This is a genomic window from Cellulophaga sp. F20128, assembly GCF_023015805.1.
In the GTDB taxonomy this organism is placed as follows: domain Bacteria; phylum Bacteroidota; class Bacteroidia; order Flavobacteriales; family Flavobacteriaceae; genus Cellulophaga.
This window is the reverse complement of sequence record NZ_JALKBA010000001.1, coordinates 346028-403698: the sequence shown is the minus strand read 5'-3', so window position 1 is coordinate 403698 and position 57671 is coordinate 346028. Positions and strand designations below refer to the sequence as shown.

Here is a 57671-nt window from a genome sequence, read left to right as displayed (position 1 = left end):
GTTTTTCTTGAAAATAGATAAACCGATGGCCATGAATGATGATGCTATCATTCTGTTTTAAAGCGGTAAAAAAATCTGTTGTTTTATCTTCTAAAAACCCGCGTCCAATAACGGTATCTGTAGGTTTAAAATTCTCATAAAATTCAGTTATAAATTTACTAGGACTCTGGAGAGTGTCTACCACTGCCTTTAGTTCGTATAACAAACCATCTTTCGCAATATTTTTTACAAGGATGCCTCTTGTGCTTGCAGTATCTGTTAACACCAGCTGTAGTTGTTCGTATCCTTCCGGAGAAACACTATTTTTAACATTTTGCAACTTGAAAGTATTTCGAGCATATAATTTCTTACGTAAGGACCACACAGAATCTATACTGGGAAGCATCAAATAATCATGAGCCTTGTTTAGGGTTACGCTGATGGTTTCTCCATTTTTATTTTTATAAATATTGGTTTTTGTGTAGGAATTGTATTCCTTGGGCTTTTGGCGGCCTTGTTGAAAACTGTAATTATTTATTGAAAATTTGGGTGGGTTTACGCTGGTCTTTGTAGTAAAATACAGAGCGGTATCTTTTACTGTTTTAAATTTTTCAGAATATACATTTTTGTGCATTTTAAAGGAATTGAAAAATGAATTTGCAGCAGATGTATCTTGGGTTACAGCACCTAGTAAGTAATATTCACCTCCTTTAAATGCAGTTTTTAAATGTATGGAATTTTGTGATTCATCGTTAATTATTGCCTTAGAAATTAGTGTATTATCTATGTATTGTTGATTTTTAGGTTTAAGTTTTAAGTGCTGATAAAATCGGTGTTGTATCTGCCTTAATTCAAAGGTGTCTTCTTCAATAAAGTGCAAATCGTTTTGAGTAACTTTACGCAGAAAAAAGTAATTCCCAGTTTTTGTGTCAACCGCTTGTAATAGCCTATCCCCAGCTCTATATTTATTTGGAAAGATATAATTGGATGGTACTTCTACCGAAAAATCTTGAAACCCAGAATGGACTGTAATTTTTTTCTGATGGTCTTCTCTAATTTGAATACTATTAAATATAGTATCTGAATACTGGGTAACGTAAGTTCCCTTGCCGCCCATTTTAAAAATGATGATCTCTAGTGGTGTAATATATATTTGATAGCGTTGTTGATCGCCATTTTTTAGCACATTTTTGATGTCTAAATAGGGTGCACCTTCTTTTACGGCTCTAATTTTTTCAAATATTTTCCCCGGAATGTTTTCAAACAATAGGTCATCTATTTTGTCTAAATCATAGGTCTTATCTTGTTTTAAATAGGAAAAGGTTGGTATGCGACTCACCATAACATAACTACCATTTGCTAGGTCTGGTGCTATGTAACCTGTGTTATTGTAGTCTGCAACAGCATATAATTTGTTCGGTAATAAAACTGAAAAGGCATTGTCATCTGGACTTTGTGTTGAATATGCATATGATTTATATGTATTTTCTATTTTTTCTTTCAGCCTTTCCGATTTAGTGGTAATTTTAGAAATAAGCGGTTTAACCGTATATCCTTTGGTACGCAATAGTTCTAAAACACCGTTCTTACCTGGTAAATGGGCAGCTCCTATCCCAGCGAATACCTTGTTCTCTTGGATTATTGAATCCAATTGAGCCACCATATTGTGATTTCTTAGGTATAACATATTTTTTAAATAATGACCGGTATAAATTCCGGAATCTAGCGAATCTATTAGGTTTATGTTGCGTTCCCTATAAGCGTCTTGAATTAAAAAATCCATTCCTTTATGCTGTAATTTTTCCTGCAACCAATCATCGGGCTTTTCTTTCATTGCATTTAAACTGGCTCTTCCTACTAGGGTGGTAGATTCTTCTAAATCCTCTAGTGCAACAATCTGTTTGTTAAATTTTTGTCCAGCTTGATAAATGAACATATCCAAATAAGTTTCTTCCTCAAAATCCTGAGAAGCAGCGCTAGTTCTATATAAAAGTCCGTTTAATACCCTGTCTTCAAATGCTAAATAAGAAGCTATTTCTTGTTCATTGGGGTTGTTTATAACAAAAGAGCCAGCATAAAAACCCTTAGGGATGTAATTTCCCCTACTACCATAGGCTGCTTTAGCGTCATCTTCTAACCAAGTAGCGGGGTCAGATTCTAATGCAATAATATCGCTTTTCAAGAGCGATTCATAAAAAACATCATCCAACCGAAATGCAATCTTTTTGCTAACATGCATAGTACCGTAGAGGTATGAGGATTGAGTTAAACCCTTCCCTGAAATCTCCCACAACAAACTATTTTTTTCTTGAGCAGTCAAAGAAAAGGAAAGAATCAGAAAAAGTGAACAATATAAAAGACGCATATACTTCTATTTGGTTAAAGGCGATACTTGAATTTCTATGTAAGTTGCATTAAAAAAAGTTGCCAATAAAAAAATTTAACCGAATTAACGTTAAATTAGGATGTGGCCGAGCTTTACAATTAAAATGCTGGCTTTTAAGAATGATTATAAATATATCTGAAACCTGTTTTAGTTGCCTAACAAGCCTTATTTTTGTACCATAAAATTATACAAAGTGAAGGGAGTTTTATTAGTTAACCTAGGATCGCCGGATAGTCCAACACCAAAAGATGTAAAGCCTTATTTGGATGAATTTTTAATGGATGAAAGGGTAATTGATGTTCCTAAATGGCTGCGTAACATTATAGTGCGAGGTATCATTTTACAAACCCGTCCAAAAAAATCGGCAGAAGCCTATCAAAAAATATGGTGGGAAGAAGGTTCTCCATTGGTTGTAATATCGGAACGTTTTGCGAATAAAGTAAAACAAAAAACAACAATGCCAGTGGCTTTAGGAATGCGTTATGGTAGCATGACCATAAAAAATGCCTTACAAGAATTAAAGAACCAAGGTGTGGATGAGGTGCTTTTAGTGCCGCTTTATCCGCAATACGCAATGTCTTCCTTTGAAACCGTTGTGGTAAAAACGATGGAGGAACAGGAAAAGCATTTTCCAGAACTAAAAATTACCACACTACAAGCATTTTATAAAAATGATGATTATATAAAGGTGCTTTCAGAAAGCATAGCAGAAGGTTTAAAAGACTTTGATTATGATCATATTTTATTTTCATATCACGGTATTCCAGAAAGACACATCCGGAAATCTGATCCCACCAAGTTTCACTGTAAAATAGATGGTAATTGTTGTAGTACAAATTCAGTAGCACACAATAGTTGTTACCGTCATCAGTGTTATGAAACTACCAAAAGGGTGAAAGCCATGTTAGGACTTTCCGATGATAAGGTTAGTCTCTCTTTTCAGTCTCGTTTACCAAATGACCCTTGGTTAAAACCCTATACAGATTTTGAGTTTGAACGCTTGGCTAAAGAAGGAAAAAAACGCTTGGCTGTGATTACCCCTGCTTTTGTAGCCGATTGTCTAGAAACATTAGAAGAAATTGCTATGGAAGGTAAACATCAGTTTACTTCTGCCGGTGGAGATGATTACAAGCATATTCCTTGCTTAAATGATAGTGATAAATGGGTGGCTGTAATGGCAAAATGGGTAAATACTTGGGAAAAAGAAGGCGTTTTGCCTTTATAATATCAAAAAATGACAGAGTATAATTTATACATAAAAGCCCTTCACCTAATTTTTGTAATTACGTGGTTTGCTGGCTTGTTTTATATTCCTAGGCTGTTTATCTATCATATAGAAGCTAACGATAAGCCTTCCCCAGACAAAGAAATCCTTTCAACACAGTTAAAATTAATGACGAAGCGGCTGTGGTATATTATTACATGGCCTTCTGCTATTTTAGCAACTTTGTTTGCTGTATGGTTGCTCGTTATCAATCCCTCTTTTTTGAAAATGCCTTGGATGCACCTAAAACTTGGCTTTGTAGTGCTCTTGATGCTGTATCATTTAAAAAATCATCAAATTTTTAAACAATTTCAAAGGGATGAAATAAAATACACTTCTAAATTTATGCGAATATGGAACGAGGCATCCACCCTTATTTTGTTTTCCATCGTATTTTTAGTCATCCTAAAAAACTCCCTCAATTGGATTTATGGGGTGCTTGGTATTTTTGTTCTAGCCCTACTTTTAATGTTCGGCATAAAACTGTACAAGAGCATTAGAAGCAAAAACCCTAATGCCTAACTGTATTTTTATGAACCCAATAGTGTTAGATAAGGAGTACATAAAAGAAGATTTTACTACCAATAGATTGGCTTTGGCAGATTATGAAAATTGTACGTTTACCGACTGCAAATTTTCAGATGCTTTTTTAAATGGAATCAACTTCTTGGAATGCAATTTTATAGAGTGCGATTTTGCAAATGCTAAAGTAAATGACACCTCATTTAAGGAAGCCAACTTTACAAAATGTAGAATGCTGGGTGTTCCGTTTATGACGTGTAATCCTTTTCTACTTTCCTTTGAGTTTACCAACTGTAACTTGCAGTTAGCCTCTTTTTATAAACTCAGTATTAAAAAAACAAATTTTATAGGTTGTAATTTAGAGCAGGTAGATTTTGCTGAGTGTAACCTAACGGAAAGTAATTTTGAAAATTCTAACCTGAATAATGCCATTTTTGATGGAACTAATATTGAGAAATCAGACTTTAGAACCGCCTATAATTATACCATAGACCCAGAAAATAATAGTCTTAGAAAGGCGAAATTCTCTACCGAAGGTGTTTCGGGTTTATTGGGTAAGTACAAGATCCAAATTACGTAATATTTTTTTGTAACTTGTTTTCCATTAACTTGTTTATAATGAGATTACTTATCTGCCTCTTTATTTGTGTAAGCTTTGCTTGCAGGGCGCAAAACACAAAAGCATTTACACAAAGTACTGAAGCGCCCAAGGCAACTTTGGCAAACGTCTCTTGGATTGCAGGTCATTGGAAAGGGGAAGCCTTTGGGGGTATAACAGAAGAAATATGGAGTCCGCCACTTGGGGGTTCTATGATGTTTGTTTTTAAAATTGTGGCTGGAGGAAAGGTTGTTTTTTATGAAATTGGACATATCCAAGAAGTACAAGAAACATTACTACTTCAATTAAAGCACTTTCATGGAGATCTTAAAGGTTGGGAAACTAAGGATGAAACAGTAGATTTTAAATTGGTTGCTATGGAAGGCAATCGTATTTATTTTGATAGGTTCACTATTGAAAAAATTAGTACTACTGAAATAAATATGTATGTGGTAATTGGGAATGATGATGGAACTTCTGAAGAAGTAAAATTCAATTATAAAAGACAGAACTAAATTTGGAAACAGCAGTTTGCTTAGAGTGTGGTAAAAAATTAATCGGTAGGGCCGATAAAAAGTTCTGTGCAGATTATTGCCGTAATGCCTACAATAATAAAATAAACAAAGACAGTAAAAATCTAATTCGAAATATTAACAATAGATTGCGTAAAAACTACCGGATATTGGATAGTTTTTCATTAAATGACGGCAAAACAAAAACCACACGGACACGGTTAATTGATAAGGGGTTCGATTTTGAATTTATAACCAATACCTATACTACCAAAAAAGGAACTACTTATTTCTTTGTGTATGATTTGGGGTATTTGCCCTTGGATAACGATTATTACATGATTGTTAAAAGAGAATAGGTATAAAAAAAAATGGTTTCCAAATACGTGAAAACCATTGTTGCAAAGAAGATCCTTTATGTGTTATTTGTAATTATGGCCACTTAATTTAAGCGCAGCAATCACAACATCTTTACGACTAATTTGGCCTACCAAAATATCATTTTTAAGAACTGGAAGTCTACGTCTGTTGTGTTTTACAAAAATATTAGCAGCATCAAAAATACTCATATCAGGAGAAATGGACTCTACATCTTTTGTCATGTATTTTTCTACACTCTTGTCTAATATAGGCTGATTAAAATATCGACTTTCTGAAATTTGCTTCATACAATCTGCTTCAGAAATAATACCGACTAAAAATCCATTGTCATCCAATACCGGCCCCCCAGAAATATTATGTGTGGTAAACAACTCCATTACTTCTAAAATTGACTGATTTGGTTTAAAGGTAATCAGTTTTTTAGTCATATAATCGGCTACTAAAATAGGGGCTTCAAACTCCTTTTTTAAGGCCTTCCGTACACCTTGAAAGCTTTTAATTCCCATATTGTTTCGTATTTTGGTTAATCTTAAATATAGTTATTATTAGCGAATAACCTAATTATTTCTTAAAAAAACATCAAATTTGTATAATTTTAGGGATATAAATCGGAAATATTTATTATGACAAAAACGGCTAGATATTTAACCTTATTTCTTCTATTGGGCATAATCTATTGGAGTTTTATAGCTATAATGCCTGGATACAGTAGGGATATAGATGTGGCGTCCAACTCTTTTTCAACAGATAGAGCCCTAAAACACATAGCTGCAATTTCTAAAGAGCCACATGCTGTAGGTTTTAAGGCGCATACAGATGTACAAAACTATATTGTGCATGAACTAGAGCATATGGGGCTAAAACCAACGTTACAAGAAGGTTATTCGGCTGGAGAATGGGCAAACCTATCGTATGCCACTAACATTTTAGCCAAAATAAAGGGAAAAAATAATCGTCAATCATTGGTTTTAATGTCTCATTATGATAGTAGTCCGCACTCTTCGCTTGGAGCAAGTGATGCTGGTAGTGGTGTTGCCACAATATTAGAGAGTATTCGAGCATTTATTTCTGAAGACAAAACCCCAGAGAATGATATTGTAATCTTGTTTACGGATGCAGAAGAATTAGGGTTAAATGGCGCAGATCTTTTTGTAAATAAGCATCCTTGGGCAAAAGATGTTGGCTTGGTTTTAAATTTTGAAGCGAGAGGTAGTGGCGGTCCTAGTTATATGTTAATTGAAACCAATCAAGGAAACAGACGGTTAATAGAAGAGTTTACAGCAGCAAATCCAGAATATCCGGTAGCAAATTCATTGGTGTATAGTATTTATAAAATGCTGCCAAACGATACGGATTTAACGATTTTTAGAGAGGACGGAAATATACAAGGTCTTAATTTTGCCTTTATTGATGATCATTTTGATTACCATACAGAACGTGATAATTATGAACGATTAGATAGAGAAACATTAGCCCACCAAGGCAGTTATTTAATGCCGCTTTTAGACCATTTCTCAAATACCGATTTATCTAATTTACGAAGTAAAGAAGATTATATATACTTTACCGTTCCGTTGTTTAAAACAGTCTTTTATCCCTATGCCTGGATCTGGCCAATGGTTGTCTTGGCTGTTTTACTCTTTTTACTATTGCTTTTTATTGGTTTTAAAAAGAAAGTTCTAAGCACTAGGGAAATCTTTAAGGGATTTCTACCCTGCTTATTCTCCTTATTGGTGTCAGGAATGGTTGGTTATTATGCCTGGCCTTTTTTAAACGGGCTTTATCCGCAATACAGAGACATCTTGCACGGCTTTCCATATAATGGTTATACTTATATATTGGCGTTTACAATGCTCTCTATGGCTATTTGTTTTTACATGTATCATAGGTTCAGGTCCATTAAAACTCCAAACCTCTTGGTAGCACCTCTGGTTGTTTGGCTTTTAATATCTGTAGTAGCTGCCGTTTATTTAAAAGGGGCTAGCTTTACGATTATTCCTGTTTTTGCATTGCTAATTTCTTTTATGATTGTATGTAACCAAGAAAAACCAAGCCTTTATTTGTTGGTCTTTCTTGTATTTCCGGCCTTAACTATGTTTGCTCCTTTTGTAAAAATGTTTCCCGTTGGCTTGGGTTTAAAAATGTTGGTTTCAGCTACCGTACTTACCACATTGTTGTTTGTGGTTTTACTTCCTATTTTCGGTTTTTATAAACACAAGGGGCGCTTGGCACTAATGGCTACAATTTTAGGTCTTGGGAGTCTAATCTATGCCCATTTTAATTCCTATTTTACAGAAGATAATGCAAAACCTAGCAGTTTAGTCTATCTTTTAGATGCCAATGAAAATTCAGCGCAATGGGCCACCTATGACAATTACCTAACCGATTGGACAAAGCAGTACCTTGGCAAAGATAAAACCATCCCAAATAAGCATAGAGATAAAACAATTGATAGTAAGTATAAAACTCCTTTCTCCTATGTTTCCAAGGCGCCCGTGAAAGACATACCGGCGCCAAAAATTGAAAAAATCTTAGATACTATTATTGAAAATAGACGTTATTTAACGATCTGTATTACACCGCAACGAGCTGTAAACAGGGTAGATGTCTTTAAAAATGAGATTAGCTTGGAAGCAGCAACGGTAAATGGAGTAAGGCTGAGTGATTATGCTTTACTTGATACTTCACGAAAATTAGTTACACATTACATAAATGACAATGATTATACGGAAATAAGCCTTGTCACTGCTGTAGGTCTACCCATAGAATTAAGTATATTTGAAGCTTCAAATGATTTACTAATAAATGAAAATTTCAATATTCCCAAGCGCCCTAAAAATGAGATTCCAATGCCTTTTGTATTGAATGACGCTATTTTATTGACTAAAACCATAAAATTTTGAATAATACCATAGCTGTTTTTGGATGCGGATGGCTTGGATTGCCACTTGCAAAATCTTTAGTAAAGGAAGGGTTTTCCGTTAACGGAAGCACAACTTCCAAAGAAAAAATGGGACTTTTAGAAGAAAATGAAATTTCGCCTTTCTTGATCGATTTAACTGCCATTAACTTTGTAAATGTTGTACAGAATCTGTTACAAAATGCAACTATTTTAATAGTAAATATACCGCCACGGATGAAAATTGGTGATCCTTCCAGTTACTTTAAAAAAATGGAAGTATTACATCATTGCACCAAACAATCTTCAGTGAGCAAGGTTATTTTTGTGAGTAGTACATCAGTCTATGGTAATTTTAACGGAGTGGTTACGGAACAAACGGTGCCCGAGCCTGTATCTGAAGGAGCCAAACAACTTTTAGATACCGAACAATTGTTTTTAAGCGATACAAGCTTACAGACTTCCATTATACGTTTTGGCGGCCTTATAGGTTCCGATAGACATCCTGTGAATCATTTGGCAAAAAAAGAGGAAGTAACTAATGGAAACCATCCGGTTAATCTAATTCACAGGTCAGATTGTATTGGGATTATTCATCTCATTATTGCGAAAGAGTATTGGGGAGAAATCTTTAATGCGGTTTACCCGCATCACCCCAGTAAGGCATTGTATTATACTGCGATTGCTAAAGAAAAAGGCCTAAAACCACCAAAATTTATAACGAACACAACTTCTAAAGGTAAAACAATTAGAGCTACTAATTTAGTGGAACATAAGGGCTACCAATTTGTAGCCCCCGTTTAAGGATAGGAAAAAGAAGGTATTCTATTCCATTATTTACTTTTACAGTTAATTCAATCAAAAACGTGGATAACCTAAAATTGGACCGTTTTTAAATTGGTATCTACTAATATTCCATCTTTTCCCTTTAAATTAAATTTTAAAGCACGTTTTGCTTTAAAAGTAATCCTAAATAAATCTGTATTTCCCTCAATGGTTGTTTTATTACCAATATTGATAAAGGTGGGGTAAAGCGATTTTGTGCCGTTTGTATGCCGTCTGTCATAGGTTAAATTCTCCATTGTTTTTGTTGCCAAGGGTATGGTTTCCATATATTCATAATCACCGTCATAGGGCAATCCAAGGCTAATAGCATTAACAGATTTCAAATTTATGCCTTTTACTGTGATGGATATCGTTTCTCCTTTTGCATAATTTTTTTTATCTGTACTGAGTACAATTTTACCAGCTACATGAGGTGCTTTTTGCTCAGATACGCCTCCTTCTAATTGAGTTCCTACTACTGAAATGTCATAGGCGTCAATAAGATTGTTTTTATTGATATCTCCTATGCCAACATATCCATCGTAATCAGAATCTCCTAAACGAAGTCCTGTGTAATTCATATAGGAGGTGAAATCATTCGCATCTATTATTTTATCATTGTTAATATCGCCAGGGATATAACTCTCGGTTCCTTTAACTTTAAAAATGTATAACTCACGTCCAGAGCCAAAATCTCCTTTTCCATCAGTTACCTCAAATTTAATGTATCTAGCGGTTGGTGTCTCTTGAAATACAAACTCCTTTACCTTTCCGTCATTATCCCAATCAAATGAGCCTGCTTTAGTCCATTTGTTATGATCATCACTAGAATAAACAGTTCCTTTTAACAAGACTCCATTGCCTCCGCCAGAACGTGGTAAATAGTGTATTTTATCTATGACATTATAAGATTTTAAATCAGCTATTAGCGTAAAAGGAACTGCTTTTGTTCCCCATTTTGTATGCCATGTATTATTTTCATCAAAATCAAATAATTTATTGACCCTACTTCCTGGTTGGTCAGCCGCTGTAAGCGATGCCTCAATTCCTTTAATTGCAAACTCTAAAGGATTCGATTTCGTTTTGGCGTGAAAACTGACCCAATTGGAGTGACCGTCTTTATTTACTGCTCGCAATTTAAAATCATAGTCAGTTTGTTCGGTAAGGCCATCAAAAACAAATGCATTTTCTTTTATCATTGTGTAAAGCATATTATTGAATTCAATTTCATAATAATCTGCATTATCTATTGCGTTCCAACTCGGTTTTAACGAATAGGCTTCTGTGTTGTCTTCTGTGACTTCAGCCTTTAAAAGGGCGGTTAGCGGACCTGTGGTGGTAAGCGTTTTGTTTTTAGGCTCAAAATTAAAACCGTCTATCTGTACCGTAATGGTAGAAGTCTGAGTGTTTGTACGCGCTAATTTTATAATTATTTGAGGATTTCTAGAAATCTGAGTAGTCGCAAATTGTGTTCCTGCCGTTGAAAACTTATTAAATTCTGGTGCTTTGTCATAAAAGAAAACATTTTCTTTAGTCTGTAATTCTTCAAGAGCGTTTACGGCTGTTAATTTTATCGTTTTTCCATTTAATTTTGCTTTTATTTTCTTTGGAATAGAAGTTGCGTTTATGCGAATTTCAGTAGACTTATCTGTTACTAAACCATCAAAACTACCCTGTGTTGGAAAGATACTTATTAGCAACTGGTTATTGCTTTCCAAGGAAGATTCTATGCGAGTCGTTGTTCCTTTTCCTATTTTATAGGCTTCTGTTTTTCCATCATCGTCATAGGCTAAAAATGATGATTTACCATAAGGGTATATTTCATAGATGCGTAAATGATTGGGAATCTCTGTTGTATTATTGTTTGGTCTAGTTAAGGGAATTATGCCCCCAGCTTTTACAAACAATGGCAATTTCCAAAGTGGTGCATCAAAACTATTAATTACGCGGTTTCCTTTATATTTTTCCCCGGTAAAATAGTCATACCAGATTCCTTCTGGCAAATAAATTCCGTTGCGAATATCATTTCCTAATGCATCAGATTTGGTGTCTTGATATATTGGAGCTACTAAAAATGAGGGGCCGTATAAGAATTGGTATTGAGTTGCAATACCGTAGGTAAACGAATTGGGGTAGTCCAAAAATAGTGCCCTAATCATTGGTTTACCATCTATTGCTTCTTTTGCAATACTATAGGCATACGGCATTAATTCAGATTTAAGCTTTAGGTAGTTTCTATTGATAGAAGTTGCTGGTTCACCCAATGCATGAGCATATTTTATATTAGAGCCCCATCCATCCATATTAAGTTGCATAGGTGTGAATGTCTTCCATTGGAAATCACGTACGTTAACTGGGATGTTTTTTCCTCCAAAGATACCATCCATATCTGAGGTAATATTGGGTTGTCCAGATAATCCAGATCCAATATAGGTTGGAATGTGAAATCTTATGTATTCCCATATTCCACCGGTTTGATCGCCAGACCAAATACTAGCGTACCGTTGTGTGCCGGCCCAACCATCTAATGAAATAATAAACGGACGAGCATCATTACCGTAATAAGAAATGGTATTGCTAACGTCTGCTACACCATTCAAGCCAAATGAATATCCAGGCCCCACCCAGGCTACGTCTGTTTTTAAAACACGCACGCCAGCATCTCTTACTTCTTTAATAATATCACGTTGTAATAAAGCACTAATAGAATCTTTTGGGTATAAGTCCGATTGTGTCCATAGACCAATCTCTACACCGTTTTTCCGTGCATATTCACCAAATGATTTTAAGTTTTCTATATTGCCATCTAAGGATTCGGTTTGTCCATATCCTGCGCCATAACCGTCATTAGGTAGGATCCAACCAAAAGGCATATCAGTACTTTTGTACCTGTCTATAACTGCACGTGCAGAGAATTGATAATTATTTTTCAACTCCCCATTTAACGATTCTTTGATGCCACTTTTGTCCTTTTGGCTTTCTTTATAATACTTACCATCTTCAAAAAGGATTCCAGTTTTATCTTCTTTCCAATAATCGCGGTTGTAAGCGTTTAGGTGTCCTTGGTAAAAACCAAACTTTGGCAGTAATATTGGATTTCCAGTTAGTTGATAGAAATCATTTAATAAGGAAACGGGAGTATCATTAAGCATCACGAAAACATCTAAATAATCAGTTTCATGGTATAGTTTTACTATGTCCTTTTCTTGTGATCCAAAATCGTATTTTCCTTTCTTAAATGTATGCCACAAAATGCCATAGCCTTTTGTAGACCAAAAAAATGGGGTTGGGGATGCAACACCACCATCTGTCCAGCTATTCTGGTTTTCTATAGAAATTACTTTTCCTTTATGTGAAAAACGTCCATTTTGTACACCTCCGCCATAAAAATATTCATCAGCATTGGTTTTAATTGAAAGGCTAACTTTGTTATCTTCAAAAGCCACCAATTTTGCGAATTCTAAAACAGTTTCTTTTGTTTTTTTATTAATAGCTTTTAGTAACCCGGAGAATTTATTAATAATTATGATAATTTCGTCAGACTCTATTTTAAATTCACTGTTTTCTTCAGTCAAGTTTAAAGATGAAATGTATTTTCTAGGCTGGTCTACCAATATTTGTGCTTCAGGAATAGCTTTGGGATTTCTTAGAATTCCACCATTGTTGTCTTGGAACATTCGGAAGGTATGGTTGCTATAAAAATCTAAAGTCAATCGTTGCTTATTTGCATATAATAACTCAATGGTATGGTTGTTAATTTTTATTGCGCTACTAATCTCCTGGTTATTTTGAAATTCAGTTTCAAAATTTTTCGGATTTTCTTTAGCTTGTAAAGTGCTATTTGCTAGTAAAAAAAAGGATAGGGTAAGAAGAATTGCCGTTGCGGATTTATGCATTATTTGATGGTGTATTAGGTAAAAATTTTATAAAAGAAAGCGAAGATAAAAAAGCGGCGTACACTTCACAAGCGAAAATTAGACATAAATGTAGATTTAATTCATTAAAGACAGAAAATAAGTAATATGTTGTAGTCTATATTATGTTAAAATTAACATACTATAGACTAAGCTAAAATGAATTTTCACAACAGGATGCGTATGTTTCACAACATATTTGGCGTAATATTGTTAAAACAAAACAAAATAACCTTGATATTCAGTAACTTAGAGTAATCGCTAAAACAAATATCATGGAAAATTCAAAATTGAAAAAGAGGATTGTTGGGGAGATGAATAAAGTAATTTCCGCTAGTTGTGTAGAACATAAAACAACTGAAAAATTTAAAGATTTGCATACGGCAATTCTTAAAAGGTATTACAATGCCATCGATGTAAAAATTGATTACCACCGGAAAAGAGTGGTAATGGATATAATTATGGATGATACCAACTATGATTCTAAGAAAATGAATACCTATTTACAAACGTTTAATGCAAACATCTTTTTTAGAAATTTACAAGACTTTTTAAAATCATGTATTGAAAAAGATGATAGGAGTACAGCCTATTACGCTCGTTTGCTAAAGTCGCTCAAGGGTAAAAATAATGAACAAAACAAACTAACAATAGTTTAGAAAACTAAAAAGACCGCTTCTTGTAAAGAAGCGGTCTTTTTTTTAGGCTTACGTTCTAATTCTTTTTAGAAAGCGTAATTTAAACCTAGCATCCAATAGGTCTGTAATTTATTATCTACGTCAGCAAATGATGTTGCTGTTGCTGGAGTTTGATTTAAAGAGTAATTTAAGGCTTCTTGCTTATTACTTCTTAAGCCAAAGTCAAAACCAACACCAATCATTTTCCAAAGTGTATATCCAAAAGAATTTGTCCAAGTTAGGTTAGATAAGTCTCCGCTCTTGTAACTTTGAAACATAGAAAGATTAGTTTTAAAGTTGATTGCACCGATTTTTCTTGTGTAGTCTGCAACTATTTTAGCACCCAAAGATGATTCAAAAACAGCATCATTATCACTAAACACAAAATTGTAGTTTAAAGGATGTATTACTACCACTAAATCTTCAATTGGAGTCCAAGTAGCACCAAGACCTAAATCCAAATAACCTGGGTTGTTAAAGTTGTTTAATAATGTAGTTCTGTATTCTCCCAGGGTAGAAATCGCGAATTTTTCAGTGATTTTACGTCCGTATAGTGATGTAATTGTAAATACATCAGTAGTGCTTTCAAAGTTATCGTTATCTGTTGCATCATCTTTATCGTCTAATTTTACCCATGCTAGGTTTGCATTAGCAGAATTTCTCCAAAAGAATTTATCTTGCTTAAGGTTTGCAAAAGCATTAACCGTAAAACCTATGTTCCCTGAACTGTTGTTTGGTGTTCCTTGGGCATACCAATTGCTGAAATTAGAAATGCTGCCCCCAATAGTTCCAAAAGCTCCTTTTTTCCAACCTGGTATCGCATCAATTTTTCCTTGGATAGCGTTTATTCTGTTCTGTATAGCAGCAATAGAATCTTTTTTAGTAGCTTTTTCTGCCTTTAGGGCATCAACTGTTTGTGCAAATGAAACAGTGGTAAGACATACCAATGATAATGTTAAGATAATCTTTTTCATTTTTTTATAGTATTTAATGGTTTTATCCAACAAAAGTAAGAATTATCGTTCAGAAAAAAAATCGATTTTCACCTTCTCTTATATAGGGGCACAGAAGAGCAAGCTTCGCCATACATTATACTTTTAACCACTGGTTGCAGTTTTGCGGTCAGCCATAAATAGGCATTTGGAGGCACTGGTTTATTGCTGCAACCTTTAATAATTACCATTTTGTCTTTATAGGCAGAGACATCCAAAGCTGCTATGATTGTTTGATAAAGGATTGTAGTTAAGTGTTCTAAATTTCCTTGAACAATTTGTTTTGCAAAGGGTTGTAGTTGTGATGCTATTAACATATAAGCCCATCCTGGAACAATGGCGTCTGTTGAACAAAATATGGCAACATTGGTGTTCGTATATTGTTCCCAATCGTGGGCATCGATATAGGCCCTAAATTCTTTTTCTTTGAGAATATAGCCTTCAAAAAGCCAGTTGGAAATGTCTAACACCACACTTTTTTCTCTTGGATAGAAATCCTCCAGATTAAAGGTTACCAAAGAGCTATTGGCTACTCTGTTTATTATTTCTTCTGATTCCTTAACCATAGGTCATATCTTATTTACTAGAACGAAATATTAAAGTAAGCCAAGTTCTAACTTCGCTTCTTCACTCATTAATTCTTGCGTCCATGGTGGGTCAAAAGTAATTTCCACCTCTGCGCCTTTAACTTCGTCTAAAGATTTTACTTTTTCTTCTATTTCTACAGGTAATGATTCTGCTACAGGACAATTTGGAGAGGTCAGTGTCATTAATATTTTTACCTCCATATCTTCATTGACGAATACATCGTAAATTAATCCTAATTCATATATGTCTACTGGAATTTCAGGATCGTAGATGCTTTTTAGCACCGTTACTATTTTTTCACCTAATTCGTGCGTGTCTATTGTTTCACTCATAACTTTTTGTGTTAACCTCTGTTTACAATCTTATTTTAATTGTGTTTGGTATGCTATTGCATACAATTTCAATTGCTTCACCATACTTACCAAACCATTTGCTCGTGTTGGAGACAAATGTTCTTTTAATCCAATTTCATCTATAAAATTGGTATCTGCGGCTATGATATCTTTCGGGTGTTGGTCACTAAAAACCCTAATTAATATGGCAATGATTCCTTTGGTTATTATAGCATCACTATCTGCAGTAAAGGATAATTTATCTCCAGTTAATTCTGCATGCACCCAAACTTTACTTTGGCAACCTTTTATAATATTGTCGTCCGTTTTATATTGTGCATCTATTAAAGGTAATGATTTGCCTAAATCTATCATATACTCATAACGCTGCATCCAATCATCAAACATTGAAAATTCGTCTACTATTTCTGCCTGTATGTCTTTAATTGTCATCATAAACTCTTTGTACAAAAGTACAACTGCAATTCTATTTAATCTAAAGATTATGAAAAAGATAACTTTATTGAGAAATAGTATCCAAAAACTTTTACTAACCTAATGCACAGTTGCTACTTTATATATTTTTCCATCGGCCTTAGTAAAAACGTATAATTCTCCATCGCCGTCAATTCCCAACCTAAAATCTACCCGGTTAGTTTTGGATATTTCCTTGAGGCTAGTTGTTTTACCCATATAGCAAACGTCAAATTCCTCAATTTTAGATTGCTTTCCTAACTCTAATTCTGATACAGTTGCTGCATATATTTTTCCATGCACTATACCTCCAAAAATATACTTTCCCTTTAAGGCTGGGATATTTTTTCCTTGATAGACATATCCCCCACAAACGGCATTGGAATCGTCGTGATCAAATTGAAGGACAGGGTCTGCATACTTTTGTAAAAATGTTGTATCTACGTTATAAATGTCTTCCATACTTTCTAAGGGGATTAAGGTAAACGTACCTTCACGCATTGGCCAACCGTAATTTTTCCCTGGTTCAATTAAATTAATTTCTTCTATTTGCCGATGCCCTATGTCAGACGCTAACAGTTTACCACTTTGGTTGTCCCAACTTATTCTATTTGGATTTCTAAAGCCGTAGGCCCATATTTCACTTAAAGTGTTGGGTGTGTTAGCAAAAGGGTTGTCTGCTGGAATTCCGTAGTTGCCATTTTCACTATTGTTGCCCAAGGGGTCAATTCGCAATATAGTTCCCCAAATTTTTTTGTTGGATTGTGTTAAGTGTAAAAATTTATTTTCGGCAGATCCACCATCTCCAATACAAATATAGAGGTTACCATAATCAGAATTAGTCGCCGCAACTGATGTATTAAAACTAATTTCTTGTATGCCGTGTACTTGGGTTGGAATATCAACAGAAAGTATTTTTCGGTGACTACCTTTAAAACTAGGGTTTGATGGTTTTTTGTTTTTCCATTCTGTTAGAATCCATCGCATTTTTTTTGGGATACTATCATGGTAACTAAAATCGGCCTTTGCAGCCTGTTTAGGATCTTCTGTATGTGTGGTGTAAAATAAGCCGTTGTTTGCATAGTCAGGATGAAAAGCAAAACTACCTAAGCCGCTAGCTAATCCTGGCTTGGTAATAAAATGGGGAAAGTAATCTTGTAAGTTTAGTGTTTTCTCTAAGGTGTTACTTTTTATTTCGTATAATATTCCATTGAGATCACTTAAAAAAATGCGCTTGTTCTCACTTGATATAGGCGTTAATTTATTAATTCTAGCCAAAGGTTTACTTGAAGCTGTAGCTGGTGCTTGTAGATAAAAGTCCAAGGCTATACAATTGCCGTTTTTTTCAATTCTTTCTGCAATAGGGTCCTCGAGAGGAATTTTGTTGCCCTTGATTTTTGTGGTTATAACTCTTTGATCTTTAGTGTGTAAAAACGCAAGTAGGCCTTCTATTTCTGTTTTTGAAAGTTGTGGAAAAGAAGGCATAATCAATTTGTATTTTGCAAGCAATTCTGTGGATCTCTTATCCTTAGCTTCAATTAGTTTTTGGGGATTTTGAATAAAAGCATAGAGCCAATTGTATTGGACTTCGTTTGTAATCCCGGATAAATTGGGACCAATGCTATTGTTCTCAAAATTATGGCAAGAGGCACAGTATTGGTTAAAAGTAGCTGCTCCTTTGTGTATGGTTGTAGTATCCTTTTTGTAGGGTACTTCAGTTTCTTTACAACCAAAGAACAGTACAAGAATTACTAAGTAAAGTATACATTTGCCCATATGTTTGCGGAAATTAATTTAAATTAAAATTAGTGCAAAGTACAGTATTTTAGAGAAAAGTTGTTTATGATAACATGGAAATAGCCCGTTTTACGCCAGCTACTAAAATATCAATTTCTTCTTTAGTGTTGTAAAAGCTTAAGCTTGCACGTACTGTTCCGGGAATGCCATAAAAATCCATAATGGGTTGTGCACAATGGTGGCCTGTACGTACGGCAATGCCTAATTTATCAAGTATTGAACCAATATCGTAGGGGTGAATGCCTTTAATATTAAAAGAAATCACGGAAGTTTTTTTTGGTGCAGTGCCGTATATTTTTAAGTCATCTATAGTGAGCAACTGTTCTGTGGCATATTCTAAAAGCTCATTTTCATAAGCGGCTATGGCTTCAAATCCAAGCTGGTTCATATAATCTAGGGCAGCTCCAAAAGCGATGCCACCGCAGATATTAGGTGTTCCTGCTTCAAATTTATGAGGTAGATCTGCGTATGTTGTTTTAGCAAAAGTAACCTCAGCAATCATTTCACCACCTCCTTGATAGGGTGGCAGTTTTTGCAACCATTCTTCTTTGCCATATAGCATGCCAACTCCTGTAGGGCCACACATTTTATGTGCAGATACAACGTAGAAGTCTACATCTAGGGCTTGTACGTCTGCCTTTATATGTGGTGCTGCTTGAGCACCATCTATTAAAACAGCGGCACCAACCTTGTGAGCGGCACTTATAATTTCTTTGATCGGGTTCACCGTTCCAAGGGCATTGGAAACGTGATTGCAAAACACTAATTTGGTTTTGTCTGATAATAAATGGTGATATTCACTCATTTCCAATGCGCCTTCCAGGTTCATTGGAATTACCTTTAAAATAGCTCCTGTACGCTCGCACAACATTTGCCAAGGAACAATATTGGAGTGGTGTTCTAGGGCAGAAACTATAATTTCATCTCCTTTTTTTAGGAGTGATGAAAAACCATTTGCCACCAAATTAATACCGTGAGTTGTTCCGGCAGTAAAAATTATTTCATGGGATAGCTTTGCATTAAAGTGCTGCTGAATTTTTAATCGGGCTCCTTCGTATTTATCTGTAGCCTCTTGTGAAAGTGTATGTACGCCTCGGTGAATATTGGCATTGTAGCCGCTATAATAATCCACAATAACGTCTATCACTTGCTTGGGTGTTTGTGAAGTGGCGGCATTGTCTAAGTATACCAAAGGCTGCCCATTTACAGTGCGACTTAAAATGGGAAAGTCTTTGCGTATCTTTTGAATATCTAGGGTTGTTTTCTCCATAATTCTATAACCTTATAGATCGTCTTTTTCTACAAATCAAATCCTAAATTAACACCTAACTTATTGGCTATTAATTTGTTAATTCGAACCTTTAATTCTGGAATTCTTACGCTCTCTAGTACGTTATTGGCAAAGGCATACATTAACAAGGCTCTAGCCTCTTTTTTGGGAATACCTCTAGATTGTAAATAAAAGAGTGCTTCTTCATCTAGTTGACCAATGGTACAACCATGCGAACATTTTACATCATCTGCAAAAATTTCTAACTGCGGTTTTGTATTTATAGTGGCTTTGTCGCTTATTAGAATATTATTGTTTTGCTGAAAAGCATTCGTCTTTTGAGCAATTTTATCAACGATAATTTTCCCGTTAAATACACCGGTAGAATTTTCCGCAAAAATACCTTTATAGTCTTGGTGACTTTCACAATTTGGTTCTATATGATGTACTAAAGTGTGGTGGTCTACATGTTGTTTCTCTCCAATGATCGTAATCCCTTTCATGGTAGAATCTATACGTTCCCCGTTTTGATAAAAATTAAGGTTGTTCCGTATAAGTTTACCTCCAAAAGAAAACGTATGTACTTTAACATGGCTATTGTCTTTTTGGTCTACATAGGTGTTGTCTATTAAAGTAGCAGCATCATTATCATTCTGTACCTTGTAATAATCTACTATTGCATTCTTAGCAGCAAATATCTCAGTAACAGAATTCGTTAAAACCGCATGATTTGTTAAACTTTGGTGCCGCTCAATAATTTGCATTTCTGAATTTTCTTCAGCGATAACGAGGTTCCGTGGTTGCAACATTAATGCGGTATCATTACCGGTTGAAAAATGTATAATTTCTATCGGTTTTTTAGGGACTTTGTTTTTTGGGATGTATATATAAGCACCTTCCCTACTAAACGCCGTATTCAAGGTGGTTAAAGATTCTTCTTTTGAGGCCACTTTATTAAAGTATACATCGATAACAGCCTTGTACATTGGTTTTGTCAATGCAGAGCTCATAAGGCAGATATCTACACCGTCATGGGTGGTTTCGGACAAGTTGGAGCTAAATACACCATCTATAAATACAATTTTGTACGTATCTATTTGGTGAATAAAATACTTTTTAACATCCTTATATTCTAAAGAACTTTCCTTTTTAGGGAAAATGCTAAAATCTATTTTTTGTAAGCTGTTTAATGAAGTGTATTTCCAAGCTTCTTCTTTTCTAGAAGGAAAACCTTTGGTTTCAAAATTCTTGATCGCTTCTGTACGAACATCATGCACTGGGTTGTGTACATCAATATTGTTCTCGAAAGCTAAAAATGAAGAAACTAATTTATCTTTTAAATCCATATTCTTTAGTATTAAGTAGTAAGTATTAAACAAGGAGGCGCTTTGAAGTGCCATTCAAATTTTAACCTTAGTACTTTTTAAACTGCCGCTTCTTGCTTAATCCAATCGTATCCTTTTTCTTCTAACTCTAAAGCAAGGTCTTTGGTTCCCGATTTAACTATTTTACCATTGTGTAAAACATGAACAAAATCTGGAACAATGTATTCCAATAGACGTTGGTAGTGGGTAATGATTACAATAGCGTTGTCTTTGTTCTTTAGTTTATTTACGCCATTTGCTACGATGCGTAAGGCATCTATATCTAAGCCAGAATCTGTTTCATCTAAAATGGCTAGTTTTGGCTCTAACATGGCCATTTGAAAAATCTCATTACGTTTTTTTTCTCCACCTGAAAAACCTTCGTTTAACGAACGGGATAAAAATTTGCGATCTATTTCTAACAACTCAGATTTTTCACGAATAAGCTTCAGCATATCTTTGGCAGGCATATCATCTAATCCTCTTGATTTCCGAGACTCATTAATAGCGGTTTTCATAAAGTTTGTTACAGAAACACCGGGAATTTCAACGGGATATTGAAACGATAAGAAAACGCCATTGTGCGCTCTTTCTTCAGGAGAAAGATCTTCAATGTTTTCTCCGTTTAAGAAAATATCTCCTTTGGTAACCTCGTAAGTTTCGTTACCAGCTATAACAGAGGCTAATGTGCTTTTTCCAGAACCGTTTGGTCCCATAATAGCATGTACTTCACCAGCATTAACTTCTAAGTTAATTCCTTTTAATATTCCTTTGCCTTCTACACTTGCGTGTAAATCTTTGATTTTAAGCATTTTATCGCTACTTTAATGTTCTTTATTATTTTTTACTTTAATCGGGTGATTTTTCTTTTTCAAGCTAAAGAGCACCACTTATGTTTCTTTGTTAGAAACAAATTAGCCTACTGAGCCTTCTAAACTAATCTCCAATAGTTTCTGTGCTTCTACAGCAAATTCCATCGGTAATTTGTTGAGAACTTCTTTACTAAAACCATTGACAATTAAGGCAATTGCTTTTTCAGTAGTAATACCCCTTTGGTTACAATAGAAAATTTGATCTTCACCAATTTTACTTGTTGTAGCCTCATGTTCTATCATTGCAGTTTTGTTTTTTGCTTCGATATATGGGAAAGTGTGTGCACCACACTCATTGCCCATTAAAAGCGAATCGCACTGCGAAAAGTTACGCGCATTATCTGCACGGCTACTAACCTGCACCAATCCACGGTAGCTGTTCTGAGATTTGCCGGCAGAGATACCTTTAGAAATAATAGTACTTCTTGTGTTCTTGCCAAGGTGAATCATTTTGGTACCGGTATCTGCTTGTTGGTGATTATTGGTAACCGCAATAGAATAAAACTCGCCTATAGAATTATCACCTTTTAAAATACAAGATGGATATTTCCATGTTACAGCAGAACCCGTTTCTACTTGTGTCCATGACACTTTTGCGTTTTTCTCGCAAATTGCTCTTTTGGTTACAAAATTATAAACACCACCCTTACCTTCTTTGTTTCCAGGGAACCAGTTTTGCACAGTAGAATATTTAATTTCTGCGTCATCCATTGCGATTAACTCTACAACAGCGGCGTGCAGCTGATTTTCATCTCTAGATGGAGCTGTACATCCTTCCAAATAACTTACATAACTTCCTTCATCAGCAACGACTAAAGTACGCTCAAATTGACCCGTACCAGCTTGGTTAATTCTAAAGTAGGTAGAAAGCTCCATAGGGCAACGAACGCCTTTTGGAATGTAGCAAAAAGAACCATCGGTAAATACAGCAGAGTTTAAGGCGGCATAAAAGTTATCCGTTGTAGGAACTACAGTTCCCATATACTTACGCACCAATTCTGGATGTTGTTGAATTGCCTCCGAAATTGGCATAAAAATTATTCCTTTTTCTGCCAAGGTCTTTTGAAACGTAGTTGCCACTGATACAGAATCTACAACGATATCTACAGCAACATTTTGCAATTTCTTTTGTTCATCTACTGAAATGCCTAATTTCTTGTACATTTCTAATAATTCTGGGTCTACATCACCTAAGGTTTTGTTAGGATCTGCTTTTTTAGGAGCAGAATAATAGCTAATGGCCTGAAAATCTGGTTTCGTATAATGAACATTTGCCCATTCTGGTTCTACCATCTTCTCCCAAACTCGATAGGCTTCAATTCGCCAATCGGTCATCCATTGTGGTTCATTTTTCTTTTTGGAAATAGCTACTACGATTTCTTCACTTAGTCCTATTGGAAAAGTGTCAGATTCTATGTCTGTGTAAAAACCGTATTCGTATTCTTTGGTTTCTAACTCTTTCTTTAACTCTTCTTCTGTATATGCCATAATCCTCATTTACTTCCCCTAAGGGAAATTTCATTTGTTCAATAGTTTAACACTTTTCAATAAAATATTTTTTATAACAATTTTAGCAACATTTTGGCAATAAGGGTTATAGTGAAAAACTTTCACCACAACCACAGGTTCTTTGCGCATTTGGGTTATTAAACACAAACCCTTTTCCGTTTAATCCGCCAGAATACTCCAAAGTAGTTCCTACTAGGTATAAAAAACTTTTTTTATCTACTACAATTCGCACTGCGTTGTCTTCAAAAACTTTATCTGTTTCAACCGTAGTTTTATCAAAATCTAACTCATATGACAAACCACTGCATCCACCACTTTTTACTCCAACACGCACAAAATCCTTTTCAGCATCAAAGCCACCTTCTGTCATTAAATCAATGACTCTCTTTTTTGCTGTTTCTGAGACTTTTATCATATTAATCTTAATTTAAATTAGACTGCTACACAAATTTTATTTGGTTTAGTTCTAAATAATTTACAAATATAAGGTATAAGTAGGGTTTTACCATAGTTCCTAACATTAATATAACGAATGTTGGCATAGGATTTTTCTATGAGGAATAGAGAAAAAAAATAATGATGGCTATTGCAGCATAATAATTATGGCGTCTGCCTCTCCTTTAGGTTGAAGGTTTGGGAAATCTGTACTTTGTGATTCTCCCACCATGAGGAGTTTATTACCGAAAGTTTCAAGGGCATCAAAGCCAAAATCTAGATGTGAACCACCTATTGTTTTTTGCCAAAGCAGTGTTCCATTTTTATCCGTTTTTAAAATCCAAAAATCGTTTTCCCCAGCATTTTCGGTTAAGTCGCCATCCGTACTTTTAGAATTTCCTGAAATTACATAACCGCCATCTGAGGTTGTATGTACACTTTGTGCTGCATCAAATCGAGTTCCGCCAAAGGTTTTTTCCCATAACAAGTTACCATTGTCATCTACTTTTATAAGCCAAACATCTGATTCTCCGTTATTTTTTGACACATCGGTATCACTACTAAAAGTATTTCCAGTAATTATATAGGCCTGGTCTAATGTCTTTGCGATGTCATACGAAATTTCTATTCCTGTACCTCCAAAAGACCGTTCCCATAACAAATCTCCTTGACTGTTTATTTTAAGCATCCAAAAATCATAACTTCCTTTTGTGTTGGAGATATCAAAATCGTCACTCTCTGAAAAGCCCGATAATAAAAAACCTCCATCATTTGCTTGTACCACTCCATGTGCTCTATCGTTATTGCTTCCCCCAAAAAATCTACGCCATTCTAAATCTCCGTTTGCCGTTAGTTTAGTACCCCAGAATTCTCCCACGCCATGGCTTGCTAGGTTGTTTCTTTTGCCATAATTTCCATCACCGTTAGAGGCAGTAACATCTAAAAATCCAGCAAAGAAAAACCCTCCGTCTGTGGTTTGCACAATATCATACGAATGGTCATGGCCCGAAAATCCAAAACTACGTTCCCATTGTATTGATCCGCTGGCATCTAATTTTACAACCCAATTGTCATGAAACCCTTCATTGTTACTTGCATCACCATCACTACTTCTGCTATAGCCAATTAAAGCGAATCCACCATCTGCCGTTTGTATTAGATTTTTTCCAATATCGTCATCAGAACCACCATATGTTTTACTCCATTCTAAATTACCTTCATTATCTAGTTTTAGCAACCAATAATCATTTACGGCTGTGGTTTTATGGGCTAAATCTCCATTCACACTATTGCTATAACCTAAAATAGCAAACCCTCCATCAATAGTTTTAATTACAGCTTGCGCTGTGTCATAGCCAGAGCCTCCAAAACTTTTAACCCAAGCGATCTCTCCTAAGAATCCTTTTTTGTCGCCTTTGGGTTCTAAGCTATCTTTAGAACAGGCAATAACTAAGAATGATAATAAAATCAATTTTAAGTGCTTCATATCATCAACATATTTTAAGGTAGATTGTGGTTGTGATTACTCGGATTTTTTAATTACAAAAAATCCAGATTCGGTATCATTTAAAATAATTTTTCCACTTTCAAAATAGGGGTAAATACTCCATAATGCTTTTGTTCCAGCCGTATTATTTGTTGGGAAGGTATCAAAATAAGCACTTTCAGTTAATAATTTTCCATTAATGTTTGTGAGGTCTAATACTCGCATTCCGGCTGTATAGTTCGCCAAGAAAAATTGATTCCCTTTTACATATCCATTGTGATCAGTTGCGGCTGTTTCTCCTAGATAAGTGGTGTGTAAGGTTGGTGATTCTAGGTCTGAAAAATCAAATACTAAGGTTCGGGTATTAAAACCATAGTTAATTTCATCTGTTTCATCGCCCAAAATAAAATAAGTATGGTCTTCTGTAAACCAGCCTTGATGGGTGTATCCTGTTTGGTTGTAGGAAATTGTTGCAATTTCTTGGACAGCAGTTTTATCGGTTACATCGATTAAAACTACTTGATCTTCATTTGCTCCAATAAAAATCTCTTTCCCAGTATAAGCTGTATCCGGGCCGTTATAGGTAACTACTTGTGCGTCATGCGTATAACCGTTAGCGGCATATCCTCCGGCTGCTACGGGTGCTTTTGGATCCTTGATGTTGATAAAATGTACGCCACCTGCATAGGCATCATTTCTAGCGGTTCCAACAACATAAGCAAAGCCTGTGTTTTCATTGATGACAATATTGTGTGCATTTCCAAACCCGGTATAGTGTGCGTCTGTCGTAAAAGTTATGGGAGCATTTGTCACCGTTCTTAATTTTGCAAGGTCAAAAACCTGCATGCCGTGGTTTTCTGCTTCAGAAACAATAAAAGCGTGATTGTCATATACTTTTATATCTCTCCAAAAACTACTTACGGTTGCCGTTGGCAGCTTGCCCAGGTACCTAAGGTTTTCCATGTCTGTAATGTCTACAAAGGCCGTTCCGTTTTTTAGACCAACCAAGGCGTATTCTTTGTCGGTTGTAGGATCTGTCCATCCCCAAACATCATTAGCAAAGTCGGTACCCATATCTGTTAAGGTGAGTCTCGCTAGTAAATCATATCCATTACAAGGGTAAATTCCCGCAAAACCATCGATACAAGGGGATGTTACTTTGGAGTCATTCTCTATTTGCTCTTCTTCAAAAGAAGATTCCTTGTTTTTGGAACAGCTACAAATAATACATAGCAATAGGAGGAAAAGCGGTATCTTTTTCAAAATGGATTTTTTTTAAATAAAGTGAATTGTTGTAAAGATACAATGAACTTGGTTATACACTTTAATTGACCGATGAATTGCGCCAAAACAAAAGATTTAAATTGTGTTCTAGAAAGAATTTGAGATAAAACAAACACCGCAACAATTTTTTTCGGACATAATCCTTAGAATTACAAAATTTAAATTAACTTGAACTGCGTTTTAATAATCCAAAAAAACTTTCTGAGAATTATGTCTAAAAAGAAGACCAAAACTAGTCCCAAATCACGAAGAGAATTTATTAAAGGAGCTGGCTTAGCCACGGCCGGGTTTATGATAGTGCCTAGGCATGTCATGGGTGGCCCCGGTTTTGTTGCGCCAAGTGATAAACTAAATATTGCCGGTATTGGGGCAGGAGGTAAAGGCCAAAGTGATATCGCTTCCTTTGCAGAAAGCCCAAACGTAAATATTGTTGGTCTTTGTGATGTCGATGATAGACAGGCTGTGAAGTCTAGGGCATCTTTTCCAAACGCGAAGTACTACAATGACTTTAGGGAAATGCTAGAAAAAGAAGGGAAAAATATTGATGCAGTTTCTGTGTCTACACCAGATCATAACCACGCTGTAGCGGCCTATATGGCTATGCAAATGGGTAAACATGTTTATGTGCAAAAACCACTTACACATGATATTTGGGAAGCAAGAATGTTAACTGAAGCAGCTAAAAAATACAAAGTAGTTACGCAGATGGGGAATCAAGGTGGTTCTGGAGATGGTGTACGAAAAATGAAAGAAATTTATGATACAGGTATTATAGGAGATGTACATACTGTAAAATGCTGGACCAATAGGGCTATTTGGCCACAAGCTTTACAGACGCCAACCAAAAAAGACAAAATTCCAAAAGGATTAAATTGGGACTTGTGGTTGGGAACAGCAGAAATGCGCGATTATAATGAAGCCTACCTTCCTTTTGATTGGAGAGGTTGGTCAGATTTTGGTACAGGAGCTCTAGGTGATATGGCTTGTCATATAATGGATCCGGTTTATAGAATCTTGCCAATACTTTATCCGGACAGCGTTGAATGCAGTGTTTCAGATTCATTTAAAGGGAAATTTGAAACTGCGGATTACCCTAAAAGTTTTCCAAATTCTAGTAAAATACACTTAAGTTACCCAAGAACAGATGGCAAGGGAAAAATAAAAGTTACTTGGATGGATGGTGGATTACTACCAGAGCGACCAGAGGAAATGGGCGATGATGAGGCTTTAGGAAACTGGGATGGAGGTGCCCTTTTTATTGGTACCAAAGGAAAATTATTATGTGATTGTTATGGGGGTAACCCACGGTTGCTACCCTTGACATTAAACGAACAATTTGAAGTAGAGGAAACTATCGCTAGGGTGCCGGAAGGTCATTATTTACAATGGGTAAATGCATGTATGGCGGGTTACGGTAATGCGGAGACGAGTTCTTCTTTTGATTATGCAGGACCATTTACAGAAAGTATTCTAATTGGGAACCTGGCTCTTAAAGCTTATTTTGAGGTAGATCCAAAAGCAGACAAAGGCAGCTTCTGGGGAGGCTCTAAATACAATGGTAGAAAACGTTTGCTATGGGATGCCGAGCAAATGAAAATTACCAATTTTGATGCTGCAAATAAATACGTAAAACGCAACTATAGAGAAGGCTATTCTTTAGGGAAATAAGAGATCTAATTTTCAGATAAAGCACCCCTCTATAAAAAGTAGATTCCTACTTTTTATAGAGGGGTGTGTTTTTATTTAAGTAGAAGCGGTAACATCAAAAATTTACTTCTTACTTTTGCAAAATGTTAGACGATAAGAACCCCAAAAGGACATCGCTTGAAGAATTAGGCGAGTTTGGTTTAATTAACCACCTTACAAAAGATTTTACCTTACAACACAAATCTTCCATAAAAGGAATTGGTGATGATGCTGCTGTTTTGGATTTTAAAAATAATAAGACCGTAATTTCTACCGATTTGCTTGTTGAAGGTATTCATTTCGATTTAAGCTATATGCCGTTAAAGCATCTAGGCTATAAAGCCGTAATGGTTAATTTGTCTGACATCTATGCAATGAATGCTGTAGCTACACAGATTACGGTTTCCATTGCCGTTTCCAATCGGTTTCCATTAGAGGCTTTGGAAGAATTGTATAGTGGTATTGGATTGGCTGCAAAAAAATACAATGTAGATGTTGTAGGTGGTGATACAACTTCCTCTACTAAGGGAATGCTGATTAGCATTACGGCCATAGGGGAGGCAAAAGAAGAAGATTTAGTGTATAGATCTGGTGCAAAACCCAATGATCTCCTAGTTGTTACTGGAGATTTGGGAGGAGCGTATATGGGCTTACAAGTTTTAGAAAGAGAAAAGGAAGTATTTAAGGTGAATCCGAATAGTAATCCAGATTTATCAATGTACTCTTATATTGTTGAAAGGCAGCTAAAACCAGAAGCACGTAAAGATATTATTCCTTTGCTAGACGCCTTAGGGGTTAAGCCTACGTCAATGATTGATATTAGTGATGGATTGTCTTCCGAAATATTACATATTTGCGACCAAAGCAAGGTAGGTTGTAATTTATTTGAAGATAAAATACCGTTAGACCCTACAGTTATTAGTGCTTGCGAAGAATTTGAAATTGATAGTACTACGGTTGCTTTAAATGGAGGAGAAGATTATGAGTTATTGTTTACTATAGACCAAAAAGAATTCCCGAAAATCAAAGGCAATCCTAACTTAACGGTCATAGGGCACATGACAGAAACGAATGAGGGAGTACATTTAATTTCCAGGAATAATAGTAAAATTCCGATAACCGCTCAGGGTTGGAATTCGCTCGCCAAAGCATAATTAAGCCACCTGTTGGTGGCTTTCATGTTTTTTCTGATATATTTCTTGCAAGGTATTGTTGATGTCTTCTAACTCAGGCGTGAGCGTAGAAAGATTGCCACTAACATCTGTTGTAACTTGTTTTTTACAGTGTATACACTCGTACTCCTTAATGTGTGAAGTCACTTTTTTTGAAACTGCATAATAGTGTCCAAAAATACCACAGCACATTGAATTAAACAATGAGCCGTAAGAGGAGAAAACTTTTTTCATAGGGTAGGTATAGTTGCTTGTTTTGGTTGAAACCTAATGTAGCACGATTAATTAAAATTTGGGTTAAACAATTTTTTTATTCAATTGTTTTTATCTAAACGCAGGGACTCTTATAATATTGAGCCACTACTAGTTTTTTTCGATAAACGGCATTTTTTTCGATAAACGGCACTATTTCAATACCATATAGTGCTGTTTGTAGCCTTGTATAAATGTTTTATCTTTCCCAAAAAATAGCACTCATTTAATGAATAAAACGAAAGAAACTGTCGTAACTGCTTTTGCCTTGTTTTCTCTCTTTTTTGGAGCAGGTAATTTAATATTACCACCTTTACTTGGATTTAATTCTGGAAACCTTTGGTGGTTAGTGGCATTAGGCTTTTGTATTTCTGCCGTTCTTATTCCTATCTTAGGAATATTTGCACATGCAAAACTACAGGGAACCATATTTGACTTTGGAAAAAAGGTTTCCCCTACTTTTAGTATTATCTATTCGCTACTAATTTATGCTATATCAGTTAGTTTACCATCGCCTAGAACGGCATCTGTAACGCATGAAATAGCCGTAGCGCCATTTTTTAATATACCGTCTATTTATACCAGTATTGTGTATTTTGGTTTGGTCTTGGTTTTTGTCTTAAACAGGTCTAAACTCTTAAATATTATAGGTAAATTTTTAACTCCTGCAATTCTTATAATTTTAGTAGCCATCATTGGTGTTACCTTGTTTTCGTTTGACTTTTCATTTGGCTCCTTGGTTATGGCGAATCCGTTTACAGCTGGTATTTTAGAAGGATATCAAACGTTTGATGCCATTGGTGCTGTAGTTGTGGGTGGTGTAATCATCATTTCTATCAATCTAAAAAATAAAGAAGCGTCCTATGCTGATAAAAGAACTCTAATTCGCAGGGCTGGATCACTGGCGGGTTTAGGCTTGTTTCTAATTTATGGCGGACTTATCATTACAGGAGCTTTAATGCATGGGAGTTTTGAAGCAACCATAAATAGGACAGCTCTTTTAAATGGTATTAGTGTGAAAACACTTGGCAATGCTGCCAATGTTTTTTTGAGTATCTTGGTTGGTTTGGCTTGTTTTACTACAGCAGTTGGTATTGTGACAGGAACATCAGATTTTATCAAATATAAGTTTTCAGATTCTAGAAATGCGTATACACTTACCGCTGTAGTAGGATGTGTATTAGGTGTGTTAATGGGGCAGTTTAATGTTGCTCACATAATTGCAGTAGCTGTGCCTGCATTATTATTTATATATCCAATTACCATTGTTTTAATTCTTTTGAATATAGTTCCAAATAGATATGCTTCCCCTAAAGTTTTTAAGATTGTTGTTTATACCACCATGTTTTTTAGTGTGCCAGATTTTCTAAGTAGTATAGGAATAGAGGATTTTTCTAATTTTTTTACAAAATGGATACCACTTAGCAGCTTTAGCCTTGGGTGGGTCATACCGGCAATTATTGGATTTGTAATTGGAAATTTACGAAAGCCAGATTCTAATGCGGTATAATATTTGAAGTTTATAAAACAAATGGCATTGATGGTAATACCATTTGTTTTTTTAATAATTTTACAAAAGATATGAGTATTTGGCGCAACCCTTTTTTTCTTGCCTACTTTCTGGGATTTTTTGTTTTCCAGGGCATTGGGTATGGGCAAGAAATAGAAGATACTGCTGAGGTATTTTTAGAAGAATATTCAGATGAGTTTCAGGAGCATTTTTTTGAAGCATTAAAACAAAAAGGCATTGAAAATTACGACCGAGCAATTCATAGCCTACTGATCTGTAAAAAATTACAGCCTACAAATAGTGCCGTAACCAACGAGCTTGCAAAAGCTTATTTGGCCGATAAAAAGTTTGTGTTAGCACAAGAGCAGGCAGAAGCATCTGTTAATGCAGCACCTACAAACATGTGGTTTTTACAAACGCTGATGCATACATTAAAAAGTCAGCAAAAAAAAATTGAGGACCTAAAAGAAATAGTACCTTATTCAAATCCAAAACTGAAAGAAAACCTTGCGCACCTATTGTATTTGGAAAGAGATTATGATACTGCAGAAGCGGTGGTAAAAGAATTAGAGCCCAGTGTTTTTAAAAATAGTATAAAGGCAAGGGTAGAAGATGCCATAGCCCAACGGAGAAACAAAACTTCGGTTGTTGCTCCTAGCGCGGTCACTAATACCTCATTGGCTATAAGCAGCCCTGTAGAAAACTACAAATCTGTTCTAAAGGACATACTGTTACAAAAAAACTATGACCTATTAAAAAAAACAGCCAACGAAGCACTAGAAAGTTATCCATCACAACCCTATTTTCACTATGCTTTAGGAGTTGCATATAACGGGGAAAAGGAAGCTTCCGCTGCCGTGAAATCTTTAGATACAGCCTTGGAGTATCTCATTGACGATATGTTGTTACAAGATCAGATTTATATAGCCTTGGTTACCGCCTATACGGTATTAGGTAATGCGACAAAGGCCAATATGTATCAATTAAAAATTAAAGCTAAAAATTAAAATGATAAAAACACCCCAAATAATTAATAAATTAGGAATGACACTAGTTGTTGCCATTTTTCTGGTTTCTTGTAAATCAAAGAAAATAATTGCAGGTGGAAATCTAGGAGATATAAAATTAAATACAAAGACCTTAGTAAAAAATCACTATGCCAATGCTTTAGATTTTAAAACCCTTCGTGGGCGTTTAAAAATTGATTTTTCTGATGGAAGCGATTCTCAGGCCTATACCGTTAGTTTTAGAATGGAAAAGGATAAAGCGATATGGATTAGTGCTACCTTAGGCATTGTAAAGGCGTATATAACACCAACGCGAGTGAGTTTTTATAACAGCTTACAAAGTGAGTATTTTGATGGGGATTTCTCCTACATAAGTAACCTTTTGGGAACCGAGTTGGATTTTGAAAAATTACAAAATTTATTATTGGGACAGGCTTTGTTTGATTTGCGAAAAGATAAATATACTACCCAGGAATTTAATGGGCAATACCAACTAGAACCTAAAAAAGCAAATGAACTGTTTAAAACATTATTACAAATAGAACCCTTAAACTATAAGGTAGCGGGACTGCAATTGACACAGCCGCTAAAAGATAGAATACTGGATGTACATTATAAAAATTATCAAGAGGTCGATAAAAAATTAGTGCCAAATATTATAGATATCTATGTAAAAGATAAAAATAAGGAAAACAATATAGCACTGACATTTAAGAATATTGAGATAAATAAGAATTTTAATTTTCCGTATAAAATACCCAATGGATTTTCGAAAATTACTTTAGAATAAATCGATGAATAGATTACAACATTTTAGCATTCTAATTCCAGTTCTGTTTTTGTTAACTGTGGGGGTGTTGTCTGCACAAACTAATGAACAAAAGGCATTGGAAAGAAAACGGGCGCAAATCCAAAAGGATATTCGTGAAATGAATAGGTTGCTTTTTGCTGAAACCAAGGAAAAAGGCAACGTATTAGATCAAATGGATGGCTTGGAACAAAAAATAAATGCCCAACAACAATTAATACGGGTTACCAACGAACAGTCTAACTTGTTAAACCGACAAATTAATGCCAATGTCCGGAACATTAGTGCCTTAAAAAAGGACTTGTTGACCTTGAAGGAAGATTATGCGCAAATGATACAGAAATCGTATCAAAACAAATCACAAGAAAGTAGATTGATGTTCTTGCTCTCCTCAGAGAGTTTTCTGCAAGCCTTTAAGCGTATGCAGTATATGAAACAATATACACAGTACCGTAAAGAACAAGGAATTGTTATCGTTGCAAAGGCAGATACCCTAAATAAAACCAATCAATCTTTAATTGCTCAGCGCAAGCTAAAGGAGCAATTGTTAAAAGAAAATGTAGCTTCCAGAAAAGAATTAGAATCAGAAAAAAAGGCTAAAGATGCCTTGTTGCGGACTATCAAAAAGAATGAAACTCAATATACCGCTACTATAAATAAGAAAAAAAGTGAAGCCAGAAAAATTGACCAGCAAATAGAAAAATTAATTCGTTCGGCCATTGCTGCGTCTAATAAAAAGACAACAGGAAATAGTACCGTAGCATCTAGTAGTACCAAATTTGTACTTACGCCAGAAGCTAAAATAGTAGCCAATAATTTTACGGCCAACAAAGGAAAACTTATTTGGCCGGTAGAAAAGGGGTTTAAGAGCAAAGGTTTTGGTGTTTATAAAGATGCCGTTTATCCGGGTATTAAACATCAAAACAATGGTGTTGTTATTGCGACGGACAAAGGCGCACAAGCCCGTTCTATTTTTAATGGGGAAGTAATAGCTGTGATCACAGTTCCTGGTGGTAATAAAGGAGTGCAAATAAAACACGGTAACTATATTAGTACCTATTACAATCTTTCTAAGACCTATGTAGAAAAGGGAGACAAAGTAAATACCAAAGAAGCTATTGGTGAAATTTTTACCAATAGGTTTAATGGGCAAACCATCCTTAAGTTTTATTTGTATAAGGACATTACCAAGTTAAATCCTGAAGAATGGATTTTCCAAATGTGATAGAATTTTAACAAATAGAAACCACAACGCATTAAAACATTTTTTATATTTAGTAAAAATATAAGTTATGAGAAATATATGTATTGCCGTTTTTTTTATCATGGCTTCCTTCGCAAATGCACAATTAAATTCAGGTGTTTTTCTATCTGAAGAAAAACAGGGGAATGTTAGCTTGGTGCATGAATTGAAAATTGATGACACCTATTTTGTAGCAACGGTATACCAAAAAAATCCAGCTAAGTTTATCAAAACCCAAGGAGGATTTTACACAGTAGAAGGCAATCAACTCAGGGTAAAATTAGAGTTTAATTCCAATTTTCAAGAAGATGGTGTAAAAGAGTTGGTTTATAGTTTTATACAAAATAAAAAGGAACTAAAACTAGAGGCAGATACTGTAAAAAGCTATACCAAGAGTAATGAGAGTCCAATAGACTTAAATGGAAAGTGGCTAATTACTGGCAGGGGAGATCAAAGTTTTGATAAGGCTGAAGTATTCAAAAAGCCGAGAAAAACAATGAAATTTTTATACAATGGCCATTTTCAATGGATCGCTTTTAATTCAGATACCTTTCAGTTTTCTGGAACTGGAGGAGGAACTTACGAGGCTAAAAATGGAACATATATAGAGAAAATAGCCTATTTCTCTAGGGATGATAGTAGAGTAGGTGCTGCTCTAGATTTTAAATATGAGATAAAGAATGGTGATTGGCACCATAGTGGTAAAAGTAGCAAAGGAGCGGATATTTATGAGGTGTGGTCTATTCGTGAATAGTGTTCCAGAACGAAATACTTAGTTGTTGATATCTGACTTACCCCCCGTTTTTGTTAAAAGTTTTATGTGGTGTATTTCTATACCTTTGTCTATGGGTTTTAGCATATCGTACATATTTAATGCAACAATACTAGCGCCATGCATGGCTTCTACCTCTACCCCGGTCTTGTAGTTTGTTTTTACCGTAATCAGTATTGTTATTTCCAAGCCCTTTATTTCGTAAGCAATAGCCGTATATTCTATAGGTAATGGATGGCAATCTGGCAAAAGGTCTGGCGTTTTTTTAACGCCAAGGAGGCCTGCAGCCTTGCTCATTTCAAAAACATCGCCTTTAGGTACAGTTTTATTAATTATGGCATCTATAGTTGCTTGCGAGCTTACTTTTACAACAGCTTGCGCAACAGCAGTTCGTAATGTGATTGCTTTTTGTGTAATATCTACCATTGTTATTTATTTATTTTCCATTGATACGAACTGTCTTCAAATATTTCTTTTCCAAAAACAGGAACCTGCGTCTTAATTTCTTCCACTGCAAAGGTTAAGGCATCAAAAACAACTTGTCTATGTGGCGCAGATACAAATACAAACAAGCAAATTTCACCAATGGGCACAGTTCCTATACTATGGTAAATGTGCATGCATGTAAGATCAAACTTAGTAAAGGTAGCTTCTTTTATCTCATGAAATTTAAAGTTAGCCATCTCCTCGTAGGCTGTATATTCAATAGCTTTAACTATTTTATCTTCAAGAGTGTCTTTCCGTACTTGACCTAAGAAAATATTGTGTGCTCCAATTTGAGTTTTAGATTGGTGTTTTTGTATAGCATCTGCAATAAATTGAGACGATATAGCACCCTCTTTAAAAACATTTTTAATATTTTCTTTTTTCATATACTTTATTTGGTAGCCTCACCAACCCCGATGATTCGGGGGAACTTGGCTGGTTGTAGCCTCACCAAGAATCGAACTTGGATCTAAAGTTTAGGAAACTTCTATTCTATCCGTTGAACTATGAGGCTTTTATTTATCCGTTTAAGATAGTAAAAAGCCAAAATTAATTTTTTTTATCAATATTGGTAGCTGTTAATTCTTTTTTTGACAAGACTTAGGCGTGAAATAAAATTGTTTCCCTTGATTTGGGTTAGTTTTTTAAAACAAAAAGGACCTTTTAATTGTTAAATGTAACAACTAGTGATCTTTTTCTTATTTTTGTATGGGTGCTAAATGGTTTAGCATCAGGGACTAATTAATTATTAAAACAATGAAACTAACAAACAAATCTTTTCTAATATTAGGATTGGCTAGTACACTTGTAATTACTTCTTGTAAAGATGGTAAAAAAGTAGAAGCAGATCCTGAAATTGAAAAAATACCGGGTATTGTATTGGAAAATATGGATACCAATGTAAATCCAAAAGATGATTTTTATAATTATGTGAATGGTAGTTGGATGAAGAACACTGAAATCCCAGATGATAGGTCTAGCTGGGGTGGTTTTTTAGTTTTACGTAAAGCGACTGATAATGATGTTTTAGATATCATTGCCAAAGCACAAACTAGCGGAAATTATAGTGCGGATACGGACCAAGCCAAGGCGTTGGCAATCTTTGATACAAAACTAGATAGCGTTGCTCGGAATAAAGCGGGACTTGCTCCATTACAGCCTTCACTTGATGCCATTTCAGGTATTAAGAGTTTAACAGATTTACAAACTGTATTGGCTAAGAATCCAGCAGTATCATCGCCTTTTATTGGTATTGGTGCGGATGCGGATTTAAACAACTCTGCTATGAATGCCGTTTATTTAAGTGCATCTGGTTTGGGTCTTCCAGATCGTGATTATTACCTAGATCAAGATACCAAATCTAAAGAGATCAGAGAAGAATACAAGAAACACATTTCTCGTATGTTGCAAATGATAGGTGATAGTGAGGCTAGCGCAAATGAAGCTGCAGTTAAAATCTTAGCGATGGAAACTAAATTAGCAGAACCACGCCTAGATAAAGTAGAAAGCCGTGATGCAAGAAACTATAACAATCCAAGAACTATTGCAGAAACTGATGCAATGTTAAGTGCTGTGGACCTTACCAAGATGATTGCTGATTTAGGCATTACAAAAAAGTTTGATACAATTTTGGTAACACAACTTCGATATACTCATGCCTTGGATAAATTTTTAAAAGAAACTCCAATTGAAGATTTAAAAACACTGGTTAAGTGGGATACATTTAATAGTGCGGCGGGTAGACTTACAACAGCTACAGAAACTGCAAACTGGGAATTTTACAGCAAATACTTACGAGGAGATAAAAAACAACGCCCAGCAGATGAGCGCGCTTTGGCTACAGTAAACGGTACCGTTGGTGAAGCGTTAGGACAATTATATGTTGATGCTAAGTTTCCACCAGAAGCTAAGGTAAAAGCAGAAAAAATGATAGCCAATGTAATTGTTGCGTACAAAAACCGTATTAAAAATCTAGACTGGATGAGTGAAGACACTAAAGTTAAAGCCATAGAGAAACTAGATAAGTTTACCGTTAAAATAGCATATCCTGACAAGTGGGAAGATTATTCTAACATGGAAGTTTCAGCGGATAAATCTTATTTTGATAATATGACGGCTGTAAGCAGGTGGGGGCAAGACAAAAATTTTTCTGAAATAGGAGAGGCTGTAGATAGGTCTAAGTGGGGAATGTCTCCACAAACGGTAAATGCTTATTTTAATCCATTAAACAATGAAATTGTTTTTCCTGCCGCAATCTTACAACCTCCTTTTTATAATTATACGGCAGATGAAGCGGTAAATTATGGGGGTATTGGTGCTGTTATTGGACATGAAATATCGCACGCTTTTGATGATAGTGGTGCTCGTTTTGATGCTGATGGTAACTTAAAAAACTGGTGGACACCAGAAGATTTGACTGCTTTTACGGAAAGAGGAGATGCCTTGGCTGCCCAGTACAGTACTTTAGAAGTATTGGATAGCGTTTATGTAAATGGCAAGTTTACCTTGGGCGAGAATATTGGCGATTTAGGAGGTGTATTAGGCGCTTATGATGGATTGCAGTTGTACTTTAAAGAAAATGGCAGACCTGAGGATATCGATGGCTTAACGGCAGAACAACGTTTTTTTATGTCTTGGGCTACTATTTGGAGAACCAAGTCTAGGGATGAGGCTTTACGGACACAAATTAAAACAGATCCACATTCTCCAGGAATGATTAGGGCAGTACAACCTTTGTTAAATGTAGATTCATTTTACGAAGCTTTTGATATTACAGAGGGCGATAAAATGTATGTAGCTCCAGAAAATAGGGTTCGTATTTGGTAGTTAATACACAACTTTTTTACGAATTAATAGAGTATAGAAATCGTCTGAAAATCAATTTTCAGACGATTTTTTTTTGCTCAATTTTTTGAAAGTGGTGTCACATGACAAACTAATTAATAGCTACAAAAACATTTAAACTGTAATTTTAGTTAGTAAACTATAAAAATAGTTGTGTAACTATAAAATTAGTAGTACGTTTGTTTTCGTAAGTTTTTAGTTGCGCAAAAAATAGAATATGAAAAAATTAACCAACAAAGAAGAAGAGGTGTTAAAAATTTTATGGAAGCTTAAAAAAGCTTTTGTAAAAGATGTTTTGGCAGAGTTTGGGGATGATAAACCACATTACAACACCTTGTCTACCATTATAAGGCATTTGGAAGAGAAAGGCTATGTTAGTTATACGGCTTATGGCAATACGCATCAATACTATCCCATCATAGAAAAGGAAGCCTATAGAAATGGATTTATGAATAGAGCTATTGCAGACTTTTACAGCAACTCGTACAAAAATCTGGTATCTCACTTTGCCAATGAGGAAAAAATTAGTGTCGCAGAGTTAAAAGAGATTATCAACCATATAGAAAAAAACAACTAATGGAAGCTTTCATATACTTAGGTAAAAGCAGTTTGGTTCTTGCGTTATTTTACTGTTGTTTTCAACTTTTTTTAAGAAACGAGACCTTCTTTACAGCCAAACGTTGGTTTTTAATAGCAGGCATTGCAATTGCAATGATCTTTCCGTTTGTAATTTTAAAAAGAATAGTAGCCATTTCAACCCCTAGTTTTGATATCAATGCTTTTGTAAATGCGACAACAAATGCAGAAATAATTATAGAAAGTACAGATTGGTGGTTTGTGGGGGTTACCATTTATGCCGCTGGTGTTGCTTTCTTTTTAATCCGTTTTGGCATTCAATTACTCTCATTACGCAAGCTTATTAGTGAAGGAGAAATAGAAAAAAAAGATGGTTTTAAAATGGTAAGGGTATCGAAAGATACCAGCGCATTTTCATTTTTTAATTATGTTGTGTACAATCCAGAACTACATACACCCAAACAGCTAGCAACTATTATAGAACATGAAAAATTACATTCCATTCAAAAGCATTCTATAGATATGCTCTTGGCGCATTTGGTATGTATGCTGCAATGGGCAAATCCTTTGGCGTGGTTGTATAAGAAGACGCTTTCACAAAACCTAGAATTTTTGGCAGATGCAGCAACTACTACTAACCTCAATAACAAAAAGGAATATCAGTATTTGTTATTACATCAATCCAACCCAAACCAAGCATCTATATCATTTACAAATACATTTTTTAATTCAATCATCAAAAAACGAATCGTCATGTTAAACAAAAACAAATCAAAAAAACAAAGTTTACTTAAAATGGGGGTTGTGGTACCATTTTTAGCAATTGCATTATTTACTATAAATACTAAAACTATTGCGCAAGTACCAATGAGTGTGAATACCACAGCACCAATAGTTAAAACCTGGGGAGTGTCAACTGGAGTTAAAATAACTTCAAAATTTACGGATGAAGAGTTGAAAAGGGTAAGTAACGAAGCTAAAATCATAAAAATTGATTTAAAGTTTGAGAAAATAAGGAGGAATGCAAGTGGCGAAATAACAGCTATTTCATCTTCTTTTAAGTATGGTGAAACAAATTCAGGAAACTTTGACCTTTCTGGTATTAAACCAATAAAACCTTTTCAATTTGCCATAAAAATGACTGCAGATGGCAAGGAGGTTGAAGAAGTCGCGTTTAAGACTGGGGTAAATGCATCTCAGCCCCTTAACAGAATAACTGTTGAAGGTCATCCTATTAAAGGCAAGAAAAAACCATTGTTTTTTATAGATGGTAAGGAAATGGATGAATCTTTTGATGAAAATCAATTAAATCCTGAAAATATAGACAGTATATCTATATTAAAAGGAGAAAAGGCTGAAGATGTATATGGAGCTAAAGCAAAAAATGGTGTTGTAATGATTGCAACTAAAGGAAATCAACAAGATATAAATGCATATCAAGCTACGAATAAACTAACAGTAGTAGGCCAAAGTATTTATGGTGATAAAAAACCATTAATTGTCCTAGATGGTATAGAAATGGAAAGTTCTTATGATCTAGAATCTATAAATCCGGTTAATATTGAAAGTGTTTCCGTTTTAAAGGGAAAAAAGGCTAAAGATGCTTATGGAGCTAAGGGGAAGTACGGTGTTGTAGTTATCACATCTAATAATAGTGATGTACGTACCGACCAATCTAAAACCAAAACGATCACACATAGGATTGTTACCGATAAAAAACCACTAATTGTCCTAGACGGTAAAGAAATGGAAAGTTCATTTGATATGGAATCTATAGACCCGGATAACATAAAAAGTGTAAACGTATTAAAAGGAGAAAAGGCCACTGAAAAATATGGTAAAAAGGGCAAAGATGGTGTTGTAGAAATAACCACTAAAAAATAATTTTTACGGTACCAACCCATAAAAAAGGTAAACGAACCTCACCAACTTAATGAAGTAGTCTGTAGCTAAACTTAGGAGTAGTTAACAGATTACTTCATTTTATATACACCGTTTTCTTGTTTACAAAGGCTAAGATACCTTCCTGAGATAATTCCCTACCATAGCCAGAAGATTTTGTGCCTCCAAATGGTAATCTTGGGTCAGATTTCACCATTTCGTTTACAAAAAAAGCACCGTCTTCTATCTGGTCTATAGCCTCCCGAGCAGCATCTAAGTCTTCTGTAAATAGCATTGCTCCTAAACCAAACCTAGAATTATTGGCTAACTCCAAACTATGCTTTTTGTTTTTGGCTTTTACTATGGCTGCTACCGGCCCAAAGGTTTCTTCTTTAAAAACGGGCATTTCTTCTGTAACATCGGTAAGAATTGTAGGCGCATAGTTCGTCTTAGATAGTGTATTACCTAACACTACTGTTGCTCCTTTTTTTACAGAGTCGTCTACTTGTTTTTTTAACTCTTTGGCTAGGTCTGTACGAGCCATAGAAGCCATAAAAGTTTCTTCCTCTTGTGGATTGCCAATTTTTAAGGCTTCAACTTCTTTTTTAAATCGGTCTAAAAAGTCATCATAAATTCCTTCTTCTACAATAAACCTTTTAGCAGCAATGCAACTTTGACCGGTATTTTGAAACCGTGCTTGTACCATGGTAGGGATATGGGTTGCTAAATCCGCATCGTTCCAAACAATACAAGCATTGTTGCCTCCTAATTCCAATACAGCTTTTTTAAGATTTTTGCCCGCTATCGCCGCAATAGATTTACCTGCTTTTTCACTACCGGTAACACTAACTGCCTGTATAAAAGGATGTTCTAACACTGTTTCTGTGAGGCTATGATCTGCAATTATTGTTTGGAAACATCCTTTAGGATACCCGGCACTTTCAAAGAGATTTTGGATGGCTAAGGCACAACCTGTAACGTTAGTAGCGTGTTTTAGAATACCTATATTTCCTGCGGTAAGTGTTGGTATAGCAAATCTAAATACCTGCCAAAAAGGATAGTTCCAGGGCATTACAGCTAGAACACCTCCAATGGGATCATAACTAATAAAACTTTCTTGAGCTTCGGTGTCTATAATGGCATCGCTTAAAAAGTTATCTGCGTTTTTCGCATAAAAGTCGCACAACCAAACACATTTATCAATTTCGGCTCTACTTTGGGTTATGGGTTTACCCATTTCGGCAGTCATTAAAGTGGATAGGTCTTCTCTTTTGTCTACCAATTGTTCCGCCAGTTTTTTTAGTAGCGTGGTACGCTCTTTTATGCTTGTCTTTTTCCAGTTTGAAAATGCTTTTTCAGCTGTTTTTAATACATCCTCAATTTGCTCCTTGTTCTGCAGTTTGTAGGTTTGTATCGATTTTTCTGTGTAAGGATTTCTAGTTGTTATTGTGTTGTTCATCGTTGTGATATTTAAAAAGCACTCTATTTTTCTTGATCAAAAATAGCTTAGCGTAGTAGGTTTGTTTAATGCATACCATTAAATGATTAGCTGTATTAAAGTTATTCATCTTTCTTTTTAACTCCTTTACCGGTAAGCGTGTTTAACATCCCTTCCTTTACATTAAGCCAAAGGTAATTGAAAAATGATTTCGTAGGGTCTCTATCCACTTCAATGGCTCCATGGCGGTAGCCTTCATCATCAGTGGCTGATCCATCATTAATGAAAATGTTACCAATTTTGGTGAGTAATTTGTTTACTCCTAATCTATCTTTTTTTAAAATACGAAACTTAAAGTTATCATACTTCATCTTCATATTACCCGTAGATTTTATTCTGTTACCGCTGATGGTAAAATACATGGTATGCATATCTCCTTCGGCCTGGGCCCTTAGGTTGGATTTTAAAAAGGGATTTAAACTTACTATGTTTAAATTTTTAAAGTTACCCGATGCCGTAAATGAGTCGGACACATCAGAGGCATAAAAACTCCAATTTAAGTGTAATGGGGTTTTGTTCATAACCATAGTTTCTGCCTTAATACTAGTTTTCTCCTTGGCAAGAGGGGTGTTGTTTATTTGATCTATGGTGGCATTCAGTTTAGAAAAAAATAGTTTTTCTGGGTCAATGTTTGTTTCTAATCGCTCTTCATAGGAGACATAGCCATCTGTTAATTTAACTTCCGTAATGTTAATGTTTGCGGTAGCTGTTCTCAGTAATTGGCTGTATAAGGGTTTATAACTTAAATCATCTTTTACGCGTTTGTCTCTATATATTTCTATTCTGGGTGTATTGATTTTAATTTTAGGTGACTTAATAAAGAGTTGATCCTCAACAAAACCAATACGTAACTTTTTTACTGTAGTTTTAGGAATGGTAAGGTTTACTTGGTCTCTTTCTGTAAAGAGATTTTTGGTGAGTTCTTCTCTTGTATATTTAGACTTTAGATTAAAATCATATATAGCTAATTCTTCCTTGGTTGCTGTTATACTTCCAATTTTTAACTGTTCAAAACGCCCTAGGTCCAACAAGAGATTTTTGGTAGATAACTCATAATTGGCATAGGTGAATGGGATTTTATTTTTTATTGTTTCGGTAGTGATAACAATCTTCTTTAAACTAAGGTTCAATTTTTTTACACTAGCTAAATTTTGGGTAGTTGAATTTTTAATTTCGATTGTACCGTCTACAATTTTCAATTCTGAAATGTTGATGTTTTTTGGGAACGGTTTTGTTTGTTGTTCTTCGGAATTTGAGCGGGAGGTTTCTTTAGAGACTTCAAATTTTAATCTTGGTTTGTTCACTATTAATTGCTGTAAAGAGATGGTGTTATCTAGCAGTAGGTTAAAATACCCAATGTCTTTTACGGTGAGTTGATCCAGTTTTAATTCTGCTTGTTTGGCTAAAGAATCTCTGTTGAAGAATGCAACTTTAATACTGTCTACAACTAGGTTGCCAGAGGCAAGGTTAAGCCTTAAGTTGGTGTAGCTAATTTGGAGATGAGAAGGTGTTTTTTTGTCAATAAAGTTTTCTATTCGTTTTTTGACCACCCATTGTAGGGTTATAAAAAGAATAAAAAATACACTTACCGCAAGCGCTATTAGTTTTAGTGTTTTGTTTTTTCTTGCCATTTCATTTTAAAGGTCATTGGAGCGTAAAATACACCCCTAAATTTCCAATAAAAAGTTATGTTATAATGACACAAGCCAATAAATGTTTAACTGATATGCTAAATTAAAGTTTTATAGCAAAGCCATTGGCCTGTTCAATGGTGTAATAGGTATGATCTGGATTATCTCTATTTAATTTTAGTTTTCCTTTTACGGAGATTAGGTCGTCCATAAGAAAGGTAGGTTTGGCATCAAAATACAATTCTATAATAGTTTCTGGCCCTCCATTTCCACAAAAGAAACAAGATGCCATTGGGTTGTTGGAAAGCATATAGGTGTCTTTTTCACCTTCTAGAATTAGGAAGTAACCAATTATGGAAATTTCTTTACCTTCTAAGGCAATCATTTGTTTGGTATAGGTAGGTGTTAAAAACTCACCCAATTCTGCACCTCCTTCAGGTACATCGTAGGCAACCCCCAAAATCATATCATCCCAATCTAACAAGGCTTGCGATATGGCAACTTGAGTAAAGAGTATAAAAACTGATAATAATCCTAATTTTTTAAGCATAACACTATTTTTTTCAAAGATACTATTTCAATAATTGTTCCAGAACATTTGAAGGCATGACTACAGTACTTGTTTGTCCTTTTTTAATTGTTTTTTTAATTCCGGATACGGTACTTTTTGTACTGCAATATCTTGATCAATGGCTATGCAAGCTGCGGTGGCAGCAGACTGGCCTAAAATCATAAAAACAGGTTCCATTCGTATCGATCCAAATGCCATATGGGAAGCAGACAAGCAAACCGGAACCAACAAATTGGTACATTCTTTTTCATTGGGTACAATAGCTTTGTAGCTTATTGGGTAGGGTGGAAAGCCACCAACTTCTACATCCCCTTCGTTTTTTACAAAACCGTTTTGGTCTATATAACGTTGCGTATGATGAGAATCCATAGTGTAGGCACCCATTCCAATAGATTGGTCGGCAGAAATTGAATCTTGGGTACAATGGTGTTCTGTCATTACAAAATCACTAACCATCCTTCTCGCCTCTCTAATATATAATTGGGGTGTCCAATGTCCATTGGTGGTATATTCATCTTTTGGAAGCCCCCATTTTATATATTCTTCTCTAATTTCGGCTGGAACTCTAGGGTGGTTTCCAAGTGTCCATAATAATCCTTTTTGATAGACTTCATGGGCCTTAACAATGGCTTCCCTAGTTTTATAATCGCCGTCGGGATAGTCATAGTTTTTTCCAATATAGTCTGTGGAGAAAGGACCTTTGTTGTTGGAATCTGTTTTCCGATTCGGCATCATTGACATAATAAAAAACGGGCCTTTGTAGCCGGCTTCTATTGCTCTAAATAATAACTCGTACTCTAATTCTTTATAATCTTTTGGTTTATCAACTAAAATCTGGTTTTCTGGTACATCCGTAATGCACATTCTAAAGCAGAAGGCTTGTACTTTATCATCTCCAGTACCATCTTTTGCAATGGCGGCATTTACGTTGGGTAGTAAGCCGCTATTAGCATCTCCTTTAACAATATAAGGATCCACACCGTCAGGAAATTGATGGTAATAACCCAAGGCTGTTTGTACCCCGCTTAATGTTTCGTTGTACTTAGAATTGGGTTCCCGGCCTATGGTATAACTGATATTACTTTTTGCCAATAAATCACCTTCATAGGTAGCATCAATAAAAATTTTGCCATAGTACTTATTGCCAGATTCCATTTCAATGGAAATGATTTTTCCGTTTTCTTTGTTTGCATTTTTTGATAGATCTAAACGTTCATTATAAACAACGTCTATGTTGTATTCTTTAACCATATCTGCAAATACTTCTTTTGCTACTTTGGGTTCAAAAGTCCACATAGAAGTTGCGGTATCATTCTTAATATAGGCTTCCCTTTTTTCAAATTTCCAGGCCTTAGGATTCGCATATTTTTGTGCAATACGTTCGTAAAATTCTCGAGAAATACCTCCAATAGCTTGTTTGTTTCCAATATCAGTAGCCCCCAAACCTCCGGTAGAAAGTCCGCCAATTGTAGCGCTTGGCTCTATTACTATGGCAGTTTTGCCCATTTTAGTGGCTTGGATGGCTGCAACGATACCGGAAGATGTTCCGCCATAAATTACAAGGTCGTATGTAGGCGTTGCAGGTTGCTCAGAACAGGATGCCATACCTATACAAAATAGGGGAAGTAGGTACTTAAACAATAGGATTCTTCTTTTCATAATGCTCTTTATTTTTCTGTGGATAATATTTTAGAAACGTTTAATTTAAAAACAGATAGCGAAGCTAAAATAGAAGCCAAAGCGGTAATAGCCAAAGTTGCAACTAACAATATTGCTTCCCATGTAGTGGGTAGACCTAAACTTAGGGAATACCCATAGCTATCTTGAGCATAAGCGGCAATTACCCATAATCCTATTCTACCTATAAGCCATCCAAAAATAAAGCCTATAAGCCCTAAAAACAAGCCTTCTAATAGAACGAGCCATAGTAGCTGACCAGAAGTTGCACCATAGGTGCGCAATAGGGCCAACTCTTGCCTACGTTCGCGGATAGCCTTTAAAAGACTAATAAAAATACTTAAACCTGAGACCAGAAGAATGGCAATTGCAATAAGTTGAATGGTTTGTACTCCAACACCCAATAAGCGAACCAAACGGTTAATCTCTAAGGAAGGCAAGGCAGCTTGCATGTTGGTTTTGTCATTAATATACCGTGGCAACTGTACCATTGCCATTGGATTTCTAAATTGAATTAGTAGTGAGGTTATTTCTAAATCTTCGTGCTTGTGTTCTTCTTCCGCATGTCCATGAACATCCCAAATGCTTTCTAAATTGGTGACTATTAAATTGTCTACTACACTCCCCGTAGATTCCAAAACACCCACCACAACAAACGGATGTCCGTGGTGTTCTTGTAAACTTTGATCTGCTAATCCGTGTGAACTTAAAAAGGTGTCGCCTAGCTTTAATTTTAGTTTTTTGGCTGAAGTACTCCCTAGAACTACTTCATGAGATTTAGAAAAAAACCGACCCATTTTTAAATTGGCGTGATACATCGCAAAATACGTACTGTCCGTGCCTAAAATACGAACCCCTTTGTAGTTGTCACCATAAGATACAGGAATTGCCGTTTTTATAAGTCGACTTTTTTTGAGTTTTTCAGCTTCTATTAATTTAATATTTCCGGTAGGGGCATCGATATGTAAAACGGAAGAAAGCACCAATTGTAATGGACTTCCCTTTGCACCAACTACCAAATCTACAGGTTTTATATTTTTATCTAAGTTGCCTTTTACTTGCTCGCTTAGTTGCAGCATAAAGGTTACAAGTGCTACACTTAAAACTAACAATAGCAAACTTAGCAAAGCATTTAAAGGCTTTGACACTAAATTTTTAAAACTGAGTTTTACAAGATTCATAACTGTAAATGGTTTTTGAACATTGTTTTTACTCGTTGATCATGTGTAATTATAAGTAAGTTCGCTTTGCTGAGACTAGCTTCTTCTTTCAAAAGTTCAATTACTTTTTCACAATTCTCATCATCCAGGCTAGCGGTTGGTTCATCGGCAAAAATTACCTTAGGTTTGTTTATGAGCGCTATGGCAATAGACAAACGCTGACGTTGTCCTTCACTTAGGGCGGTAACCTTTTTGTCTAATTGATCTAGAATTCCTAATCTAGCTGCTAGCTCTCGAATTCTTTTAATGTCTTTTTTCTTGTCGGGAAAATAGAGTCGCAATGCTAAATTTTCGCTGACAGAAAGTGAACTAATAAAATAATCATTCTGGAAAATAATTCCCATTTTCCTTCCTCTAAAAGCGTCTAGTTGTTTTCTAGATAAGCTGGGCAATTCTGTAGCGTCTATGGTAATGTTTCCCGAGCTCACTGGCAGTAGACCAGATAACAAATGCAATAATGTAGTCTTGCCAACCCCGGAGGCTCCTAAAATTAAAAGATGCTCCCCTTCTGCCAAGGAAATGTCCGGAAAATGAAATTCGGAATCGGGCGTGTATGAAAACTGAAGTTTGGTAGTCTTAATCATAATCTTAATAAACAAATATACCAATAGAAGTGTATCGTTTTCTGATTTAAGAATAAATTATGATTTGTAAGTGGAACTAGTATTTATTCTCTCCTGAAATCCACAACAAGGTTTGGATGTTCTTTTTTAAATTGAAGGACAGTAGCTTCTGTGATATTGGTTTGCCACAAATATACTTTTTTAAGTGTTTTAAGTTTTGAGAGTAGTGGGAATACTTGGTCTGTTACCCCAGTGTTGTATAAATTAAGAACCTCTAGATGTTCTAGAGCCGTCAAATGTTCTAAACCTTTGTCTGTAATGTTAGTATTGCTGAGGTCTAAGCGGATAAGGTTGTTTAATGCACCAATTTTTTCAAGCTGAGTATCCGTTATATTGCTGTTGCTTAGGTTTAACCAAAGCAATTGTTCTTTAAGTTGAAGCAATAAGATTAGATCGTTAGGCAGTAGGCTTTGTTCACTTAAACTTAAATTAAGATCTAAAAAGTTGTTGTCGTTCATGAGACGGTTAATCACAAAACCGCGTTTGGCTAGGGTATCTATAACTTTGCCTTTTGGAGGGGCTACCTGTTGCGAGTACAACTGATTTTTTTTGTTTAGGCCTAAATAATTTTCAGCCAGCGTACGTGTTTTTTTGTCGGGGTTTAAGGCAGTAAAGTATCCAGTATCGGGTGCACCATTGCTAATCCACCATTCAATAAGGTTAACTTCTTGAGTTGTAAGAGGTCTTTTGCCCTCTGACGGCATAAAGTCTTCGTGGTTTTCTGGCAGTGTTATTCTGTGCAATAATTCACTTTTTAGGGGTTTTCCAGGAACAATGGCTGCGCCATTTTCACCACCTTTTAACATATTGACATAGGAGTTTAGCTTTAATCCACCTTTCCTTTTGCCATCATTATGGCAACTTATGCAGGTACTGTTCATCATGGGCATAACGATATCTAGAAAAACATCAGCAGAATCTAAAACAACAACTTTTTTACGTGCTTCAACCTTGTCTGGCAATCCAGCTAAATTTCTAACTGTATTTGGGGCGTATTCTAGCAAGTAGGTTGAGCCATGTGTTAGATTTCCTCCTAAATGTCCGGTAATGCCGATAGAAATGGCTACGATAATTGTAAATGCCCATTTGGAGTAGGTAAAGGTGGTTTTGCCTTGTTTGGTACTATAATAGCAGCCAATAATAAATAGTAATACCCCTACACCCATCCATTTGTGCCAAAAAAGGGTGTCTGGGTCGTAATCGCCAGAAAGGGATAAAAAATAACCGAATAGCACTGCAAAAAAGGTGCTTGCTATCCCGAGGAGCCAGATGTATGAAACAAAAGGTTCAAGAGGTTTAAACTTTGGTTTTTGGGATGCAAATTGGGCGATGACAGCCATAAAAATAAACCCAATAGGTAAATGTACCACAAGTGGGTGTAGTCTACCTAAAAAGAGAATAAAGTCCGATGGGTTCTCTAAAAACCCAATAGTAAATACAATCAATGAGCTGTTATTTTAAGGGCGACCCTTTAATTTTTTTACCGTTTGTAGTCAATACTTGAAAATGATGTGCATTGTGGCCAGAATAACTCCATAGCATTTCTTTATTTGGGTTGACTTCAATAATTTTTAAACCGCCTTTGGCGCCATAACTTGTAATTACGGTATTACCGTTTGGTAATCTTTGTGCACCACAGGGATCTGCCAATGGATTTCCCTCTAAGTCTGCATTGGTAAGTTTCCATACCACCTTTCCTTCAGTATCTAATTCTACCACTTTATTGCCGTGTGTAAGTGTAACTACGGTGTTTCCATTTTTTAGTCGTATTGCTGTAAAAGGCCAGTTTTCTGCAGCTCTGCCGCCAAGGGCATCTGCGTCTGTTTTAAAAGTTTTAATGACGTCTCCATTTGGCGTATATTCTTTAACCGCAAACGCCAATAAATGGGGTGCTAAATAATTGCCATTTTTAAGTTTTCTGGCCATACGAGTTTGCATGTGTACATTGTCGGTATCTGGCTGTAAAGGTATGGATTTTACAACTACACCTTTTTTGTTTACTTCAATAATACGGGGACTTTTACCAGATTCCGTAATCATAGTATTACCATTTTTTAAGCGAACGGCGGTACCTAATTCCATAGACTTTTCAGCTCTTGTATAGGTAAATATTACTTCTTTTTTCTTGTTGTATTCCCGTACCTCATCGCCCCAACAAATTAGTATATTTCCATTTTTAAGTACGTAGCCGTCTCTAGCACTTGCTTTTTTAGAATCCCAAACTACTTCATTATTTTCGCCTAAAATTCCGGTAAATTGTGGGCCTGCAATAAAGAGGGAGTGTTTTATTTCTGCTTGGGTCCACGCTTGTTGGCCCATAATAAAAAGTGGTGCTAACAACCACATTATAAATACAGTTTGTTGTATTGTTTTTTTCATTTTTTTTTCATTTATTAAGCCAATACGTCTTTTATGATATGGCCGTGAACGTCTGTAAGTCGCATGTCGCGACCTCCAAAACGGAAGGTTAGTTGTTCGTGATTTATACCGAGCAAATGCATAATGGTAGCGTGTAAATCGTGGATGGTAACAGGGTTTTCTACGACTCTGTATCCATATTCATCTGTTTTTCCAAAAATGGTGCCTCCTTTTATGCCTGCGCCAGCCATCCACATGCTAAAAGCCGAGGGGTTGTGGTCGCGACCATTAGCACCTTGTGCAAAGGGTGTTCTTCCAAATTCCCCAGTCCAGACGACCAAGGTCTCTTCAAGCAAGCCACGGGATTTTAAATCTTTTAATAGACCGGCAATAGGTTGGTCTACGGCATGAGCGTTACGTTCGTGTCCATTTTTAAGGTTACTGTGTTGGTCCCACCGATCAAAACCACTTATGTTGGGACAGGTTAACTCCACAAATCGAACACCGCGCTCTACCAACCTACGAGCTAATAGGCATTGCGAAGCATATCCTTTTTTATGAGGGTCGTCTGAATCTAAGCCATATAATTTCTTGGTGGCTTCTGACTCAGATTTAAATTCTGTTAGTTCTGGGATTGAAGTTTGCATTTTATAAGCCAATTCATAATTAGAAATAGCTGATTCCACGGCGTCTTCTTCGCCCATTTTAGAGATAAGGCTTTGGTCCATTTGTTTGATGAAATCTAGTTTTTGTTCTTGCAAATTAGCTCCATCCTCTTTCGGTACTATGTTTGCAACAGGTTCTGGACCAGATTTAAAGATAGAGGCTTGATAGGAAGCAGGTAAAAATCCATTTTTAAAATTATCCAAGCCGCCAGGAGGCACTAAGCCACCATCTAGTACCACATATCCAGGAATGTTTTTATTTTCACTACCCAAGCCATAGGTCATCCAAGAGCCCATACTTGGCCTTCCTTGTATACCGCTACCCGTGTGTAAAAAGTAATTGGCATTGGTGTGTTCTGGGAAATTTGAAGTCATAGAACGGATGACTGCAAGATCATCTGCACAGGTTGCAATATGTGGAAAAAGTTCGCTGATTGGTATCCCAGAATTTCCATATTGAGTAAACTCCCATGGACTTTTTAAAATTTTACCTACGTTATCAAATTGCGTAGCATCTACTTTGAATTTTTTTCTAGGGTCTTCGCCATTTTCTTTTGCTAATCTTGGTTTTGGGTCAAAAGAATCTACTTGAGAAACACCGCCATCCATATATAAAAAGATTACATTTTTAGCTTTTGGAAGGTAATGCGGTCCCAAATATAAATTAGAAGCTGCATTATTTTTTGGACGCTCACAGCCCAATAAGGGCAGGCCTCCAAACAAGCTCATAAAGGCAAGGGAACCAAAGCCACCTTTACAGATGTCTAGCATTTCTCGGCGCGAAAGTGAACGCTGCATAAAATTGTGGTACTTGCTCATTAGATTAGGTATATAAATTCCTTTAGGTTAAAAATACTATGGCAATAGGTGGTCCAAATGCTAGTTTCTTTGTCTAAACCCTTTGGTAACTCTTGCTCCTTCCTATTTTGAAGCATTGTAATAAAGGTTTTTGCTTTCGTGATTTCATCAGCAGTTGCGGAACGAGAAAAAGTTTTCATATAGACCCAATTCACCTTGTTTTCAAATGATAAATTGGCTGCGGCTAGTAATTGTTGCGCCATTAATTCTGCTTGTTTGGCCACAAAGGGATCGTTCATAATAATCAGCGATTGCGACGGCACGTTGGTTACATTTCGTTTTCCAAAGGTGCTAAAGGGCATTGGCCTATCAAAAGTAGTCATCATTGGTTCTAGGAAGTTACGGCGCACCTCTTGATAAATGCTTCTTCTGCCACCACCATCTAAAGGACCAGAGGTAGCTGGTCTACCCCTTCCTTGCATAAAATCGGTAAGATGCGTTGCAATGGGCTTTCCGTAAAGGGTTGTGTCTAAATTTCCGGAAACGGACAATAGAGCATCTCGTATGGCTTCAGACTCTAATCGCCTAACTGGAAAAGATGCCAAATAGATATTTGTAGGATCTTTTTCGGCTAGTTCTTCAGATCTAATTGTACTTCTTTGAAATGCTTCGGATACGACGATTTGCCGAATCATTTTTTTAATAGACCATCCTTCTTCTTGAAAATTTATAGCCAAAAAATCCAAAAGTTCGGGGTGGGTAGGTAGTTTTCCTTGAAGACCAAAATTGTCTACGGTTTCTACAATACCTTTTCCAAAAAGGTGGTGCCAGATACGGTTTACCATAACCCTAGACGTAAGCGGATTGTCTTTGTTTAACATAGCATTTGCCATTTCTAAACGGCCACTTCCTGCTGCCGAATACGGAATGTCTCCCAAAGGTAAAGCTGATAAAAACCGCCTAGGGATACTGTCTTCCGACAATTCTTTATAGCTTCCTCTATTAAAAATAGGACTATTAATGGCAAAGCCATCGTAAACACCATAGAAAAAAGAATTGGACTTTAGTTTTTTAGCAAGTCTTTCACTACTATCTATCATCACTTTTAGTGCTGGAAATTGGGAAGGTAATTGTCCTTTTTTAAGTTGTTTATTTACTGTTTTCACCAATTGCGAAGAGACACCTATGGCATTAGGCTCGCGGTCATTACCTATAGTTTTGGGCCATTCCTCATCATAGGCAATAGCGTATTCGGCCTCTATAAAAGCATCTTCAGGCAGACTGTAGTCGTGTCTATTGTACCCACCTGGTAATATTTCGATATAAGCTTTATGGCCTTTTAAGGATGCAACATTAAACGTATGGTTGTTCCATTCAGGCGTATTAATTCCCCGAGTCAAATTTCCGTAAATAGGATTCTGAATTAATTGAAAATTATCAACAACGATCCGAATTGTACTTTTTACGCCTAAGGCTCTGATCCCGATAAAATCAGTATCTATTACAAAATTTGGAGAGCGTAGAGCTCCAAAAATACTTAGTCCCATTGCTTTACTAGAAGCACGACCTTCATCAAGGCGTATTAATTTTTCAGTGTTTTTGTCAAGTATCGGATTACCTAATGTAGTCCCATTTCCAAAACCTAGTCCATTACTTTTCCATCCATTAAAATCTGAATTCCTAAAATCGCCTATTACCTTATAATTTGGAGTGTCTTTGGAAGGTACTTGCTTGTCTTTAATGCTGTGTTGTGCTTGTATTGATTTTGCTTTATCAGACCAAGAATCAGCAAGCATTTGTCTCATATAGGTTTGTAAACCTTCAATTTCTTGAACCGTTTGTTTTTTATCTTTAGATAACTCAGCCGGAATTGGAGAGAATCGAGTGCTTTCTATGACACCGTAAAAGGCGTAATAATCGGCAGCAGTAATGGGATCAAATTTATGATCATGGCATTTGGCACATGAAACCGTTAGTCCTTGAAAAGTTTTTGTAGTAACGTCTATGATATTATCGATACGGTCCGCTTCATCTTGTCTAATATCAACCGGACTATGAGTGCCTTCACCCATAGCAAAAAAGGCGGTCCCCAAGGGAGATTCTAAAATACCATCTTCTTTGCCGTAGCGGGGATTTTCTAGTAAATCTCCAGCTAAATGCTCCTTTAGTAATTGGTCATATGCAATATCATCATTAAAAGCGCGTATGAGATAGTCTCGATATTTCCAAGCGCCAGTTATGGTGTAATCAAATTCATGTCCTTTTGTTTCGGCATAACGCGTTAAATCCATCCAATGGCGTGCCCAACGTTCTCCATAAGCGGGAGTATTCAGATAACTATCGACGAGCTGCTCATAGGCCAAGTCGCTTTTGTTTGCTATAAAGTTTTCAACGGCAGTAGGAGAAGGAGGAAGTCCGGTTAACAGATAGGAAACTCTTCGGATTAGCGTGTTTTTATCTGCAGTTGGCATTTTTTCTATTCCTTTTTCTTCAATACGCTTGTCTATAAAAGCATCAATTACATTATTATCGTTAGCATTTGCAGTGGTCGTAGGTTGTATAAAGGCCCAGTGATCTTTCCATTGAGCACCTTGATCTATCCATTTTTCCAGTAATGCTTTATCTCTTGGGGTTAATTTAAGATTAGATTCTGGCGGAGGCATGATTTGGTCTTCTGCCGTGTGATTAATTCGCCTTATTAAAAGACCTTTAGAAGACTTTTTAGGTACAATTGCATAACCGCCATCTTCTAATAATGCGGTAGCTCCTTCTAAATTGTCTAGTCTTAAGTTGGCTTTTCTACTGCTAGGATCTGGCCCATGACACAAATAACAGTTTTGTACTAAAATGGGTCTAATATGAAAATTAAAGTCTACAATTTCTGGTAAGGGTTCTGTGTATTCACCGGAGCTGCTACACGAAGACTGTAAAACAAGCATGGAGATAAGGACAATGAAAACGGACATTTTTGTAAAACTCACCGGTATTGTTTTATGGAATCACTCCAAATATAGAAAATTAAGAAAGCATAAATTACAACTTATTTTGCATAAAGTGATACTTTTTTGCGTAAAATGGATGTGTTTTTAGGGTTTTACAAGGATGAAATTAGTGAATAAAAAGCTTTTACGCACTAACCCTTGAAAGTATATGTTCTCTAAAGTCACTGGGGCTTATCTTGTATTTGTTTTTAAAAATCTTAGAGAAGTAACTTCTACTGCTAAAACCAATACTGTACACTACTTGAGAGATATTCATATCGGTATTTCTAATGAAATCTCGAGCTTCTTCTAATCGTACATGCCTAATATATTCTGTAACCGTACGGGCGTATAATACTTTAAAACCTTCTTGAAGTTTTGATTGCGATAGACCAGATTCTCTACAAAGCATATCTAAAGAATAGTCTTTAGACACTTCATTAAGTATCATTTTGGATATGTTCCGGACAATCTTAAGCTCACTTCTAAGTAAGGTAGTCTTTAAGTTTTTGTTATTTGTGGCTCTATTGTATTGTAAGAGGTGCATGGATAGAATATGGTATACCATTCCTTCTATTTGCATAATCCGAATCATTCCTTTTGTTTTTACTTTTCGCAAAGCACTTATTTTGTCCGCCATTTTTAAATTATAGGCTCCAAAATAGGAAAAGGTGTTCTCGTGATCTGTATCTAAAAAAACTTCATAGAGTTTTTTATTCAACTGATCTACATTATTAAGACGCTTTTTTAAAAACTGTTTTCGTGTAATTTGAATAACATTAATGGCTAGTTTTTTCCCCTTGGGAAAATAAAAGTAGTTGTAACCTCCGTCTTTACTTGTGATTATTACGGATTGAAATTGTTCTAATTTTTTGATCTGCTCATCAGTTTGATATCCAAAACGATGGCTGCAATCACCTTCTAGGCAATAGGTAAAATGAATTGGATTAAAATTAGAGGCATCCATTTCTATGGTTATATCATCAAAAAAGGTAATGTCATATTCTAATAAATTAACCCCCCAATCAAAAGTAATAAACCGGATGCTTCCTTTTGCAATTTTCGAATCTACAGCTAGTGTGTATTCACCCCAACGTTCTTCGATGGTACCACCAATAGCGTTTTGAATTTGCTTTACGGTACCTTCAATGCCTTTGGCATCAATACTGATTTTAATCATAATTCTTTGCAGTTGACCCATAAAATTGGTGTTTTTGATGAAAAAGTCAACAATCAAAGGTAAATAATTAATCATAAATGGGATGTTTTTTGTTTTTGCTGAAATGTTATACTAAAAAAAGCCCCTTTAAAAAGAGGCTTTTTTGCAACACAAATCATACGAATAATAATTAAACCAAATTTTTATTCAAAATAAATGGTTGCCGTTAATTAGTTTTATTTGCGATTATAATTCCTTCTTTTTAGGGTTACTGATATCCAATTGATTGTTAAATTCCAATGTTCGTATAGGAAAAGGAATATTAATATTATTGGTATCAAATGACTTTTTAATTGCTTTAATGGCTACACTTGTGGCATCTAACTTATTTTTTGCATTTTCAGAATCTACCCAAAAACGACAAATAAAGTTTATGGAACTATCCCCAAATTCTGTATAATAGAATTCTATTTCAGAATCGTCATCTGTTTTATAGAGTCCGCCAATAGCTACTTTGGTCAGCTTTTCAACTTGCTCTAAATCAGATTCGTAACCAACACCACAGGCAACAACAATTCTCATTTTTGTAGTTAGGGAGTAGTTTTTAAACGGGTTTTCGATGATTGTTTTATTAGGTATGACCACTAAATTATTATCAAATTCCTTAAGTACCACGCTATTTAGGTTGATGTCTATGACTTCACCGGCAAAACCTGTAGTTTCTATCCAGTTGCCTAGCTCTATTTTTTTCCGAAAAGACAGTACAATACCAGAAAGCAGGTTAGATAATGTGCCTTGTAAGGCTAGACCAATTACTAAACCAGAAATACCGGCCCCAGCCAATAAGGTGTTTAGTGTCTTGCTTAAGTCCATTGCTCCTAATGCTAAAAAGAGACCAACGAGAACTACAAATATGGCAGATATACGACCTATTAGTTGTGAAATACTGTTTTGTGGTATCCGTTTTGAAGCTAATTTAACAACCCATTTGTTTACAACACGAGCAATATAGTAGGAGACAACCATAACAATTATGGCAACAATAATATTGGGTAGGTTTTCAATGAAACTTGTAATCCAACCTTCTATTTTTTCTATTATTTCAAGAAATGATGTTTGTATTTTATCTTTCATTTACGTTTGGTTTGTTGATTAAAGTTTTGGAAGTTTACTCTTTCTACAAGTTAATAAACTTTTTCAATGGATTTTGTATTTAGTTGATCTTCAGTGTTTTTACGCCAAGCATCCAACATCCAACTCAATTTTTCCAAATTAGCGGTATAAGATCCTAACATGGCTATTGTTTCTTTATCCCCAGCTTTCTCTGCATTAGCCATTGTAGCTTTCATTTGTTCTAATAATTTTTGGTGATCACCTAAAATTTCGGAAATCATCTCAACATCTGTAATTAATGGAGAAACCTCCTTGATAGATGATGTTTCTAAGTATTTACTATAATTGCTAACAGGATGGTACCTTAGCGTTAAAACCCTTTCCGCAATTTCATCAATTTTTAATCGAGCATCGGTATACAGTTCTTCAAGCTTATCATGTAAGTCAAAAAAATTTTCACTTAATACGTTCCAATGAAAGCTTCTCAGTTTTTGGTAATAGATGCTATAATCTGCTAAAAGCAAATTTAATTCGCCAATAACGGGTATTAATTTAGTGTCACTAATATTTAAATAATTCAAATTGTTCGTGCGTTTTTATAGTATTCTAGCGTGGCTTTTCCACGCCTTGGTTTGTTTATAACAAAGTTAATCTTAGGGTCTGTTATGGCTTTGCTCATTTAAAATGAATCTTGCCTCAGATGATATGTGTATCTATTGGGATACCTATTATATAGTAGCTTAGCTAGGTATTTTAAATGAGTTAAGGTTTAAATTGATA

Annotated in this window: 49 protein-coding genes and 1 tRNA gene (1 of these 50 cut by a window edge); 18 read left to right on the top strand and 32 right to left on the bottom strand. The window is 35.6% G+C overall.

All coding sequences use genetic code 11. The features are described 5' to 3' along the window. Positions 1 to 2344 carry the 5' portion of a TraB/GumN family protein gene (locus MWU65_RS01720; RefSeq protein WP_247075226.1) on the bottom strand. It extends 1172 nt beyond the left edge of the window, so the window shows 2344 of its 3516 coding nt (coding positions 1–2344); its start codon is at positions 2342 to 2344; the stop codon falls past the left edge of the window. 214 nt (positions 2345 to 2558) lie between these two features. Here MWU65_RS01720 and hemH point away from each other — a divergent pair, with 214 nt between their 5' ends. Genes hemH through MWU65_RS01695 form a run of 5 tightly spaced genes read left to right on the top strand, consistent with a single transcriptional unit; the run spans position 2559 to position 5620 of the window. Continuing rightward, entirely contained in the window at positions 2559 to 3590 is a 1032-nt protein-coding gene (hemH, locus tag MWU65_RS01715) for a ferrochelatase (RefSeq protein WP_247075225.1), read from the top strand. Positions 3591 to 3599: 9 nt separating this feature from the next. After that, positions 3600 to 4151, top strand: coding sequence for a CopD family protein (locus MWU65_RS01710; protein ID WP_247075224.1), 552 nt, complete (start codon positions 3600 to 3602; stop codon positions 4149 to 4151). A 10-nt stretch (positions 4152 to 4161) separates the two neighbouring features. Next, on the top strand, positions 4162 to 4731 hold the full coding sequence (locus MWU65_RS01705; protein ID WP_247075222.1) for a pentapeptide repeat-containing protein: 570 nt from the start codon (positions 4162 to 4164) through the stop codon (positions 4729 to 4731). A gap of 38 nt (positions 4732 to 4769) precedes the next feature. Next, positions 4770 to 5264, top strand: coding sequence for a DUF6265 family protein (locus MWU65_RS01700; RefSeq protein WP_247075220.1), 495 nt, complete (start codon positions 4770 to 4772; stop codon positions 5262 to 5264). 2 nt (positions 5265 to 5266) lie between these two features. Beyond that, positions 5267 to 5620 carry a hypothetical protein gene (locus tag MWU65_RS01695; RefSeq protein ID WP_247075218.1) on the top strand — a complete coding sequence of 118 codons (354 nt, stop codon included), beginning with the start codon at positions 5267 to 5269 and terminating at the stop codon, positions 5618 to 5620. Positions 5621 to 5683: 63 nt separating this feature from the next. Here the strand turns inward: MWU65_RS01695 and MWU65_RS01690 are convergent, their stop codons facing one another. After that, positions 5684 to 6148, bottom strand: a complete 465-nt coding sequence (locus MWU65_RS01690) for a CBS domain-containing protein (protein WP_247075216.1) — start codon at positions 6146 to 6148, stop codon at positions 5684 to 5686. A 117-nt stretch (positions 6149 to 6265) separates the two neighbouring features. Between MWU65_RS01690 and MWU65_RS01685 the strand changes: the two genes are divergently transcribed. Then, positions 6266 to 8545, top strand: coding sequence for a M28 family peptidase (locus MWU65_RS01685; protein WP_247075214.1), 2280 nt, complete (start codon positions 6266 to 6268; stop codon positions 8543 to 8545). Continuing rightward, positions 8542 to 9345, top strand: a complete 804-nt coding sequence (locus tag MWU65_RS01680) for an SDR family oxidoreductase (protein ID WP_247075211.1) — start codon at positions 8542 to 8544, stop codon at positions 9343 to 9345. Before MWU65_RS01685 ends, MWU65_RS01680 begins: the two co-directional genes overlap by 4 nt. Before the next feature lie 71 nt (positions 9346 to 9416). Here MWU65_RS01680 and MWU65_RS01675 read toward each other — a convergent pair whose 3' ends face one another. Then, positions 9417 to 13262, bottom strand: coding sequence for a TIM-barrel domain-containing protein (locus MWU65_RS01675; protein ID WP_247075209.1), 3846 nt, complete (start codon positions 13260 to 13262; stop codon positions 9417 to 9419). A gap of 293 nt (positions 13263 to 13555) precedes the next feature. On the opposite strand from MWU65_RS01675, the gene MWU65_RS01670 reads away from it, so the two are divergent. Beyond that, positions 13556 to 13939 carry a hypothetical protein gene (locus MWU65_RS01670; protein ID WP_247075207.1) on the top strand — a complete coding sequence of 128 codons (384 nt, stop codon included), beginning with the start codon at positions 13556 to 13558 and terminating at the stop codon, positions 13937 to 13939. 65 nt (positions 13940 to 14004) lie between these two features. On the opposite strand, the gene MWU65_RS01665 is transcribed toward MWU65_RS01670, so the two are convergent. The 12 genes from MWU65_RS01665 to MWU65_RS01610 form a co-directional block, all read right to left on the bottom strand. Then, a complete protein-coding gene (locus MWU65_RS01665; RefSeq protein WP_247075205.1) occupies positions 14005 to 14931 on the bottom strand; it encodes a DUF3078 domain-containing protein in 927 nt (308 codons plus the stop codon). Between the two features lie 68 nt (positions 14932 to 14999). Continuing rightward, on the bottom strand, positions 15000 to 15515 hold the full coding sequence (locus MWU65_RS01660) for a DUF2480 family protein (RefSeq protein WP_247075203.1): 516 nt from the start codon (positions 15513 to 15515) through the stop codon (positions 15000 to 15002). A gap of 30 nt (positions 15516 to 15545) precedes the next feature. Next, positions 15546 to 15869 carry an iron-sulfur cluster assembly protein gene (locus MWU65_RS01655; RefSeq protein WP_247075201.1) on the bottom strand — a complete coding sequence of 108 codons (324 nt, stop codon included), beginning with the start codon at positions 15867 to 15869 and terminating at the stop codon, positions 15546 to 15548. Between the two features lie 30 nt (positions 15870 to 15899). Beyond that, on the bottom strand, positions 15900 to 16322 hold the full coding sequence (locus MWU65_RS01650; protein WP_247075390.1) for a SufE family protein: 423 nt from the start codon (positions 16320 to 16322) through the stop codon (positions 15900 to 15902). A 102-nt stretch (positions 16323 to 16424) separates the two neighbouring features. Further along, positions 16425 to 18119, bottom strand: a complete 1695-nt coding sequence (locus MWU65_RS01645; protein WP_247075199.1) for a PQQ-dependent sugar dehydrogenase — start codon at positions 18117 to 18119, stop codon at positions 16425 to 16427. A 64-nt stretch (positions 18120 to 18183) separates the two neighbouring features. Then, positions 18184 to 19410: a cysteine desulfurase gene (locus MWU65_RS01640; protein WP_247075195.1), complete on the bottom strand. Its 1227-nt coding sequence runs from the start codon at positions 19408 to 19410 to the stop codon at positions 18184 to 18186. 29 nt (positions 19411 to 19439) lie between these two features. Beyond that, entirely contained in the window at positions 19440 to 20756 is a 1317-nt protein-coding gene (gene sufD / locus MWU65_RS01635; protein ID WP_247075194.1) for a Fe-S cluster assembly protein SufD, read from the bottom strand. Between the two features lie 77 nt (positions 20757 to 20833). Continuing rightward, the gene (gene sufC / locus MWU65_RS01630; protein WP_247075193.1) at positions 20834 to 21586 is read right to left on the bottom strand and encodes a Fe-S cluster assembly ATPase SufC; all 753 of its coding nucleotides are present in this window, start codon (positions 21584 to 21586) and stop codon (positions 20834 to 20836) included. Positions 21587 to 21688: 102 nt separating this feature from the next. Next, entirely contained in the window at positions 21689 to 23134 is a 1446-nt protein-coding gene (sufB, locus tag MWU65_RS01625) for a Fe-S cluster assembly protein SufB (protein WP_247075192.1), read from the bottom strand. A 106-nt stretch (positions 23135 to 23240) separates the two neighbouring features. Next, positions 23241 to 23570 (bottom strand): iron-sulfur cluster assembly accessory protein, encoded by a 330-nt coding sequence (locus MWU65_RS01620; protein ID WP_247075191.1) that lies wholly within the window; start codon positions 23568 to 23570, stop codon positions 23241 to 23243. Between the two features lie 168 nt (positions 23571 to 23738). Beyond that, on the bottom strand, positions 23739 to 25076 hold the full coding sequence (locus tag MWU65_RS01615; RefSeq protein WP_247075190.1) for a hypothetical protein: 1338 nt from the start codon (positions 25074 to 25076) through the stop codon (positions 23739 to 23741). A gap of 36 nt (positions 25077 to 25112) precedes the next feature. Then, entirely contained in the window at positions 25113 to 26339 is a 1227-nt protein-coding gene (locus tag MWU65_RS01610; RefSeq protein WP_281500981.1) for a choice-of-anchor B family protein, read from the bottom strand. A 231-nt stretch (positions 26340 to 26570) separates the two neighbouring features. On the opposite strand from MWU65_RS01610, the gene MWU65_RS01605 reads away from it, so the two are divergent. Both MWU65_RS01605 and thiL read left to right on the top strand, forming a co-directional pair. Continuing rightward, the gene (locus MWU65_RS01605; protein ID WP_247075188.1) at positions 26571 to 28028 is read left to right on the top strand and encodes a Gfo/Idh/MocA family oxidoreductase; all 1458 of its coding nucleotides are present in this window, start codon (positions 26571 to 26573) and stop codon (positions 28026 to 28028) included. A gap of 122 nt (positions 28029 to 28150) precedes the next feature. Next, positions 28151 to 29200, top strand: coding sequence for a thiamine-phosphate kinase (thiL, locus tag MWU65_RS01600; RefSeq protein ID WP_247075187.1), 1050 nt, complete (start codon positions 28151 to 28153; stop codon positions 29198 to 29200). Here the strand turns inward: thiL and MWU65_RS01595 are convergent, their stop codons facing one another. After that, positions 29201 to 29452: a hypothetical protein gene (locus MWU65_RS01595; protein ID WP_247075186.1), complete on the bottom strand. Its 252-nt coding sequence runs from the start codon at positions 29450 to 29452 to the stop codon at positions 29201 to 29203. Between the two features lie 247 nt (positions 29453 to 29699). On the opposite strand from MWU65_RS01595, the gene brnQ reads away from it, so the two are divergent. The 5 genes from brnQ (at position 29700) to MWU65_RS01570 (ending at position 34792) form a co-directional block, all read left to right on the top strand. Next, entirely contained in the window at positions 29700 to 30980 is a 1281-nt protein-coding gene (gene brnQ / locus MWU65_RS01590) for a branched-chain amino acid transport system II carrier protein (protein WP_247075185.1), read from the top strand. 71 nt (positions 30981 to 31051) lie between these two features. Continuing rightward, on the top strand, positions 31052 to 31987 hold the full coding sequence (locus MWU65_RS01585) for a hypothetical protein (RefSeq protein WP_247075184.1): 936 nt from the start codon (positions 31052 to 31054) through the stop codon (positions 31985 to 31987). A gap of 1 nt (position 31988) precedes the next feature. Continuing rightward, positions 31989 to 32777: a DUF4292 domain-containing protein gene (locus MWU65_RS01580; protein ID WP_247075183.1), complete on the top strand. Its 789-nt coding sequence runs from the start codon at positions 31989 to 31991 to the stop codon at positions 32775 to 32777. Positions 32778 to 32781: 4 nt separating this feature from the next. Then, complete coding sequence (locus MWU65_RS01575) at positions 32782 to 34020, top strand: peptidoglycan DD-metalloendopeptidase family protein (RefSeq protein ID WP_247075181.1); 1239 nt, start codon at positions 32782 to 32784, stop codon at positions 34018 to 34020. Positions 34021 to 34087: 67 nt separating this feature from the next. After that, a complete protein-coding gene (locus MWU65_RS01570; RefSeq protein ID WP_247075179.1) occupies positions 34088 to 34792 on the top strand; it encodes a hypothetical protein in 705 nt (234 codons plus the stop codon). A gap of 18 nt (positions 34793 to 34810) precedes the next feature. Here the strand turns inward: MWU65_RS01570 and MWU65_RS01565 are convergent, their stop codons facing one another. From MWU65_RS01565 to MWU65_RS01555, 3 genes are all read right to left on the bottom strand, one after another. Beyond that, a complete protein-coding gene (locus tag MWU65_RS01565; RefSeq protein ID WP_247075178.1) occupies positions 34811 to 35236 on the bottom strand; it encodes a cyclic pyranopterin monophosphate synthase MoaC in 426 nt (141 codons plus the stop codon). A 2-nt stretch (positions 35237 to 35238) separates the two neighbouring features. Next, positions 35239 to 35682: a molybdenum cofactor biosynthesis protein MoaE gene (locus MWU65_RS01560; protein ID WP_247075177.1), complete on the bottom strand. Its 444-nt coding sequence runs from the start codon at positions 35680 to 35682 to the stop codon at positions 35239 to 35241. Between the two features lie 56 nt (positions 35683 to 35738). Next, positions 35739 to 35810 (bottom strand) — tRNA-Arg (locus MWU65_RS01555). A 242-nt stretch (positions 35811 to 36052) separates the two neighbouring features. Here MWU65_RS01555 and MWU65_RS01550 point away from each other — a divergent pair. The 3 genes from MWU65_RS01550 to MWU65_RS01540 all read left to right on the top strand — a co-directional run bounded on the left by MWU65_RS01550 (position 36053) and on the right by MWU65_RS01540 (position 40600). Next, the gene (locus tag MWU65_RS01550) at positions 36053 to 38122 is read left to right on the top strand and encodes a M13 family metallopeptidase (RefSeq protein ID WP_247075176.1); all 2070 of its coding nucleotides are present in this window, start codon (positions 36053 to 36055) and stop codon (positions 38120 to 38122) included. A gap of 235 nt (positions 38123 to 38357) precedes the next feature. Then, positions 38358 to 38717, top strand: coding sequence for a BlaI/MecI/CopY family transcriptional regulator (locus tag MWU65_RS01545; protein ID WP_247075175.1), 360 nt, complete (start codon positions 38358 to 38360; stop codon positions 38715 to 38717). Further along, the gene (locus MWU65_RS01540; protein WP_247075173.1) at positions 38717 to 40600 is read left to right on the top strand and encodes a M56 family metallopeptidase; all 1884 of its coding nucleotides are present in this window, start codon (positions 38717 to 38719) and stop codon (positions 40598 to 40600) included. The genes MWU65_RS01545 and MWU65_RS01540 overlap by 1 nt, the downstream gene beginning before the upstream one ends. A gap of 94 nt (positions 40601 to 40694) precedes the next feature. On the opposite strand, the gene MWU65_RS01535 is transcribed toward MWU65_RS01540, so the two are convergent. From MWU65_RS01535 to MWU65_RS01475, 13 genes are all read right to left on the bottom strand, one after another. Further along, entirely contained in the window at positions 40695 to 42056 is a 1362-nt protein-coding gene (locus tag MWU65_RS01535; RefSeq protein WP_247075171.1) for an NAD-dependent succinate-semialdehyde dehydrogenase, read from the bottom strand. 101 nt (positions 42057 to 42157) lie between these two features. Further along, positions 42158 to 43726, bottom strand: a complete 1569-nt coding sequence (locus MWU65_RS01530) for a hypothetical protein (protein ID WP_247075170.1) — start codon at positions 43724 to 43726, stop codon at positions 42158 to 42160. A gap of 103 nt (positions 43727 to 43829) precedes the next feature. Continuing rightward, positions 43830 to 44276, bottom strand: coding sequence for a hypothetical protein (locus MWU65_RS01525; protein WP_247075168.1), 447 nt, complete (start codon positions 44274 to 44276; stop codon positions 43830 to 43832). Positions 44277 to 44336: 60 nt separating this feature from the next. After that, positions 44337 to 45956, bottom strand: a complete 1620-nt coding sequence (locus MWU65_RS01520) for an FAD-dependent oxidoreductase (protein ID WP_247075166.1) — start codon at positions 45954 to 45956, stop codon at positions 44337 to 44339. A gap of 8 nt (positions 45957 to 45964) precedes the next feature. Further along, positions 45965 to 47155, bottom strand: a complete 1191-nt coding sequence (locus MWU65_RS01515) for an FtsX-like permease family protein (RefSeq protein WP_247075165.1) — start codon at positions 47153 to 47155, stop codon at positions 45965 to 45967. Next, a complete protein-coding gene (locus MWU65_RS01510; RefSeq protein WP_247075164.1) occupies positions 47152 to 47778 on the bottom strand; it encodes an ATP-binding cassette domain-containing protein in 627 nt (208 codons plus the stop codon). Before MWU65_RS01510 ends, MWU65_RS01515 begins: the two co-directional genes overlap by 4 nt. Positions 47779 to 47861: 83 nt before the next feature. Beyond that, on the bottom strand, positions 47862 to 49262 hold the full coding sequence (locus MWU65_RS01505) for a c-type cytochrome domain-containing protein (protein WP_247075163.1): 1401 nt from the start codon (positions 49260 to 49262) through the stop codon (positions 47862 to 47864). 7 nt (positions 49263 to 49269) lie between these two features. Further along, a complete protein-coding gene (locus MWU65_RS01500) occupies positions 49270 to 50196 on the bottom strand; it encodes a hypothetical protein (RefSeq protein WP_247075162.1) in 927 nt (308 codons plus the stop codon). Positions 50197 to 50210: 14 nt separating this feature from the next. Next, positions 50211 to 51659 carry a DUF1501 domain-containing protein gene (locus MWU65_RS01495; protein WP_247075161.1) on the bottom strand — a complete coding sequence of 483 codons (1449 nt, stop codon included), beginning with the start codon at positions 51657 to 51659 and terminating at the stop codon, positions 50211 to 50213. Further along, positions 51659 to 54619: a PSD1 and planctomycete cytochrome C domain-containing protein gene (locus tag MWU65_RS01490; RefSeq protein WP_247075160.1), complete on the bottom strand. Its 2961-nt coding sequence runs from the start codon at positions 54617 to 54619 to the stop codon at positions 51659 to 51661. The genes MWU65_RS01495 and MWU65_RS01490 overlap by 1 nt, the downstream gene beginning before the upstream one ends. A 145-nt stretch (positions 54620 to 54764) precedes the next feature. Next, positions 54765 to 55874 (bottom strand): helix-turn-helix transcriptional regulator, encoded by a 1110-nt coding sequence (locus MWU65_RS01485; protein WP_348646014.1) that lies wholly within the window; start codon positions 55872 to 55874, stop codon positions 54765 to 54767. A gap of 150 nt (positions 55875 to 56024) precedes the next feature. Continuing rightward, positions 56025 to 56912: a mechanosensitive ion channel family protein gene (locus tag MWU65_RS01480; protein WP_247075158.1), complete on the bottom strand. Its 888-nt coding sequence runs from the start codon at positions 56910 to 56912 to the stop codon at positions 56025 to 56027. Positions 56913 to 56962: 50 nt separating this feature from the next. Beyond that, a complete protein-coding gene (locus MWU65_RS01475; RefSeq protein WP_247075152.1) occupies positions 56963 to 57472 on the bottom strand; it encodes a DNA starvation/stationary phase protection protein in 510 nt (169 codons plus the stop codon). Positions 57473 to 57671: the final 199 nt, after the last annotated feature.

Coding starts and splice junctions, on each gene's coding strand:
- MWU65_RS01710 (WP_247075224.1), top strand. CDS start 3,600: ATGACAGAGTATAATTTATACATAAAAGCCCTTCACCTAATTTTTGTA.
- MWU65_RS01705 (WP_247075222.1), top strand. CDS start 4,162: ATGAACCCAATAGTGTTAGATAAGGAGTACATAAAAGAAGATTTTACT.
- MWU65_RS01700 (WP_247075220.1), top strand. CDS start 4,770: ATGAGATTACTTATCTGCCTCTTTATTTGTGTAAGCTTTGCTTGCAGG.
- MWU65_RS01690 (WP_247075216.1), bottom strand. CDS start 6,148: ATGGGAATTAAAAGCTTTCAAGGTGTACGGAAGGCCTTAAAAAAGGAG.
- MWU65_RS01685 (WP_247075214.1), top strand. CDS start 6,266: ATGACAAAAACGGCTAGATATTTAACCTTATTTCTTCTATTGGGCATA.
- MWU65_RS01675 (WP_247075209.1), bottom strand. CDS start 13,262: ATGCATAAATCCGCAACGGCAATTCTTCTTACCCTATCCTTTTTTTTA.
- MWU65_RS01670 (WP_247075207.1), top strand. CDS start 13,556: ATGGAAAATTCAAAATTGAAAAAGAGGATTGTTGGGGAGATGAATAAA.
- MWU65_RS01665 (WP_247075205.1), bottom strand. CDS start 14,931: ATGAAAAAGATTATCTTAACATTATCATTGGTATGTCTTACCACTGTT.
- MWU65_RS01660 (WP_247075203.1), bottom strand. CDS start 15,515: ATGGTTAAGGAATCAGAAGAAATAATAAACAGAGTAGCCAATAGCTCT.
- MWU65_RS01655 (WP_247075201.1), bottom strand. CDS start 15,869: ATGAGTGAAACAATAGACACGCACGAATTAGGTGAAAAAATAGTAACG.
- MWU65_RS01650 (WP_247075390.1), bottom strand. CDS start 16,322: ATGACAATTAAAGACATACAGGCAGAAATAGTAGACGAATTTTCAATG.
- MWU65_RS01645 (WP_247075199.1), bottom strand. CDS start 18,119: ATGGGCAAATGTATACTTTACTTAGTAATTCTTGTACTGTTCTTTGGT.
- MWU65_RS01640 (WP_247075195.1), bottom strand. CDS start 19,410: ATGGAGAAAACAACCCTAGATATTCAAAAGATACGCAAAGACTTTCCC.
- sufD (WP_247075194.1), bottom strand. CDS start 20,756: ATGGATTTAAAAGATAAATTAGTTTCTTCATTTTTAGCTTTCGAGAAC.
- sufC (WP_247075193.1), bottom strand. CDS start 21,586: ATGCTTAAAATCAAAGATTTACACGCAAGTGTAGAAGGCAAAGGAATA.
- sufB (WP_247075192.1), bottom strand. CDS start 23,134: ATGGCATATACAGAAGAAGAGTTAAAGAAAGAGTTAGAAACCAAAGAA.
- MWU65_RS01620 (WP_247075191.1), bottom strand. CDS start 23,570: ATGATAAAAGTCTCAGAAACAGCAAAAAAGAGAGTCATTGATTTAATG.
- MWU65_RS01615 (WP_247075190.1), bottom strand. CDS start 25,076: ATGAAGCACTTAAAATTGATTTTATTATCATTCTTAGTTATTGCCTGT.
- MWU65_RS01605 (WP_247075188.1), top strand. CDS start 26,571: ATGTCTAAAAAGAAGACCAAAACTAGTCCCAAATCACGAAGAGAATTT.
- thiL (WP_247075187.1), top strand. CDS start 28,151: ATGTTAGACGATAAGAACCCCAAAAGGACATCGCTTGAAGAATTAGGC.
- MWU65_RS01595 (WP_247075186.1), bottom strand. CDS start 29,452: ATGAAAAAAGTTTTCTCCTCTTACGGCTCATTGTTTAATTCAATGTGC.
- brnQ (WP_247075185.1), top strand. CDS start 29,700: ATGAATAAAACGAAAGAAACTGTCGTAACTGCTTTTGCCTTGTTTTCT.
- MWU65_RS01585 (WP_247075184.1), top strand. CDS start 31,052: ATGAGTATTTGGCGCAACCCTTTTTTTCTTGCCTACTTTCTGGGATTT.
- MWU65_RS01580 (WP_247075183.1), top strand. CDS start 31,989: ATGATAAAAACACCCCAAATAATTAATAAATTAGGAATGACACTAGTT.
- MWU65_RS01575 (WP_247075181.1), top strand. CDS start 32,782: ATGAATAGATTACAACATTTTAGCATTCTAATTCCAGTTCTGTTTTTG.
- MWU65_RS01570 (WP_247075179.1), top strand. CDS start 34,088: ATGAGAAATATATGTATTGCCGTTTTTTTTATCATGGCTTCCTTCGCA.
- MWU65_RS01565 (WP_247075178.1), bottom strand. CDS start 35,236: ATGGTAGATATTACACAAAAAGCAATCACATTACGAACTGCTGTTGCG.
- MWU65_RS01560 (WP_247075177.1), bottom strand. CDS start 35,682: ATGAAAAAAGAAAATATTAAAAATGTTTTTAAAGAGGGTGCTATATCG.
- MWU65_RS01550 (WP_247075176.1), top strand. CDS start 36,053: ATGAAACTAACAAACAAATCTTTTCTAATATTAGGATTGGCTAGTACA.
- MWU65_RS01545 (WP_247075175.1), top strand. CDS start 38,358: ATGAAAAAATTAACCAACAAAGAAGAAGAGGTGTTAAAAATTTTATGG.
- MWU65_RS01540 (WP_247075173.1), top strand. CDS start 38,717: ATGGAAGCTTTCATATACTTAGGTAAAAGCAGTTTGGTTCTTGCGTTA.
- MWU65_RS01535 (WP_247075171.1), bottom strand. CDS start 42,056: ATGAACAACACAATAACAACTAGAAATCCTTACACAGAAAAATCGATA.
- MWU65_RS01530 (WP_247075170.1), bottom strand. CDS start 43,726: ATGGCAAGAAAAAACAAAACACTAAAACTAATAGCGCTTGCGGTAAGT.
- MWU65_RS01525 (WP_247075168.1), bottom strand. CDS start 44,276: ATGCTTAAAAAATTAGGATTATTATCAGTTTTTATACTCTTTACTCAA.
- MWU65_RS01520 (WP_247075166.1), bottom strand. CDS start 45,956: ATGAAAAGAAGAATCCTATTGTTTAAGTACCTACTTCCCCTATTTTGT.
- MWU65_RS01515 (WP_247075165.1), bottom strand. CDS start 47,155: ATGAATCTTGTAAAACTCAGTTTTAAAAATTTAGTGTCAAAGCCTTTA.
- MWU65_RS01510 (WP_247075164.1), bottom strand. CDS start 47,778: ATGATTAAGACTACCAAACTTCAGTTTTCATACACGCCCGATTCCGAA.
- MWU65_RS01500 (WP_247075162.1), bottom strand. CDS start 50,196: ATGAAAAAAACAATACAACAAACTGTATTTATAATGTGGTTGTTAGCA.
- MWU65_RS01495 (WP_247075161.1), bottom strand. CDS start 51,659: ATGAGCAAGTACCACAATTTTATGCAGCGTTCACTTTCGCGCCGAGAA.
- MWU65_RS01485 (WP_348646014.1), bottom strand. CDS start 55,874: ATGATTAATTATTTACCTTTGATTGTTGACTTTTTCATCAAAAACACC.
- MWU65_RS01480 (WP_247075158.1), bottom strand. CDS start 56,912: ATGAAAGATAAAATACAAACATCATTTCTTGAAATAATAGAAAAAATA.